41 protein-coding genes and 1 pseudogene (2 of these 42 cut by a window edge) are annotated in these 57,671 nt (G+C 43.0%); 28 read left to right on the forward strand and 14 right to left on the reverse strand.

The genetic code is table 11. The annotated features are described in order from the left end of the window. Both AC1DCV_RS33025 and AC1DCV_RS33030 read left to right on the forward strand, forming a co-directional pair. On the forward strand, positions 1 to 1,374 hold the 3' portion of the coding sequence (locus tag AC1DCV_RS33025) for a DUF5703 domain-containing protein (RefSeq protein WP_477027166.1). 906 nt of this gene lie to the left of the window's left edge; the window shows 1,374 of its 2,280 coding nt (coding positions 907–2,280); its start codon lies off the left edge, out of view; it ends in the stop codon at positions 1,372 to 1,374. A 298-nt stretch (positions 1,375 to 1,672) separates the two neighbouring features. Continuing rightward, entirely contained in the window at positions 1,673 to 4,279 is a 2,607-nt protein-coding gene (locus AC1DCV_RS33030; RefSeq protein WP_477027167.1) for an Ig-like domain-containing protein, read from the forward strand. 280 nt (positions 4,280 to 4,559) lie between these two features. Here the strand turns inward: AC1DCV_RS33030 and AC1DCV_RS33035 are convergent, their stop codons facing one another. Then, on the reverse strand, positions 4,560 to 5,675 hold the full coding sequence (locus AC1DCV_RS33035; RefSeq protein WP_477027168.1) for a peptide-N-glycosidase F-related protein: 1,116 nt from the start codon (positions 5,673 to 5,675) through the stop codon (positions 4,560 to 4,562). A 672-nt stretch (positions 5,676 to 6,347) separates the two neighbouring features. Between AC1DCV_RS33035 and AC1DCV_RS33040 the strand changes: the two genes are divergently transcribed. Both AC1DCV_RS33040 and AC1DCV_RS33045 read left to right on the forward strand, forming a co-directional pair. Then, positions 6,348 to 6,599 carry an HTH domain-containing protein gene (locus AC1DCV_RS33040; RefSeq protein ID WP_477027169.1) on the forward strand — a complete coding sequence of 84 codons (252 nt, stop codon included), beginning with the start codon at positions 6,348 to 6,350 and terminating at the stop codon, positions 6,597 to 6,599. A gap of 122 nt (positions 6,600 to 6,721) precedes the next feature. Continuing rightward, positions 6,722 to 6,991 carry a hypothetical protein gene (locus AC1DCV_RS33045; protein WP_477027170.1) on the forward strand — a complete coding sequence of 90 codons (270 nt, stop codon included), beginning with the start codon at positions 6,722 to 6,724 and terminating at the stop codon, positions 6,989 to 6,991. 396 nt (positions 6,992 to 7,387) lie between these two features. On the opposite strand, the gene AC1DCV_RS33050 is transcribed toward AC1DCV_RS33045, so the two are convergent. Then, the gene (locus AC1DCV_RS33050) at positions 7,388 to 8,131 is read right to left on the reverse strand and encodes a hypothetical protein (protein ID WP_477027171.1); all 744 of its coding nucleotides are present in this window, start codon (positions 8,129 to 8,131) and stop codon (positions 7,388 to 7,390) included. A gap of 547 nt (positions 8,132 to 8,678) precedes the next feature. On the opposite strand from AC1DCV_RS33050, the gene AC1DCV_RS33055 reads away from it, so the two are divergent. Further along, positions 8,679 to 10,151: a hypothetical protein gene (locus AC1DCV_RS33055; protein WP_477027172.1), complete on the forward strand. Its 1,473-nt coding sequence runs from the start codon at positions 8,679 to 8,681 to the stop codon at positions 10,149 to 10,151. 72 nt (positions 10,152 to 10,223) lie between these two features. Here the strand turns inward: AC1DCV_RS33055 and AC1DCV_RS33060 are convergent, their stop codons facing one another. From AC1DCV_RS33060 to AC1DCV_RS33080, 5 genes are all read right to left on the reverse strand, one after another. Continuing rightward, positions 10,224 to 10,730: a cupin domain-containing protein gene (locus tag AC1DCV_RS33060; protein WP_477027173.1), complete on the reverse strand. Its 507-nt coding sequence runs from the start codon at positions 10,728 to 10,730 to the stop codon at positions 10,224 to 10,226. A gap of 78 nt (positions 10,731 to 10,808) precedes the next feature. Next, positions 10,809 to 11,378 (reverse strand): Crp/Fnr family transcriptional regulator, encoded by a 570-nt coding sequence (locus AC1DCV_RS33065; RefSeq protein ID WP_477027174.1) that lies wholly within the window; start codon positions 11,376 to 11,378, stop codon positions 10,809 to 10,811. A 57-nt stretch (positions 11,379 to 11,435) separates the two neighbouring features. Then, positions 11,436 to 12,650, reverse strand: a complete 1,215-nt coding sequence (locus tag AC1DCV_RS33070; RefSeq protein WP_477027175.1) for a winged helix-turn-helix domain-containing protein — start codon at positions 12,648 to 12,650, stop codon at positions 11,436 to 11,438. Positions 12,651 to 12,783: 133 nt separating this feature from the next. Then, positions 12,784 to 13,491 carry a LytR/AlgR family response regulator transcription factor gene (locus tag AC1DCV_RS33075; protein WP_477027176.1) on the reverse strand — a complete coding sequence of 236 codons (708 nt, stop codon included), beginning with the start codon at positions 13,489 to 13,491 and terminating at the stop codon, positions 12,784 to 12,786. Then, the gene (locus AC1DCV_RS33080) at positions 13,488 to 15,164 is read right to left on the reverse strand and encodes a histidine kinase (RefSeq protein ID WP_477027177.1); all 1,677 of its coding nucleotides are present in this window, start codon (positions 15,162 to 15,164) and stop codon (positions 13,488 to 13,490) included. Before AC1DCV_RS33080 ends, AC1DCV_RS33075 begins: the two co-directional genes overlap by 4 nt. A 124-nt stretch (positions 15,165 to 15,288) precedes the next feature. Between AC1DCV_RS33080 and AC1DCV_RS33085 the strand changes: the two genes are divergently transcribed. Continuing rightward, positions 15,289 to 17,673, forward strand: a complete 2,385-nt coding sequence (locus AC1DCV_RS33085) for a TonB-dependent receptor (protein ID WP_477027178.1) — start codon at positions 15,289 to 15,291, stop codon at positions 17,671 to 17,673. A 442-nt stretch (positions 17,674 to 18,115) separates the two neighbouring features. Next, a complete protein-coding gene (locus AC1DCV_RS33090) occupies positions 18,116 to 19,732 on the forward strand; it encodes an Ig-like domain-containing protein (protein WP_477027179.1) in 1,617 nt (538 codons plus the stop codon). Between the two features lie 118 nt (positions 19,733 to 19,850). Here the strand turns inward: AC1DCV_RS33090 and AC1DCV_RS33095 are convergent, their stop codons facing one another. After that, positions 19,851 to 20,003: a hypothetical protein gene (locus tag AC1DCV_RS33095; protein ID WP_477027180.1), complete on the reverse strand. Its 153-nt coding sequence runs from the start codon at positions 20,001 to 20,003 to the stop codon at positions 19,851 to 19,853. A 349-nt stretch (positions 20,004 to 20,352) separates the two neighbouring features. Between AC1DCV_RS33095 and AC1DCV_RS33100 the strand changes: the two genes are divergently transcribed. Beyond that, the gene (locus tag AC1DCV_RS33100; protein ID WP_477027181.1) at positions 20,353 to 21,099 is read left to right on the forward strand and encodes a glycosyltransferase family A protein; all 747 of its coding nucleotides are present in this window, start codon (positions 20,353 to 20,355) and stop codon (positions 21,097 to 21,099) included. Position 21,100: 1 nt separating this feature from the next. On the opposite strand, the gene AC1DCV_RS33105 is transcribed toward AC1DCV_RS33100, so the two are convergent. Both AC1DCV_RS33105 and AC1DCV_RS33110 read right to left on the reverse strand, forming a co-directional pair. Then, positions 21,101 to 22,444: an HlyD family secretion protein gene (locus tag AC1DCV_RS33105; protein WP_477027182.1), complete on the reverse strand. Its 1,344-nt coding sequence runs from the start codon at positions 22,442 to 22,444 to the stop codon at positions 21,101 to 21,103. 33 nt (positions 22,445 to 22,477) lie between these two features. Next, on the reverse strand, positions 22,478 to 24,664 hold the full coding sequence (locus tag AC1DCV_RS33110; protein ID WP_477027183.1) for a peptidase domain-containing ABC transporter: 2,187 nt from the start codon (positions 24,662 to 24,664) through the stop codon (positions 22,478 to 22,480). 337 nt (positions 24,665 to 25,001) lie between these two features. Between AC1DCV_RS33110 and AC1DCV_RS33115 the strand changes: the two genes are divergently transcribed. The 10 genes from AC1DCV_RS33115 (at position 25,002) to AC1DCV_RS33160 (ending at position 34,972) form a co-directional block, all read left to right on the forward strand. Next, positions 25,002 to 26,645 (forward strand): vitamin K epoxide reductase family protein, encoded by a 1,644-nt coding sequence (locus AC1DCV_RS33115; RefSeq protein ID WP_477027184.1) that lies wholly within the window; start codon positions 25,002 to 25,004, stop codon positions 26,643 to 26,645. 78 nt (positions 26,646 to 26,723) lie between these two features. After that, entirely contained in the window at positions 26,724 to 26,963 is a 240-nt protein-coding gene (locus tag AC1DCV_RS33120; RefSeq protein ID WP_477027185.1) for a hypothetical protein, read from the forward strand. A gap of 347 nt (positions 26,964 to 27,310) precedes the next feature. Beyond that, a complete protein-coding gene (locus AC1DCV_RS33125; protein ID WP_477027186.1) occupies positions 27,311 to 28,747 on the forward strand; it encodes a TlpA family protein disulfide reductase in 1,437 nt (478 codons plus the stop codon). Then, the gene (locus AC1DCV_RS33130) at positions 28,744 to 30,123 is read left to right on the forward strand and encodes a glycosyltransferase family 25 protein (RefSeq protein WP_477027187.1); all 1,380 of its coding nucleotides are present in this window, start codon (positions 28,744 to 28,746) and stop codon (positions 30,121 to 30,123) included. The genes AC1DCV_RS33125 and AC1DCV_RS33130 overlap by 4 nt, the downstream gene beginning before the upstream one ends. Next, a complete protein-coding gene (locus AC1DCV_RS33135) occupies positions 30,080 to 30,820 on the forward strand; it encodes an NTP transferase domain-containing protein (protein ID WP_477027188.1) in 741 nt (246 codons plus the stop codon). The genes AC1DCV_RS33130 and AC1DCV_RS33135 overlap by 44 nt, the downstream gene beginning before the upstream one ends. Before the next feature lie 32 nt (positions 30,821 to 30,852). After that, on the forward strand, positions 30,853 to 31,110 hold the full coding sequence (locus AC1DCV_RS33140; RefSeq protein WP_477027189.1) for a CBU_0592 family membrane protein: 258 nt from the start codon (positions 30,853 to 30,855) through the stop codon (positions 31,108 to 31,110). Positions 31,111 to 31,118: 8 nt separating this feature from the next. After that, the gene (locus AC1DCV_RS33145) at positions 31,119 to 32,333 is read left to right on the forward strand and encodes a LicD family protein (protein WP_477027190.1); all 1,215 of its coding nucleotides are present in this window, start codon (positions 31,119 to 31,121) and stop codon (positions 32,331 to 32,333) included. Further along, positions 32,302 to 33,198 (forward strand): choline/ethanolamine kinase family protein, encoded by an 897-nt coding sequence (locus tag AC1DCV_RS33150; RefSeq protein ID WP_477027191.1) that lies wholly within the window; start codon positions 32,302 to 32,304, stop codon positions 33,196 to 33,198. The genes AC1DCV_RS33145 and AC1DCV_RS33150 overlap by 32 nt, the downstream gene beginning before the upstream one ends. A 372-nt stretch (positions 33,199 to 33,570) precedes the next feature. Then, positions 33,571 to 34,152, forward strand: a complete 582-nt coding sequence (locus AC1DCV_RS33155) for a Crp/Fnr family transcriptional regulator (protein WP_477027192.1) — start codon at positions 33,571 to 33,573, stop codon at positions 34,150 to 34,152. Positions 34,153 to 34,237: 85 nt separating this feature from the next. Then, a complete protein-coding gene (locus AC1DCV_RS33160) occupies positions 34,238 to 34,972 on the forward strand; it encodes a hypothetical protein (RefSeq protein WP_477027193.1) in 735 nt (244 codons plus the stop codon). Positions 34,973 to 35,083: 111 nt separating this feature from the next. Here the strand turns inward: AC1DCV_RS33160 and AC1DCV_RS33165 are convergent, their stop codons facing one another. Continuing rightward, positions 35,084 to 36,265 (reverse strand): metallophosphoesterase, encoded by a 1,182-nt coding sequence (locus AC1DCV_RS33165; RefSeq protein WP_477027194.1) that lies wholly within the window; start codon positions 36,263 to 36,265, stop codon positions 35,084 to 35,086. Between the two features lie 276 nt (positions 36,266 to 36,541). Between AC1DCV_RS33165 and AC1DCV_RS33170 the strand changes: the two genes are divergently transcribed. The 3 genes from AC1DCV_RS33170 to AC1DCV_RS33180 all read left to right on the forward strand — a co-directional run bounded on the left by AC1DCV_RS33170 (position 36,542) and on the right by AC1DCV_RS33180 (position 42,288). Then, the gene (locus AC1DCV_RS33170; protein ID WP_477027195.1) at positions 36,542 to 39,028 is read left to right on the forward strand and encodes a glutaminase domain-containing protein; all 2,487 of its coding nucleotides are present in this window, start codon (positions 36,542 to 36,544) and stop codon (positions 39,026 to 39,028) included. Between the two features lie 83 nt (positions 39,029 to 39,111). After that, on the forward strand, positions 39,112 to 41,379 hold the full coding sequence (locus AC1DCV_RS33175) for a GH92 family glycosyl hydrolase (RefSeq protein ID WP_477027196.1): 2,268 nt from the start codon (positions 39,112 to 39,114) through the stop codon (positions 41,377 to 41,379). Positions 41,380 to 41,487: 108 nt separating this feature from the next. Beyond that, positions 41,488 to 42,288, forward strand: a complete 801-nt coding sequence (locus AC1DCV_RS33180) for a response regulator (protein WP_477027197.1) — start codon at positions 41,488 to 41,490, stop codon at positions 42,286 to 42,288. A 25-nt stretch (positions 42,289 to 42,313) separates the two neighbouring features. Here AC1DCV_RS33180 and AC1DCV_RS33185 read toward each other — a convergent pair whose 3' ends face one another. Beyond that, a complete protein-coding gene (locus AC1DCV_RS33185; RefSeq protein WP_477027198.1) occupies positions 42,314 to 45,448 on the reverse strand; it encodes a ligand-binding sensor domain-containing protein in 3,135 nt (1,044 codons plus the stop codon). 394 nt (positions 45,449 to 45,842) lie between these two features. On the opposite strand from AC1DCV_RS33185, the gene AC1DCV_RS33190 reads away from it, so the two are divergent. The 4 genes from AC1DCV_RS33190 to AC1DCV_RS33205 are packed head-to-tail and all read left to right on the forward strand — an operon-like array spanning position 45,843 to position 53,284. Next, a complete protein-coding gene (locus tag AC1DCV_RS33190) occupies positions 45,843 to 47,162 on the forward strand; it encodes an IPT/TIG domain-containing protein (RefSeq protein ID WP_477027199.1) in 1,320 nt (439 codons plus the stop codon). A gap of 16 nt (positions 47,163 to 47,178) precedes the next feature. Beyond that, on the forward strand, positions 47,179 to 50,247 hold the full coding sequence (locus tag AC1DCV_RS33195; protein ID WP_477027200.1) for a SusC/RagA family TonB-linked outer membrane protein: 3,069 nt from the start codon (positions 47,179 to 47,181) through the stop codon (positions 50,245 to 50,247). A gap of 29 nt (positions 50,248 to 50,276) precedes the next feature. After that, complete coding sequence (locus tag AC1DCV_RS33200; protein WP_477027201.1) at positions 50,277 to 52,256, forward strand: RagB/SusD family nutrient uptake outer membrane protein; 1,980 nt, start codon at positions 50,277 to 50,279, stop codon at positions 52,254 to 52,256. A gap of 59 nt (positions 52,257 to 52,315) precedes the next feature. Further along, positions 52,316 to 53,284 carry a DUF4973 domain-containing protein gene (locus AC1DCV_RS33205; protein ID WP_477027202.1) on the forward strand — a complete coding sequence of 323 codons (969 nt, stop codon included), beginning with the start codon at positions 52,316 to 52,318 and terminating at the stop codon, positions 53,282 to 53,284. Positions 53,285 to 53,384: 100 nt separating this feature from the next. Here AC1DCV_RS33205 and AC1DCV_RS33210 read toward each other — a convergent pair whose 3' ends face one another. Beyond that, positions 53,385 to 54,968 (reverse strand): Na+/H+ antiporter, encoded by a 1,584-nt coding sequence (locus tag AC1DCV_RS33210; RefSeq protein ID WP_477027203.1) that lies wholly within the window; start codon positions 54,966 to 54,968, stop codon positions 53,385 to 53,387. Positions 54,969 to 55,326: 358 nt separating this feature from the next. On the opposite strand from AC1DCV_RS33210, the pseudogene AC1DCV_RS33215 reads away from it, so the two are divergent. The 3 genes and pseudogenes from AC1DCV_RS33215 to AC1DCV_RS33225 all read left to right on the forward strand — a co-directional run. Continuing rightward, positions 55,327 to 55,431 (forward strand): annotated as a pseudogene (locus AC1DCV_RS33215) (T9SS type A sorting domain-containing protein); the annotation flags it as partial. Positions 55,432 to 55,589: 158 nt separating this feature from the next. Next, on the forward strand, positions 55,590 to 56,561 hold the full coding sequence (locus AC1DCV_RS33220; RefSeq protein WP_477027204.1) for an aldo/keto reductase: 972 nt from the start codon (positions 55,590 to 55,592) through the stop codon (positions 56,559 to 56,561). A 42-nt stretch (positions 56,562 to 56,603) separates the two neighbouring features. After that, a complete protein-coding gene (locus AC1DCV_RS33225; RefSeq protein ID WP_477027205.1) occupies positions 56,604 to 57,410 on the forward strand; it encodes a helix-turn-helix domain-containing protein in 807 nt (268 codons plus the stop codon). 11 nt (positions 57,411 to 57,421) lie between these two features. Here the strand turns inward: AC1DCV_RS33225 and AC1DCV_RS33230 are convergent, their stop codons facing one another. Continuing rightward, positions 57,422 to 57,671, reverse strand: partial view of a hypothetical protein gene (locus AC1DCV_RS33230; protein ID WP_477027206.1) — the 3' portion only. It continues 524 nt past the right edge of the window; only the last 250 of its 774 coding nucleotides appear in the window; the start codon falls outside the window, past its right edge; it ends in the stop codon at positions 57,422 to 57,424.

The raw sequence follows: 57,671 nt of genomic DNA on the forward strand, positions 1-57,671 counted from the left end.
TGGGAGAGAAGCTGGATGTATGTAAGTGATACTACAGCAAATATGGAGGGCAAGCAAGCAACATCTCAGGTAACCCAATCTTATGTGCTGGGAAAATACCAGTTGGCATGTCAAATGAGGAACCGATTTCCAGTGAGATTCCAGGGTGGTTTTTTCAATGTAGATCCGAAGTATGCATTTTATGGCCCTGATGTACGGAATAGTGGATATTCAGCAGACTATCGTTTCTACGGTGTTACATACTGGTGGCAGAATGTGCGCTTTATCTATCAGCCGCAATATGCCCAGGGCAATTTTGATATGATGCAGCCTTTTTTTAATTTTTATTTCCGGCAGATACCTGCATTGGAAGCCAGCGTATCCGCACACTATAAGGCCAAAGGTATTTGTATTCCTGAAATGATATCTGTTTTTGGTCTCCCGGGGATGGGGGATTTCGGTTTCGGGAAAAATGAATATTCAGAGATCTATACCCGCAACATTTGGCAGCAATGCCTGGAAATGACGGTAATGATGCTGGATTACTATCATTATACATCTGATACCGCTTTTCTTAAAAAGTATACACTATCCTGGGCGGAGAAATCACTGGAATTTTACCGCACCAGGTTTGGCAGAGATAGTGCCGGAAAACTACTGATCACCCCAACGCATGCGCTGGAAACCTATTGGACGGATGTGGTCAATGATATGCCTTCAGTAGCGGGGCTCCATTTTGTTCTTCAGGAATTATTACACCTCCCGTCAACACTGACTACAGAAGAAGAGCGAAAAAGCTGGACGGCAATGCAGGCCCTACTGCCTTCATTACCACGGAAGAAGGATGCTGATGGTGGATTTGTTGTAGATAACGCGGAACGGTATGAAAAAAAAAGAAGCAATAACGAAGCGCCGGACCTCTATTGTTTGTACCCTTTCAGGTTGTACCGCTTCGGAAGAGCTGATAGTAATGAAGTAATAAAAGCATATAAGCGTATGCCCAATCCCGGGAGGGTATGCTGGTATCAGACAGGGATTTTTGCGGCAAAGCTTCATTTTGCCGCTGATGCGGAGAAAGATATTATAGCGCGTAGCGCCGCACACCTGAAGGGCTTCCGATTCCCGGGATACATGGACAGTCCCCATGACTGGAAACCAGACTATGACGGATCCGGTAATATGATGAATACGATGCAGGAAATGTTAATGCAATGTGAGGGTAATAAAATCTATCTGTTTCCGGCCTGGCCACTTCACTGGAATGTACATTTTCGTTTGAATGCTTACCAGAATACAATTGTACAGGGGGTATTCGAAAATGGGAAACTAAAGGACCTGCAGGTATGGCCAACATCCCGTAGAAAGGATATTCAAATCATGATACCCGTTAAATAAGCTTTAAATAATAACAGTGAACTTGAATCGACCATGGTGAGCCATCAAATGCTTTCAATGTAAACCTATACTGTGAAAAAGAAAGCCGCTTTGAAATCGAGCGGGAAAATAACAAATTTAATTCAACTTGTCAGCTTATGTACTGCTATCCGCTATACTATTGTTGTGAGTTTTCTTTTGATATATTGATTATCTTTATACGGAATAGTATATGAACTTTAATGTATCTCCCCTCAAAAGTGATAACCTATTAACAGACAAATTTGAGTGGGGGGGTGGTGTTAACCCTACATTCTAAATGTCTATGTTACCTCCTACGATTTTTCGAAACTACATCTACACTTTCGCTGTCCTTGCGTTGTTATTGTTTTCCCTACCCGGGAAAGGCCAGACAGTTCCATGTGATGCGGCAACAGCGCAAACAATAGAAACAGGCGGATTATGCATAGGATGTTATGTTGATAATCCGAAGCTGGCAGTGGACACCAGTTCTGCAACATTTTCCACATTGCATGTAGTGCTTGGGCTATTAGGTAGTTATACTCAGCAACAACTTATTTTTCCAACGAAAAGTAGCATTGGAGATAGTTTAAGGATTTTTCTTACTGCACCGGTGGGATTACTGGACCTTACCTTATTAGGCGGCATATCAGTGGCCACATATAACGGTAACGTCTATAATGATGATCGTACCGCTATTAATAGTGGTCTGTTACATGTCCGGTTAATAGCGGGCTACCAGGTAGTACTAACATGGGCACCGGATAAGCTATTTGATAAAGTTGAAATTAGGCTCAATTCCGGCGTATTACAATTGTTAGATGCAATAAGCATTAATTACGCACACCGTATAGTTCCGCAACCATTGGCCGCATTATCCCCGGTAAGGGTATGTAGTGGAAAACCGGCATTGTTAAGTGTTACAGGACCTACGGGCGTTACATTTGATTGGTATAAACAACCCGCAGGAGGAACGCCTGTATTTACCGGCGCTAATTATAATACTGGTCCTGTGACCGCAGATAGCAATTATTATGTACAGGCTACTCGTAACGGCTGTTCTAATCTGTCAAGAACACGGATTTCTGTGAAGCCAGATCCCCTTCCCTCAACTCCACAGGTTACCTATTCCATTGCGGATATATGTAGCGGCACACAGGCTACTTTTATTGCCACCGGAGTTACAGGGATTACACATCGTTGGTTTAACGAGCCACTGGGAGGAAGCCATTTAGCTGCAAATGATACCTTTACTACAACATCATTAGCCACCAATACCAGCTTTTATACAGAAGCACTGGATACGCTTGGCTGCGTCAGCAGTACCCGTACTATAGTGACCGCGAATATCCTGCCCCCCGGACCAGGTATTTCCATGAGTGCGGCGCAAACCTTGGGCGGTACCGGAGGCGATCAGTTTTCTGCCATTGCAAAAGCGGTAGACGGAGGATTTCTTGTTGCAGGTAATACTGCTTCCAATGATGGGGATATTGGTGGGCAGAATCATGGGTTGCTTGACTTTTGGTTGGTAAAACTGGATGCCGCCAACAACAAAAAATGGAGTAAAGTTATTGGCACCTCCGGGCAGGATAGTTTGACGGGAATAGCTGCAACGAAGGACAAAAAATATATCATATGCGGTAATTATAATCTGGGCACTACTGCCGCCTCAGGACAGATTATTGGTATCGACAGCAATGCTAATATCTTATGGAGTAAATCGGCTACTTTATTCAATCAGTTCGTAGGTAATGCATCAGACGGCAATAATTGTATCATTATTGGAACCTCTGCAAACACATTGCAATTGACATTATTGAATAGTGCCGGTACTGTATTGAAAACGGCTAATTACCCGGGAAACTATGCTATTGACCAGGTCCGGTTTGCACAAACGGATGACAAAGGATTATTGATAGCAGGAAGCACGGTCTCCGGTTCTGTTTACGGTAAAGATGCTTTTGTAACCAGGATTGACAGTAATCTAAACCGGCAATGGGAGCAGGTGTTTTTAAGTGAAGGGGATGATGTAAAAGTGGATATTCATCGTACAAGTGATAGATGCTATACCCTTACCAGTGTAACACGGGATAATGCCGGACTGGAGAATAAAGTGAGAATTATTCAACTTACGCCAAATGGCACTATACAATTTTTGAAGTTTTTCGGGCCGCTTCCGGTACCCGGTATGAATAGGATTTCCGATAATACAGCAGCAGCTACTGCAAGTGCTAACACGAGAAAMGTGTTAACATTATTTGATCGCCCGCAAGAACCCGTATTTGTGCCAAGAAAGGATAATACAACATTTGCTATTCCGACAGATTACCTGAATAATGGATCTGCCAGAACATTTCAATCACCTGTTGGAAGTAATGGCGCACTTTATCTTATAGAGTTGGACAGTACCGGTGAAATTGTTGCCTTACAGCAAGATACTACCAATGTTTTCAATCCTCGGGGTGCTGTCAGAACCTCCGATGGAGGCGCACTGATGGTAGGCGGTACTTTTGGGGTAGCAGGAAAGGCTGTTTTGGCTAAAATAGATCCGCCATCCTGTTTGCCTGCTATCTTGCCGCTATTAGTCCAGGGTGCAGAAACCATGCTTGTCAGAGAAAGTGTACCAGTTTCTAATTTAAAGGAGAAAGAAATTATGCTGACCGTTGCTCCTAATCCTTTTTTTCAAACGCTCAATTGCCGCTATCAGATCAGGAAGACAGGGAAAGTAGTATTGCAATTAATTAACGTCAGTTCAGGACAAAATATGATATTGAGAAATGAAACGGCAACGGAAGGCATTTATAATTTACAGATAAATACGGAACATTATCCTGCCGGTATATATATTCTTCAATTGGATCAGGAAGGTAGGAAAGTAAAATCGAGGCTTGTTAAACTCAACTAAGGTTATTAGAAATGTTTTGTAGGGTTACCTGCTATCATAGCCGGTGATTATTCACATCACTCCAATTCCCAATATTGGGCTTCTCACCTGGATTATTAAAAAAGCAGTTATGAGTTCTGAAGAAAGATGTAAGGATAAAAAAGAGTTTTCAGGAACATAATTTTCATCACAGGAAGGAGCAAAAGTAACGTCATTAAAACTTTGTAGAAGTGAGACTTCTTTAAGCCAAAGAAGTCTCACGGCAATTAAATGAAAGCATTTATTCTATCCTTCTATCTCCTCAGAACTTCTCTCCGGCAATGTAAACGGATAATTTAAAGTAGTTATTACCATCAGCTTTGGCATTCACAATATCCACCTTAACGGTGTGACTACTACCAGCCGTGATATTACCTGTGATATTGATGGTATGAGGCGCTACTATTTCTGAAGGGCACCAGTTGCGGGGAGAAGAAGATATATCAAAGCTTCTCATCGTATTGGGGCCACAGGCGGCTTTGGAAGAGAAGGTACCTATCTGGCTGTTGTCCCAGCTTACATTGTGGGTGCGGTAAGTATATTCTTCGCCACCAGAGCCGGCTCCCCATGCCTGTGACATCACTACTATCTTTGCATTCCTGAGGTTGCAGGGAACTGTGATGGTTTGGGTGAGGGTTCGGCTATTGGCGCCGGTAGCATCGGTTATTCTGCCAAACTGTACGGCCTGGATATAAGTAGGATTTGTATTAACGGTGCCATTATCGGCCGTGATTTTGAAATCGGCAGAGAAGGAGCGTGGCTCATTTTTTCCTATCCAATCAGATTGATCGAGATGGGTGCCCCAGGCGCTTACGCCTACCCAGCAGGAGTCCTCACTGGTGAGCAGCGATGCAACGTCTTTCAGGTTAAAGGTATATGGTACTGATTTAATAGATTGATACCAATAGAAGAATGGTGTAACATAGAGGTAGCCTGTTTTGGGCGCATAGCTATCGATTTTTGATTTGGCGGCAGCATCAAAAGTTACCTGGTTATTTAATAGTGCCTTTACCACGGAATCTTTGATGAAGAAGATCTGCCCATCGCGGTCATATCCGTCTCCCTGTTGATATATCCTTAGTTCTCCTTTGAAGGTGGCAGTGGGGTCGGCTTTTCCTTTCAGCGATATTTTTTTGATGGCTACCGTGTTGTTCAGATAAATAACGCCACCGGCGTCTGTGTAAGCATTGGCGGCGTATCCATTGTAGAAATTAAGCCCGGAAAATACCTGCTCTTCATACGTGCCGGTTAGTTTGGCAGTGGCTTCGGGGGTGGATTTGCTGTTGTTGGGTTGCTGCAGTTCGTCCTTGAGATTGTTTTTACAGGCGGTAAATAAGACGGCTGTTGCCAGTAATGAGAGAATACCTTGAGTTTTCATGTTTACTTATTTTGGTTTAGAAAATACTACGGGTCAATCGGATAACTGGTGTGGTACCAGTGGGTAACATTTATTCAAAATTGCAGGTAACAAAATCAGGGTGCTCTTACCTGTTGGGTTCAGATTTTAGTACTCAGGTTTAAGTTAGACTAGAAAATTTTAACCAGCAAGAAGCGTGAAAATTGTAATGGTAATGGAGAAGAAAGTATCTGTTATTCAAACGTTTGAAATTTCGAAGAGGGTAGTTGTTTTTATGGGAATAGGCTACAGTAGCGCTTTGTGTGTGGGTGTTGTACTGACAGGTGATGGAGTCCTCACTATAAAAGATAGAAAGGAAAGTGAGCGTTGAGGCCAGCAATATAAATATTAAATTATGTTGCCCGTCAAGATGAGAAATTCAATCTCGCCGCTGCCCTATTTGCTGAGATTGTGTGGACAGCCTGGGATAACTTGAATTTATGTGATGCTTCCCTGGAAGCAAATGGCAAAAGGAGGGATAAAATTGCATCACTATTTTCCCGAAAAATGGTAGTTAAAAAGTAAGTGAAGACTTAATTTCGGGCATTGATGGTTCTACTGGATGTTTTTGAATGAAATAGATTGTATGAGTGCCCCAAACTGTCATATTTAGTTGACTCAATTTTTTACCTGCAAAAAACTATCTATCCCCCTATGTCTGAGCTATTTTTTGAGAGAATCAGAGTATTTGACAATTTCATATATAGAAGATCAACTGGTACGCCTTCTGAACTGGCAAAAAAAATGCGCATATCTGTAAGATGTGTTCATAAGTATATCCATCTAATGAAGAAAAGTGGTGCACCAATTACGTATTCCCGTAGCAGGAAAACCTATTTATATCATAATGTAGGTAGATTTTACTGCGAATTTTTGCATCCCACCAATGATGAGAAGAACAATTAAATAACTTTTTCAAAGCATCCCCAGTCCTGAATTCCACCGGTTCCATATGCTCCATTAGTTCCCTGTTTTGTATAAATCAAGGTACCAATAGTGGATGACGACCAGGTTTAATACCCGCTGAATTGGATAAGATCATTGTTCAATTGAAACCCTGGCAGATAAAAGATGATGCGGAAGAAGGCGGTGGATGCCCGGTGGAAAAAGGAAAAACACATGATGATATCTTTGATGCAGGGGGAGTCACCATACATTTAATCACCAGGAATAACATAAAGAAGATATACTTCTATGCCCCGGAATTCTACCTGAAAGAATGCCCGCGAAAAGGAAGAAGAGATGTCCTTGAGTTGCAGAGACTCTTTTTATCGCATTTTACGCCTGTTGCCTTGTAGCTTCTATGTCTGCTATTATCAATTACCTCAAGAAAATCTTTCAGCTAAAAATATACACTCGATACCGAAAATGTGAAGATCATATGTAATAGCCAGTGCTTGATTTGAAAGTACAGGGATTTTTTGATTGCCTTTTCATTATGTAGACTCCGTCTATGCTATGCTTTGCACCCGCTACGTACCTATAGTAACCCTGCAGTAGAGGTGGACTTGATGCGGGGGTGAGTTCCGGATGTATAACCGGGATGAAATTGAATCAGCAAATGGATGGAGGACAGAACCGGCCATAGCAGTGCTGCTTCAGAAGTATGCTGTAGCTGTGGAAAGAGATGTACTATTGAAAGGAAGCAGGTATAAGGGGTTTATTCATCAAAATATCTCCGGGGCATGATCGCTTTATTCCAGTTGAATGAGAGCTGGATATGCGCGTGTATAGGCAAGGTTGGGAAGCAATATCGTGCGCTTTGGGTGCCTGCGTTTATGAGCGTATTTGAATGCTTGTGGCGCTGCCACTGCAATAATATCAGCGGCCATGTATTGTCTGTTGCCGGATGGGCCGTCTTTGTACATGGCTCTTACCTGGAAAACGACTACCAGTGAGCCCTGCCCGGGTACATCGAGCGAAACATTTGTTTCCTGGAAAGTGGTATCCGTATCTATCATGAGCGTCACCGTTTCGCTACCCGCTACCTGACGTGATGTAAAATCGATACGCGTGGCGATCACTTTTACTTCCAGCGCAGCAATACCTTTAGGTCCAACGATGGTTTGTGCGGGGATATTTAATACTCCGTTACTTAAAAGCCGGGGAGTCACCGCAAAGAAACGATCTACTCCGGTATGCTGATTGAAGCGGAAGCCTGTGATGGTCTCGTGATGATCGCCGGCAGCAATGAGTAGTTTGTTGAGCCGATTGATGTGGGCACCATCACAGGGGATATCCAGGTTACCGTAGAAAGCATGACGGATAAAAGCGCCTTTCCTGCTGGCGATGCCAAAGCGCCGGGATGCGCGGCGGGTAGCAGCCGTTTGCTGCACGCTTTGAGGCATGGAGCGCAGAAAGTAGTTGCCATTGCGCTTATACCCAATGAGATTGCCGAGTTTTCCCGTAAAGGAAATAATAGACATTTGTTTTGCCATGGTAGATGATTTTGATCACTATAAATATAACATAATCCGGGGAACCAGTTTTCGGTATAGATGGAAGATTCACTAAAGGGAGTGTATTGGGTATTAAACTACCGAACCATTGATGTATGTAAAAAATATTTTTTACAATGAAAAAGTTTCAATATTTTAGTTTTAACGTTTGGAAAGATACACCCATATAGACAAAAGATAATTAAAACTGAATAGTATCTCCTGACATATAGGCACCATGATAGAAAGCTTGTATCAGTTTTAATATTACATATCCTAAGAATTATTTAAAACCCTCAAATAACGCTTTACTCCCATGGCATTGCTTCTTCAATAGCATGCATTAGTAACATTTGGTATTCCCCTGGTTGCCATATTTATTCAAAACATAGCATGTAGGAAGTTAACCTTGCTACCTGATAGCGATTGTCAATTATGATGTATAGGAAATTTTTTCTGTGCAATCAGGTTCTTTGTGTGACGAAATAATCATGCTTCACTATTTACAATACCCTCATATAACTATCCAAAATCAATTTTAGATCTTATGAAAAAACTATTTTTAATCATCGCCATTATTGTAATGGGAACGATCATTTTCATACGTTGGAATAATTCTCCATCAATAGGAAGTGCAGCCTATAATATAGTATTTAGTCCGTTTCCGCCTGCGGATATAGATAGTAATGCAACGCCTGAACAACTGGCAGCCTTTGCCTGGAATGAATTCCTGGCGTTGAATTGGAAGTCCTCCTATAGTGAGAACAAGATGCGGGACAACCCGGATATCAGGTGGTCGTATAACCTTCCTTATCCAGGCCTGACTGTATGGGAAACATATGCTCACAAAACGGAACTAAGACCATACAGTGACAAGATGCTTCCCTTCGACAATGCCCCGCATTACAGTTACGGTATTATGCCACTACCATACCAGTCGGCATCAGAAAATTTCAGCTTCACGCTCTTTAATAACCTCGATGAAAACAATGAGATCGGCTCCTGTAATGTGTATGGAAATTTAGGTGAACGGCCTACGAACCTGGTACTTTACCAGGCCAAAGTAAACAGGGCCGAATATGAATATATTCTAAAAAAATACCCCACCAAAGACAGTCTGCTAAGGGCCACAGACAGTACCAAGTGGATTATTAAAAACCCTACGGAATATTATAAAACGGGAGCACCGTGTAACTGTGCGTCTGACAGAATGATAGTCAGCTTACCCTGCGGAGCCGTAAAAGGACCGGATGGGAATCCCGTAACCGGTACCATCGAAATAAAAACCGCATGGATGTTATATAACTATGGCATTGATACCACCCGCTATATTACCCGTAAAGCGATTTCTTATTACAGGTTCGGCAACCAGGTATACTATACTAACCGGTTGTTCGTCCTGGTGGGAATGCATATCATTCATAAAACCCAGAATTACCCTGCTTTCATTTTTGCAACTTTTGAGCATGAAGATTTACAGGATTATCAAAAGACCAATATCCACCATACTTACGTGGAACTTAATGACAGCGGATACGAAATCCCCAACAAAGCTCATCTCGATTACCCCCGTCTACGACCGATTTCAGATATCGCAGAAAAGGCAAGCGATTATGCGCATACCCTGATTTCAGCTAAAAATTCCAAATCTCCTCTAACTCATTACCGCTTAATAGGTGTTCAGGCAAATCCTGAGAGAGACGGGAATGCGATAAGCCAATACCTGGCAAACTATATTGTTGAATCTGATTCCACCCTGGGGCGTTTCAGGGGTAGTGATATAGGACATCCTCACGATAATGGCGCAAATACATTATACCACGGGAAGTTGCTTGTCGTAACCGGATGCCAGGGCTGTCACGGGGCGGCACAGCTAAAGCTGGGAACAGACCTCTCTTTTTTACTTGATAACGTAGGAAAGCCGACGCTGGCTCCGGATGGTATTTTCCCCAAAAGACTTGCTTATATAAGAGCGTTTAAAGCGGCAGCGGAGTATACTAATACGGCGCCGAAAAAGTAGGCAGTCTGTGGAGAAGAAGCGAAAAACCTGCAACAGTGCAGGCTTTTCGCTTTATACATTTTATAGTATGTATCACTTCACGGGTAACATATTGTTGACATCCACCGGGAAGCTGTCGTACTTGTTATACAGTTTGAGATATTTGGCCGGGTCAATAGGTTGTTCGCTGAGTATATCCACCAGCCCGCGGAAGAAGCCTTCCCTTTTCTCCGCCGGATTGAAAATGAGTGTAAGCACTACGGGTTCATCTGTATCATTGGCAAAACCGTGTGGCGTGAAACGTGGCACATACACAACTGATCCGGGTTGCAGGTGATGTGTATCTTCCCCGGCATATACAGTGAGAACGCCTTTGTTTACCATAAAGGTTTCATCCATAAAACGGTGGTAATGCAACCTGGCGCCGATGGTATGTGGTGGCAGTGTGATCTCATATACGCCCAGGTGGCTGTTGGACATTTCGCTGGTTACTTTAAAAACGAAGGAAGCACCTCCCATTTCCAGTCGTTCTCCTTCGCCGGGGTGATGTATGGTGGCCTTGTTGGTGAGTTGGTCTTCCAGGTAGTCTATCTTCTTCATAAATTTCATTTTTATGAGGACAAAATTCAGACATGCCAACCTGAAAAACATTTACAAATGTTGATACTTCAAAAAAAACTATAGCTCGGCACGTATGCGGCTCAATTGTGTAGGTGTAATACCAAGATAGGAAGCAATCTCGTGTTGTTTCAGGCGGTGTTCCAACGCCGGGAACTGTTCCAGGAAGGCTGTATAGCGGCTTTTGGCAGTGTCATAGCGCAGTGATATTTCCAGTGGTTCTTTTTCCACCACCCAATGTATTTCCAGGTAGCGGATATACAATGCAGCCATATCAGGGCAAAGCATGGTCAGCTTTTTAAATTCATCGAAATGATATTCGAACACAGTGGTGTTTTCCAGTGCACGGATTGTAAACTGACTGGGACTTTGGGTTAGCATGGCACTCATTGAGCCTACCAGGAATGTTTCCGGAAAGAAACGTTTGATCACCACATCTCCATTCGGCGCTGTATAGTATTGCGAGAACAGTCCCTTCACCACATAGGCCACCAGCCGCGGCACCTGGCCTTCCATCACCAACGTTTCATGACGTTTGTAGGTACGACTTGTAATGATATTCCCCCATGCCTGTCGGCTTTCATCCGACAGCGGATGATACATGGTCACTTTTTCCCAAAAGGTGTTCATGAGCGTAAATTTAGAAACAAAAAGCTACAAATTTGAGTTATAGGCAACTCAATATTTCTATATTGGCTTAACTGTTTCACTGAGGCGGTCCCTGATAGCTTTAAGCAGCTGTTTATTATTCGATTTTTTAATGGTAACCTCCCTGCATTGGTTGAAACCTGCGAATGTTTTAATCGCATCAACGATTTTGTTGATCGTGTCAGGGGATGGTTTCAACGATTCAAAATGTAGGTTATGGATTGTTAGTATGCGATGCTTCCTGTCGGCTTTTGAATCCATCCTGGCGACAAAGGTGTCGCCCACTAATACCGGCAAAGAGAAGTATCCGTATTTCCGCTTTGCCTGGGGAACAAAGCACTCTATCTGGTAATCGAAGTCAAAGAAGTCCTTTAAACGATGCCTGAGCACATTTAATATGTCGAAGGGAGAGAGAATGAATGCATTATCGCCCAGTTTTATTTTTTTGTTTTTATACTCAGGTAACATATACAGGGGAGCGGTGTTCAGTCCTTCGATGCTTACCTGGCAAACTTCGCCTTCGGCTACCATCTTTTCCAGCTCTGTTTTTACCAGGTTGTCCTTTGCGTAATGTGCTCGCCAGGCGATGTCTTTTGCGTAGGCAATGCCGAGGGATTGCAAAGAACGCCGGATAACATGCCGTGCAAATTCTTCTGAGGTTGGCATGGTCGTATCAACATCAGCCGGAATCAGGTTGATGGGCAGGTCATATACTTTCTGGAAATTTTTCTGACGGGTACACATCAGGCTTCCATCGAGGAACAGTCTTTCGAGTGCAACCTTTGCCGGCCGCCAATCCCACCAACCGGAGCTTGCCACCGGGCGGTCGTTCTCAAAATCCTTTACCATGAGAGGGCCTTCGCGGGCAATTCTATCGAGCACCTTCTTCATAAGACTGATCTCAGGTGGTGTCAGGGGCTTTCTACGGGATAAAAAACCTTCCTTAACAGGCAATGAAAAACGGAATTCGTGCATGGGAATGTACCCTGTACCGTAAGTGAAAAATTCAAAGATGTGTCCATCTGCCAGCAGCTCATCAATCCATTCCGGTTTATAGTCAGGTACGCGGGAGGCAATAGCATGGTGATGCGCCCGCTCAACAACATAGTTTGTATCTATCTGAATAAAACCAAGGTGGTCGATGAGTTTATAGACTGCCTCGATCCCTTTCCCGAACTGCCCGGGTTGAGCCAGCCCGGCCGCATGAAGGATTATTTTTTTTGCCTGTGAACTGGTAAGGATGTGTTGCTTCATAATGAAAGCAAAATAAGAAAAAATTTTCTGCCATCTTTGTTCGGTTTTTGTAACATAAGATTCATAGGAGGATATCTTTCTAAGACATCCTCTTTTTATGATGTATGGTTATTGGGCTATCTTGCTAATGCTATCACTCTTCGTTGAAGCGCTTCATTTTCAGTTGTTGATAGCGCGTTCTGCCAACAGGCAATACTTCTCCATTTTTCAATACCAGTTCATATTTACCACCTGCACCTACTATTAGTTGGTGTACCTGGGTAATGGCTACAATATAGGATTTATGAATACGCTCAAACATAGGTGGAAGGAGCTGCTCCAGTTTTTCTAAAGATTTGTCATGTAATACAGTACCCGTATCTTGTAAATGAATCTCCGTATAAATACCCGCACCTTTGATATAACAAATATCCTGTACATCGATAAGAGATATGGCTCCAGCTTTTTTTATTGCCAGATATTGCATGCCATTTTTTGCCTCCGTGTTTGCAGCACTGATGCGTGCAAATGCCTGCGATAGCCTGTTTTCATCGAATGGCTTTGGTACAAAGTCGAGTACGCCATAAGCAAATGCATGGATGGCCTTTTCTGTATAGGCTGATATAATGATTGTATGAAATGATTTGGCTACTACGGTTGTCAATATTGTAAATCCGTCTTCACCATTTAAATTCAGATCCAGTAATAATACATCAATGGGGTGTTGTTCCAGGTACAACAAGCCCTCCTCTATAGATTCACATTTGTCAATGGATACCAATAGTTGCCCAAAGATTTCGCGACTCATTCGTTCTATTCTTTTCGCTATTCTTGCTTCATCTTCTATGATCAATATTCTCATGCGGTATAAAATATTTTAATGATAGTTTCCCAACCATCGGGCTTTTCAACAGACAGGAATTCCCAGTTGTCGCCATAGCTTTCCGTTAGCCGCGCTTTTATATATTGGAAGCCTGTACCTGTTTTTTTCTTATGTGTAGGTGTTCGGTTTTTAGCGATCGTAGTTAACGTATATTGTTTATACTGCGCATTGCGTTCAAATGATAACCGGAAATATACGGTATCATGGCTGAGTGGAGCACTATGGGTAATGCCATTTTCAATAGCTGTATGGATAATGGCAGGCGGAACGGTATCTGCGGGGTCTATATGCTCGTCTATCCAGGTATATTTAATTTCTTTCCGGAATTGCATGATAGTAAGGTGTGTTTTGCACAGTGCTATTTCTTTTTCTACAGGGATCAGCGTTTCCTCTGAAATCTGGTTAAGTAGATCAAATTCATCGGAAAGCGCCTGTATAAATACGATGCCTTGCTGAGGAGACTCTTCTATCCAATCTATCAAAGAGGTAAGTGTATTTTTGATGAAATGCGGTTGAATGTTTTTCTTGATAAGCTCCATCTTCAGCCGTGCAGAAAGTAGTAATGACGACCGGTAATCGTTTTCTGCTTCTTTTGCTTTTACAGTAAGCAAATACAGCATGCACAATACGATAATACAAAAGCTGCAATATAAGCTGATGTCAAAATAAAAGAAATAGCTGATAATGGCGCTTACTACCAAACCCGCTAACACAACAATCCCTGATTTTTGCTTTTGATAGACGGCTACTCCGGCAATATATGTTGCTGCAAGCCACATTGCTTCACTGAAGCGAAGTGCGGTGATATCATAGTGCTGGAAATTGTAAATGTAAATAGCTACTAATACAATCAATAACAGGCCAAGTAGCCGGATTTTTCTCTTATAGTTAAACTGGATGGAGAAATAGTAGGGAATTAATAAAGCGATGATAAACGTAAGTATACCGATTATTTCCAACCGAACGTAAAAATGTGAATAAGGTATATCAATATAGAATTTTATATATTCTGCCATTTGTAGACAAAAAAACAATAGGCAAGTAAGACTAAAAACCAGTATTGAGGTATCTTTTCGCCTGCTATTGACAAACATAAAGCAATAATATACGGCTGCCAGTAAAAACATGCCTGCTGCAATATTCATGATGGAGGTACCTGTAATAGGCTGCTTCAGCAGCTGTGCATATGGTGCAATGGTAATATCTACACGTCTTTTGTCATCACTCATGTAGGCTTGTGATTTTCGAACGGCCAATACATGTTTACCCCTACCTGCCAGATGGGTAGGTATCAGGTAATGGCTGGTTGCAGTACCAGGTATTTCCCGTACAGCCGGTGTTTGTACCTGTCCGTTGCTGCCTATTTTTTCGCCATCCCAATAAACGTCGAAAGCGCCGAAGGTATTTATTCTTAGTCCCAATGCCCCCGCTGTAGCGGGAGGTTGTAGTATTTCTATTGTTATTCGCTGCCAGTATATTTTATCATCTGTATCACCCTGCGCTGTGTTCCAGGTGGTATCTGCGTGGTTTTTTGACGCCCAGGCTGTGTCATCCCCGGTTTTAAAGAGGGGGGCGCCAATATTTACAGGTATGCCTGTTTGACAGGATGCAAGTGAAAAAAGAAAGATAACGGCAAGGAGTATACGGTACATGCCATAAAGATAGTAGTAATAATGATTGGGAAAGTGTAATACAAAAGCTTATTGTGCAGTTCACAAGTTTATGAACTGAATAATTATAATTGCGGGGTAATCTTGTGGCAGAAATTTATGACGCATGAAAACATTACTATTTTCCCTGTTACTATTAGTTGGCTGCTGCATACAACCACAGTTCGGTTTTTCACAAGTTCACCAGGGTGTTATTTTTGGTAAAATATATGATCAACGTACTAAAAAGCCACTGCCATATGTTACGGTAAGTATAAAAGACAGTACTGCAAAATTGTTAGGCGGTAGTATGAGTGATGAACAAGGGTTATTCAACCTGCAAGGCATTGCTGCAGGCAATTATGCTGTAGCATTTTCTTACCTGGGGTATCAATTACTTGAAAAAACAAGCACGGTATCAGCCCAACATTTGAAAGTGGATATGGACGTTGTCTATATGCAGGAAGATGCCCGGCTGTTGAAAGAGGCGGTAGTGGCAGGTGAAAAGCCAGGCATAAGTTTGAAGTTGGATAAGAAGGTTTTTGAAGTAGGGAAGGACATTCTCTCACAAAGTGGCGCTATTACTGATATTTTGAATAATGTACCCGCAGTAGCGGTTAGTCCAACGGGTACTATCAGCCTGAGAGGTAATAGCAATGTATCTGTGCTCATTAATGGCCGTAGATCCGGGCTCACACAAAGTAATGCCTTAGAGCAGATTCCGGCAKACCAGGTAGAACGTATTGAGATTATCACCAATCCTTCTGCACAATACGATGCTGCCGGATCTGCTGGCATCATTAATATCATTTTAAAGAAGAATAAAAAACTGGGGTTTACCGGCCAGGTGCGTTTGGCAGCAGGGTATCCTAATGATGCGCGCATTAATCCAAGCCTGAATTATAAATCAGAAAAGATCAATTTGTTTTCAACTTTTGGATTCAGGAATTCTGATTATGTAGGTAATTATTCCTCCACACAAACAGGTTCAAATGCGCAATTGCAGCAAGTGAAAACAGAAGACAGGCATGATGATGGTAAGATGCTTTATCTTGGTGCAGATTATTTTGTGAATGACCGTAATACCATTACCCTGGCCTTTTTGAAGAATGCAACGAAGGACCATGATAAAACATCTGCAGATATTGGCGTACTCACAGACCACAGGGTAGATAGCAGTTTGGTAAGAAGAGGGGAGTCCTGGGAGCACCGCGATTATAATCAACTGGAATTTAATTATACAAAAACCTTTAAGCATCCCCGCCGCAAGCTTAGTGTGGAAATGCAATACGATTTCTGGAATAGTGATAAAACCTGGCAATTACTCACCAGTAATAACGCACCTACCTACACAATACTGCCCCAAATTAAAACAAATGCTATTGGTAAGAGTAAAGACTTTTTGATACAGTCGGATTTTACCCAACCCTTAGGAGCGGTATCTTCGATAGATGTTGGCATTAAGGCAGAAAGCAGGCGGGTGAGCAGCAAATTTATAGCCGAGCAGGAGAATGAATTGAAACGGGAAATCATAGATAATATAGACAACGATTTACAATACAGTGAGCTGATCAGCAGCGCGTATGCCCAGTTTAACAGTAAAGTGAACCGCTTTTCGTATTTATTGGGTTTGAGGGCAGAGCTCACGAGGATTGAGATCGCTGATCAGAAAAATGTATATAGTCAACAAAAGAATTATAACCGACTGTTTCCGACAGTGCATCTGGGCTATCAGTTTAAGGAAAGCACAAGTATGCAATTGAGCTATAGCAAACGAGTGAATCGCCCTTCTTTATGGTTATTATATCCATTTAATGAGCTGACAGATTTTAATGCACAATCAATTGGTAACCCGGCATTAAATCCTTCTTATTCGCATGTTTTTGAATGGGGCTTCCTGCGGCAATGGAAAAACCTGACATTCAATCCATCCTTATATTTTCACTATACAAATGATCCTTTGCAAGATTATACCTATAGAAATGACAAGGAGGTAATTATCACATTACCTATTAATATACAAAATGAGCAACGCAGGGGTTTTGAATTATCTATTTTATACCAGCCTATAAAGCCACTACAGCTCAGTGGAGAATTTAATATTTACTCTTTTACTCAACACGGCAGATATGAATTGCAGGACTATGATTTCTCCGGGCAGGCACTCACCGCCCGTGTGAGTGGACAAGTAAAGCTGCCTAAGCAGCTAGGATTGCAGATGCGCTATAATTTTACAGGTACACAGCGGAATGCACAAACACTTACAAAAGCTACACACTCGTTAGATGTGGGTATCAGTAAAAACTATTGGAAGAACAAGATTACGGTGGTGATAGATGGTACTAATATATTGAACTCCCGCCAATACAGAACCTTTACAAAGGGGAGCAATTATACTTTTAATCAGATAAGTAATCCTAATGCGGCGCGGTATCGGATGAGTATTGTGTATAAGTTTAATAATAAAGAAGGGCAACAGGTTCGGCAAGCCAAAACGGGCAATAGGAGCTAAGCTCATTATAGTTATAGACCAGGCGATTTAATCTTTGTAAAATCATAGCAGTAAATGAAGTAGAGGTATAACAACTGATAACAATTATAATCTTCAATTTATTTGCCAGTAAAAGGCCATCCGTAAAGGATGGCCTTTATAATTGCAGGCAATAGTTAAACGAAGTGCATTGGTTGTTGTACCAATCTGTTGCCCCCGTATCACTGTCTGCAATAGAAAAAAACCTGAAAGATGAAGAAAGGCATATGGTTGTAGTCGGATATTATTATGACTGCGCCTTCATTTCAACTTAATCTACAGATCTTTAAATAGTATTAGCCCTATAGAATTACAATTGTCTTACCTGAAAAGCTATTCTGCATGCATACAAGGGATGATAGTCCCTGTTGTATTTTTTTTCATTTTTAACTCTCATCATTATTGAACCTTTAAATTTACATTTATGAAAACAAGATGGTGTTTCTTTAAAACAGCATACCTGCCGATATTGCTATTGTTATTCTTTCTTGTATCTCCGCCTGAGAGTTCTGCGCAAAAGACTTATGCCAATAGCCAGACAAACCAGGTAAACGGGATCTGTTTGTTATGCGGAGTCACCAACCCCAATAATCCTGTGGATAGCAGTAATTTTGATGATTACTCTACTTTTGTTATTAATGTCGGGTTGTTGGGAGTGAGTGTGGAGCAGACCCTGATTTTTCCGGCAGCCAGTAATGGAGGCTGTGATTCGCTGATTATCGGGATTGGCAGCAGCAACACGGTGTTATCTGCCAATCTGTTTGGTGGTGTTACCGTAGAAACGTATAATGGGGCTATCGCCAATAACGATGCAAAGACTGTATCATCCGGTTTATTGCGACTGGTGAATTGTAATACCCGTGCGGAAGTACTGCTTCGTCCCACTGCACAATTTGACCGGGTAAAGATTAAGTTGAGTAGTTCACTCCTTGGATTACTTACTTCTTTCCGTTTATATTATGCCTATAAAAAGAACAGCATTGCCAACCCGGTTTATTCTCCGAGGGAAGGAGTCGTATGTGGAGCATCCCCCATGATTATACAAAATCATCAACAAGGTATCGACTATCATGTCAGGATTATTTATAGCGGACTTTCCACCATATTCTTGGATACTTCTTATGTTGTGCAAAATAATGATACGGTGCTTTTACCTCCTTATAATAGGTTTGCGAGTGCACAGGGAGATATCTATATACAGGCAGTAAATCCAGTTACAGGCTGCAGATCTGATTCTGTGCATCATGCCTATTGGGCGGGCAGTGCTTCTGCTTTGCCCAATGTAGATGCGGATAGTGTACATATCTGTGTGGGAGATAGCGTTATGTTACATGCTACGCAGGTGCTGTTTAATCCACTTTATTCTAATGTGTGGTATGATGCAGCAATAGGTGGAACTCTTTTGCATACCGGGGACTTTTTCAAAGTAAGTCCCGCTACCACCACTACCTATTTTGTTACAGGCAAGGCCTACTGTGAGTATCCGTCCCGGCGGCCGGTAAAAGTACAGGTAACACCGAAGACGCCGCCAGTACTCGAAAGCAATCCTTTATGGGTAGTATTGAATACAACAGATACACTTAGGGCTATAGCTCCTGCAGGTGCTACTTTCCGCTGGTATAATGCGCCTGTTGGCGGCTCGCTGGTGTTTACGGGTAGTAAGCTTGCGGTGCATCCTGTAACAACAGATACCCTGCATTATTACGTAGCGTCTGTGGTAAATGGTTGTGTTAGCAGCCGTACACATGCAATAGTAGTGGTTACACTTGCCTATGCCTTATCAGGCAACGTAGAAAATACGGTGGGTCAGTTAGAATTATATCCTAATCCCACTAACGGACAGATATGGTTTAAAGACAACAAAGCATTTAAAAATAGTATCGTTGTGGTTAATGGCATGGATGGAGTACCTGTTTATCAAACCACATTGAAAACAAATAATGTGCAGTTGCCAGCTTCGCTACCAGCAGGTGTTTATGTAATACAGGTGCGTACTAAACTAGGGAAGGTGTTTTCAGGGAAAGTGCTGGTAAGTAAGTAATGAAAATAATTCTGCCAGGTTAGGAATGCATTTAAGAGGGGGATATGTCAACTAAAATCCGCTACAGTAGCGGATTTTAGTTGATATACTGTTAAAGCATTCGAACTTTTTGTTGTAATCAACATAAATCAAATGAAGTCCCGCAGGAACCGTTGATTTGAGTCCAATGACAACGTTTCTTACCTTGAATCTCCAACTTCACAGCATCAGGTTTTGTTAGTGCAAGGATTTTGATTTTCTTCAGGCTTAATTTTTTTTGTTCTTTTTTCATAGTGATTAGTTTAGCGTTTGATGATAATACAGGTTTACGCGAATAAGGTTAGCATGTAGTGAAATGCAAGGCGCATTTTTTTGATATTATTAAGATACAGAAAAATCGAATAGTATTTACTATGCCGGGGAATAATTTCAATATCAGCAGCTGCTGAGAAAAGGTGATAAGATTTTAATGTCTGCGTTTGGTGCTGGTTTTACCTGGGGCAAATTATTTGATATGGGCTTACGATGGAGTATAGGCGCCGGAAGTCATAAATTGCATCTTATTCCATATCTTGACTGACGATCGTTTCACTTTCGGGGAATAAATTTTATCTTCGGGTATCATCATTTTTTTAACCCTTATGTCAGTACAACATCACTTTTATATTCTGGTGCCTTTTTATAATGCTAAAGCTTATTTATTTCAGTGCTACGAGTCCATAATCCGGCAGAAGTATAAGAATTTCACTATTGTTTTTCTGGATGACCATTCGTCGGACAATAGTCTTGATGTTATACCCGATACGCATAAGAATGTGATCAGGATAAGGCAGGAAGAAAGAAGTTACCCGTTAAAGAATACTTTCTGCGGTCTGATGCAACTGTCCCCCGGACCGGAAGATATTATTGCCACTGTGGATGGAGACGACTTCCTGATGCATGAAGACGTGCTCCCGATGCTGAACATTATTTACAATGAAACTGGTTGCCTGGTAAGCTATGGGCAATACTGCTATGCTGTAACCGGTGAATGTGGACATTGTTACGCTTATACCCGGGAGGAATATGCTCAGTTGCGGCAACGCAACTGGCGGGCCTCGCACCTGAGAACCTTTAAGTATAAATTATACCAGGAGTTCCTGAAGCAGGATCCTGAAGTGCAGGCGTACAAAGATGCTGCCGGACAGTTTTATACCATGAGTGCTGATGTGGCGATCATGCATCCCCTGCTTGAAATTGCGGGATATGATCGTGTGCACTTTAACAACAAGGTGGTGTACGGATACAGAAGCCATCCATTGAATGAATGGGTAATTAATAAAGGGCTGCAATATCAGGTGGCAGATGCGATAAAAACAAAACCCCCCTTCAGGTTTACCGAGCTATAGCTCATTTTGTCCCCACAGACGCCGTTTTATTGATATTATACCAGAGTCTTTGCAGCAGTCGCATGTTTTTAGTAATAACGACTGCCCGTGCCTTTAGACCACTTCTATATGGAATTACTTTATTGCTGTTGGTGATAAGTCCTTTGTCAAGCCTTACTTTGGCCAGAAAACCGCTATCTGAAGCTACGTTGGACACATAACTTAATGTACCATCCACAACACCTAATTCCTGGTAAGGGTAGGCATCGAATCGTAGCTGCACTTTTAAGCCGGTGTCTATTTTCCCGAAATTATTTTGCGGGAGGTAGGATTCCATATAGAAGTGGCTGTCCTCCGGGTTGATGTAGCCGATAAGCTTTCCTTGTTGAAGGAATTGATTTTCCTGCAGGGGAACGGCGAAAAAAACTTTTCCATCGACTGGTGATTCCAGAATGTATTTTTTCTTCCATTCATCGATGGTGCTTTTTAAGGATTGTAGTGCTTGTTGAAAGATCTGTTGTTGCTGACCAATGTCATGTTGCAACTGGTCTATTTCTTTTTGTTTATCCCGTTTTTGATTTTCATTGGTCAACAGGGAAGACTCCATCTGTGGGATGGCCAATTGTTTGTTGACGTATTTGCTTTTTTCCATCCTGAATTCATCCTTCGATAAGACTTTTTCATCTGATAGAATTTTATTCATGTTAAATGTCTCTTCGGAGAGTTTCAGATCCTGCTCGGTCAATGCTTTCTGATGCTGGATGATTTTATTTGCAGTTTCCAGTGATTGTATGTCATTTTGCAGCATTTGCATTTTTCTTGTATAAAATCCATTTACCATGTAGTCATTGAACTGCTGCAGGGAAGTTATGAATCCCTGGTATGCTTGCTGAGCTTCGCCCAGGTTGCTGTAGGGGCAGTTGAAAAGCGCTGATACTTTTTGGGACTCGCCGGCAGTGAACAATTTAATGCTGCTGTCGAGTTGTGCAGAGAGCTTCAGTACTTCTTCGTGGTTGGCAGTACTTTCTATCCAACCGATTATTTCATTTTTATTTACTTTGCCGTTATTGTTGATGAACAGTTTAACGAGTCGCCCCTCCTGTCGCGGGATAATCTCTTTGGGGGCATTGTCGGCGGTAAGTATTGCGTTTGTTTCTATAATGTCGGGGTAGTTAATAAACCATGCGGTTATAAGCATCATCAGCAGTATACCGAGGAAAATTAGCAGCGTCCATTTTTCTACGAACCCGGGTTTTCGCGAAATGATTTCATGTACCAGTTCAGAGCGCTGCATAATATTGGTGTGCATGTTTTTTTCTTGTGGCGTTACCTTAGCGCCATTAATAGCTATGATTTTTTCATCCATGATGAACTATTAAGTTATGGGTTATAAATGATCTCAGTTGCCTAACTCCAGTTGATTTTTTACCAGTTCATAGTAATGGCCCCTGGCGGCGATCAATGTAGCATGTGAGCCTTCCTCTGCTATTTTCCCCTTATGTAGTACTACAATTTTATCTGCGTCTTTTACGGTACTCAGACGGTGTGCAACTACAACTACCGTTCTTCCTTTAAAGAAAAGGCCAAGGTTTTCAACAATCGTTTTTTCGTTATTGGCATCCAGTGAGTTAGTGGCTTCGTCGAAGAAAAGGTAGTGGGGGTCTTTGTATACGGATCGGGCGATCAGCAATCGTTGTCTTTGTCCCTGGCTTACACCAATACCTTCGGCACCCATCATGGTATTGAATCCGTTGGGCAATGTTTCTATAAAAGAAAGAATGTTGGCTATCCGGCAGCTGTGGAGCAGTTTATCGTGATCTATGTATTCATCCCCCACAGCTATATTACGGGCAATGGTATCGTTGAAGATATAGCCGCTTTGTAATACCGCTCCACATTGTCTCCGCCAAAAGGAAGGGCCGATATGCCTGAAGTTACTTTCTCCCAGTTTTATTTCTCCCTGGTATTGTTCATATACTTTCAGCAGTAATTTGAGGAAGGTAGTTTTGCCACTGCCGCTTACACCAACGATTGCAGTAACTTTTCCTTCCGGTATTATAAGGTCGATGTTTTCCAGTACAGGGTCATTGCCCGCACCCGGATAGGTAAAAGAGAGCTGCTTGATATGGATACTCTTGTTATCGGGTAAATGACTGGTCTGTATGCTGTCTGTTGGTTCTTCATCTTCCATTTGGTGTATTTCATTCAGTCGTTCCATGCTTATTTTGGCATCCTGGAAGCTTTGTGATAGCCCGATAAATTGTTGTACCGGGCCGCTCAGCTGACCAATGATATACTGGATGGCCAGCATGGCACCGAAAGTAAGTTGCCCCTGTACTACCATTTGAGCTACCATAAAACTGATAACAATATCTTTTCCCTGGTTAATGAGCAAGGCACCTGCAGATTGCCACTGGCCGTAATTGAGGCTTCTGAAATTGAGTTTAAAAAGTTTGGCCTGTATATCTTCCCATTCCCAACGTTTTAATTTTTCCGCATTATTCAGTCTTATCTCCTGCATACCTTGTACCAGTTGTAATGTGGCGTTGTTTTCTTTGGCGGCGATATGGAAAGATTCATAATTGATCTTCCTGCGTACATAAAGGAACAGGCGAATCCAGCCAAGATAAAGTAGGTTGCCGATTGTGAATACGATGAACAATGGTACACTGTACATCATAAGAATGATCGCATATATAAAGAAATTAAAAACGGAGAATATGGTAGATATAGCCTCTCCCGTGAGAAAAGCTTGCACCTGCCTGTTATCGTTAATACGTTGCATGGTATCGCCTGTATGGTGACTGTCGAAATAGGCGAGGGGTAAGCGTGTTAGCTTAATCCAGAAGTCAGAAAGGATGGAGATATTGATATTGTTGGAGATTCTCAGCTGCGATCGTGTACGGATGAAGCCAACAATTATATTGCTGAAAGTGAGCATCAGCTGGGCGATGAGCACAATCGTGATAAACTGCATGTTACGGGTATTGATACCTGTATCCACCATGCTTTGAGTAAGAAAAGGGATGGCTAGTTGCAGGAGCATGCCTATTAACAAAGCAACGAACACCTGAGAGAGTTGCCATTTGCTTTGATACAGATATTGTGTGATATTACCCCAGGTCAGTTTATGTTCTTTTTCTCCTGTGTTTTCATAAAAGGTGGAAGCAGGCTCCAGAAGTAATGCTGTGCCTACGTCACCGATATCTTCCACTTTGTTGGAAAGCCAGTATTGCAGGAATTCTTTTTTCTTATACAAGATGATGCCGCCGGCTGGATCGGCTATTTTTGCCGTTCTTTTATTGATGTCGGTAAGTACTACAAAGTGCTTCTGATTCCAATGAAGAATGGCCGGGAGTGGAGCTGTCTCCAATTTTTCATAACTGATTTGTACTCCTCTCGTACGGAAGCCGATATTCTCTGCAGTTTCGCTGATACCAAGGAGTGAAACCCCGGCTTTGCTGAAACCTGCTTTTTGTCTGATGGTATCGGGGTTATAGTGTTTCCCATAATATTTTGCAATCATTCGCAAACATGTTGGCCCACAATCCATCTGATTTAACTGTTTGTAATAGGGAAATGACATGTCGATTTTTTGTTACAGGCTTTTGTAAGTTGAAAATAAAAAGGATTCAATTGGACGTTGTATTAAAATAAATCGCTGACAGATCAACAAGATAATTTTCCAGCGTCATTAGTTCACTGTGCCGAAAATATAATCAGGAAAACAAACTTTTCAAGTTCTTGTCATACCTGCTGCGGTACTTTACAGCAAGATCGAATATAGTAACAAAGTATCTTCTTATAAAAAATTTTGTTCCTGAAAATATTTAATTTTTAAAATTGGTTTTTAAACAATAAATTTATTTCGCAACTGAAATTGCATTTTGTTACGATTGATTTGTTTATACCTGAAGTGATCTATGTTACCCTTATTAAGCAGACTGTTTGAACCACTGAACAATGGAGCTGAAGTAACCAGGCTGTTACTGGATATCCTGCATGTCAGGATATCAAATGTTACGTTAATAAAAGAAATAACAGCGCATCCTGATTATCCTGGTCTTGTTAGTATCAGTGATATGTTGACCAGATATGGTGTATCGAACATAGCTGCCAACTTTCCACCAGATAAGTTCATTCAATTGCCAACTCCTTTTATCACGCAACTGAAAGGCGGACAACAGGGTGTTGACTATCTTACTGTTGTTACGCAGATAACTGACAGCACCTGCCACTTTTTTGATCCCGAAAGGCATAAGTGGAGTACCTCTTCCCTGGAAGTGTTTATGAAAAAATGCACGGGACTTGTACTGCTCACAGAAGCTGAAGATGGTGCAGGCGAACAAAAGTATGAACAGAAGATCCGTGAAGAAAGAATAGAATGGATACGCAGGTATCTGTTGGTCATGGGACTTCCGGTGATGGTATTATTATCCGGTATTATGGCTTTTGTGCAAAATGGTATCGGTGCGTTGCTGCCATTTTTTTTAGTAGTAGCAACATTGTCAGGATTTATTACTACATGCCTGCTGATATGGTATGAACTGGATCAGTATAATCCGTTGATGCAACAGTTTTGCAGTGCCGGAAAAAAAATAAACTGTAGTGCCGTTCTTCAGTCAGATGCCGCCAAAGTGGCTGGTGTGAGCTGGAGTGCAATCGGGCTTACTTATTTTTCCGGAGAATTGTTATTCTTGTTGTTTTCCGGCTTCATTTATCCCGGAGCATTATTTATTCTTTCCTGGCTGAATGCGCTGGCATTGCCCTATGTGGTTTATTCTCTTTACTATCAATGGAAAATAGTGAAGCAGTGGTGTGTGCTGTGTTTGTGTGTACAAGGAATATTACTGCTGCAGGCAACGTTTTTAGCCTGCGGGGGATGGTATTCTCTGTCATCCTGGAATACTGTAACGCCTGCCTTGTTGGTGACTTTGGTAATTGCATTTGTTTTTCCGCTTATGATGGTAGCGCTTTTAATGCCGCTACTACAGAAGTCGAAAGGGAGCGAAAAAAACAAAGTGGAATTACAACGGTTAAAGCATAATCCGCAGATATTTGATGCCTTGTTGCTCAGACAGAAAGCTGTTCTGGAAAGCACTGACGGGCTCGGTATCATATTAGGTAATCCACATGCTACCCATAAAATTATTAAAGTATGTAACCCGTATTGTGKTCCATGTGCAAAAGCACATACCCCAATGGAAGAGCTGCTGCATAATAACCCTGATTTGCAGATACAAGTAATATTTACTGCGATGAACAATGAAAAAGATAAAAGAATGCCACCAGTTAAACATTTGTTAGCCATAGCTGAAGCAGGTGATGAAGCCATCATCAGGCAGGCACTTGATGATTGGTATCTGTCGCCTAGCAAAGACTACGATGTTTTTGCGTCCAAATATTCTGTAAACGGATTGTTGGAAAAGCAAGGTGCTAAAATAGAAGCCATGCATCAATGGTGTGAAAAAACACAGATCAGTTTCACTCCAACATTTTTTGTGAACGGATATCAACTGCCGGAGATCTATCATGTAGGAGACCTTAAATACTTCCTTTCCGTTTGATACCCAGGTAATAACAGAAAGTACCTTCTTTGCCCAAAATGGGTAAAGCACTGTTTTATTCATCCAAAAAAAAGGAAAATGAAAAAATTACAGCTTAAGGCGCTCGAATTAGGCGCTACAGAAGTGCTTACAAGAGCACAATTGAAAAATGTACTGGGCGGCGACGGCACCTGTGCAGTGCTAAATGCTGATGGCGGCACAAACCATGGTTACAGTGCTGCAGAGGCGCAGGCGTATGCTACTGCCAACCACACTCACTGGTGCTGTGATTCATGTGGCAGCGCAAGCTGGTATTGTGCTGACGGTGAATATTGTTAATTTGAAAAACTGCTCCTGGAAAAGGAGCAGTTTTTGATTGTAATGCCGTACTACCTTATCGTTCAAAAATACATTTTGTTGCAATGATACAATTGGAAACTGTTATGGTAACTATGAGGCTTGTTCAGTGGGGATTCCATGTAACGAGGTGAGTTATGAAAACAACGGCGTTGATATGGGAATGCACAGAATGAACTGTGCCAGGTATTAGCATGGATACTAATCTTGCATACAGCTACGTTATCTGATGAATACTGGTCTTAAAAATTACTTCCGGGGATGAACGGTTTCCGGATAGTCAGTAATTGCTGAAATATTCATTATATATGTTCTGGAAAATTTTAATTATGAGATTGTTTTTGTATTTGCTCTGTTTGGGTAGTATGATTCTGACAACTTCTTTTGTAGGTTTTCCTGCAAGAAGTGGAGCGCCAATTGGTGATCGAGATAAAGCCAGCATTACCTTTAGATTGAATAAGGGAAGCCGGTTATTTATCTCATATCCACAAAATATTGTGCAGTTTAAAGAGGTGTTATTGGAAGATATATTTCAGGACTCCACTTTTACAATAACAGTTAATACAAGTGAGCCTTTCGTCATCTTCAATTTAAATAAGAGCCGTACACCCTATCTTTTTTTTCCGGGGCATAATTATACGACCGAAATCAGGAAAGGGGAAGCAGTTATCACTTTTCAATGTGCCGACAGTCTGAAAGCATATGAATGTAATGCATTAAGGGGAGTAGAGGATGCAACGATGAAATTTGATCTGTCATCGAATGAAGGTGCAACGAAATATTTATATCAAAGTAAGCAATACGGCAGGCCATTGGATTCTTTTCTTCTTGCTTTAAAGAATAAGCGGCTCGAAAAGATAGAAGATTATAAGAAGGCAAACAAACTATCAGTGGAAGGATATAAATTCCTATACGCATATGTCAATTACGATTTTATAGGCAAAAGGTTGATGCCTTTTTACTATCCGAACTTTGACTCTAAAAATATGCCCGCCTGGTATGCAGATACAATGCATCAATATCAACGTGCTTTCGATGATTCATCTATGTTACGCTTATATTCCTTTCAGGGCGCGTTAATATATAATAACCGTTTTTTAGGTACTGATCCGAAAAAGGGAACATCATCACTGGCTCGTCAGTTTGCGGCTGCAAGAAACTTTACAGGTTCATCACGGGTAAATAATTTTTTAATATACCAGATTCTGAATAACCATAAGAATAAAGAAGATAATGAATACCCGATGTATGTTGATTCCTTTAAACTGCTTTGCACGGATACACTTTACAAAAAGATTATCCAGAAAAACTTCGGATTCCTGGCAAAGGAAAGAACATTATCGGCTGCTGGACAGCAATTATTTACGCTACAGGGTAAATCGGTTGATTTTGATTCGTTGATCAGCAGACAGAAGAAGCTTGTTTATATTGACTGCTGGGCCAATTGGTGTGCACCCTGCAAAAAAGAAATGCCCTTTTCAGTAAAATTGCAGAAGGAGTTTGCCGGAAAAAATATCTCCTTCCTGTTCCTTTCACTGGACGGTAGCGCTACGCAATGGGAAACAGCCGCCGGGGACTATAATTTTATGAATAATGGGAACAGCTTTCTCGTGACAGGTAACTTTCAGTCTCCATTCGTGAAAAAACACCGGATCAGAACTATTCCCCGCTATATACTCATGAGTAATGATGGGAAAATAATTGACGACGATGCCCCGCGCCCCGGTGAGCCCAAATTGAGAKAACTGATAAATAGCAACTTATGAGCGGTCTTCATCGGGTGCCAACTTATATCATTAACCTGAAAAAACGATTGGAACGCAAAGTGCATATCCTGGAGCAGTTTTCAGGACGAGATGAATTTGATATAAATATTGTGGAAGCGATCGAACATCCCATAGGCGCAAAGGGATTATGGCAAACTTTGCGTTATATCCTGCTCAACCTGGTAGATGAACAGGAGGAGTTTATTCTGGTTTGTGAAGATGATCACCAGTTCACTGATGACTATGCTGCTTCATTCCTTTTTTCTTGTATTGAGCGGGCAAAAGAGAAGGATGGAGATATTTTGACGGGTGGGGTCAGCGGATTTATTAATGCGTTGGAGGTATCAGAAAATTTGTGGTGGATAGAACGGTTTTCGGGACTGCAGTTTACGATCATTTTCAGGAAAATATTCAATACTATATTAGAGGCGGATTTTGGCGATAAAGATGCTGCTGATTATAAATTATCTGATCTTACCGAATGTAAGTTTTTAACCTTCCCCTTTATTTCTACGCAGAGAGATTTCGGATATTCAGATGCTACAGGTACTCAGCACCGAAAGATGGATGTTACCGCAATGTTCGATAGTAGTATTCAGCATATAAGGACACTCAAAAACGTAGCAGCCTTTTATAAGAAGTTGCCACAGCATGGCAATGATGCCATGGACATAACGGAACTTAATAGTATTACTATTCCTACTTATGTTATTAATCTACCGGAAAGAACAGACCGCCGGGCACATATAGAAAAACAGTTTGCCGGAAGAAAGGAATTTGATCTGATGATTGTTGAGGCATGCAAACATGAGAGAGGTGCCCTGGGCTTATGGCACAGTATCCGGAAGATTGTACAGATGGCGATAGATAATGATGATGATATCATTATTATCTGTGAAGATGATCATGAGTTCACACCTCATTATTTCAAGGAGTATCTGTTGAAGAATATCATTAGTGCTTATAGGGATAATGCTACCATTCTCCTGGGAGGCATAGGCAATTTTATACATGCAATACCCGTCACAAAGGAAAGGATCTGGATAAATTCATTTTGGTCTACCCAGTTTGTTGTTTTATACAGGGAGATATTTCATCGTATCCTGGATGAGCCTTTTGATAAGTATGTTACCGCTGATGATCTATTGTCGGCGATCACTAGTAATAAAATGGTTCTGCATCCTTTTATATCTTTTCAGCAGGACTTTGGTTATTCTGATATCACTCCAAAAGATACGAGTCAGACCCCGCTGATGTTTGATGCATGTTCCGAACGTATTGCATCGATCAAAAATATTCTTAATAAATATAGTGTAAACCCTGGTTCTTCATATGAATGCAATCATACTGGCAGCAGGACTGGGAAGTCGGCTTAATCCAATCACTGCACACCTTCCTAAGCCATTGGTTCGGGTAAACGGAATGCCTATTATCGAGCGGCAGATCTGCTTTCTTAAAGAAGCAGGTATAGAAGATATCCATATTGTGGTAGGCCATCTGCACGAACTGTTTGCCTACCTTGTGGACAAGTACCAGGTGCAGCTGATATACAATGATCAATATGCTGCCTGCAACAACTTCTATTCAATGTTTCTTGCACGGCAATATTTCGGGAACAGTTATGTGCTTGAAGGGGACGTTTACCTTTCCCGGAATTTCCTCCTGCCGGCAATGGTGGATTCTGCTTACTTCTGCGGGTTTAAACAGAAAATAGCCAACGAATGGCTGATAGAGGGGACGAAAAGCCAGTTGCAGAATATTATTATCACTTCGGAGAGCCATTTGCAGAACCCTCAGTATAAGAATGGCGCGGATATCTTTGCTGGCATATCCTATTGGAACAGCCAGGATGCCGCTATCATTTGTGAGGCTCTTTCAGCGCATGTAGAAACGTGGCAGTCTAATCCCTCCGGCCCTGCGAAAAATTATTTCTGGGACCAGGTTGTTGTGAATAACCTCTCACGCCTAACTATATCATTGGTAAGACTGAATAGCAACGATTGGTTTGAAATAGACAAATATAATGAGCTGGAAGAGCTGGCAGCATATCATGCTTCACTGGAAAATGGCTGACCTTTTATTACACTGTTTTAAAGCCCATTCATATGAATCCGGTGATTCCTGTAATTATTGGCTGGACAGGCGGAATCCTGTACATAGTGGCCTACCTGTTACTTTGTATGAATAAACTGAAAGCGGATACGTTCACTTATCATCTCCTGAACATCCTCGGAGCATTGGGGTTGATTTTTAATGCCTTTGCGCTGAAAGACGCTCCCAATGTAATTGTTAACCTGATATGGATGAGCATAGCCATGTATGCTATCTATGGCCTGAAGAAAAAACAAATAGCCCGAAAATAAGCGAGACTATGCTGATTTATAGAATATCCCATCATATTGCCACAGATACATTGTCCCCGGATGATATAAACATAGTACATCTACATTTATCGGATGCTCCAGGCCGTTTGCCAGCAGATGAAAACTTTATGCGCTCGAATTTCGGATTTCCGTTATCGGTATATGAACAGCGTATTTTTGCAGCCCACTATTTCGCCTGGGAACAATTTAAACAGTCACCGGATGACTATTGCCTTGTGATAGAGGACAGTATCAGCCTAAATGACCCTGTTGCAGAAAATTTAAGGGCTCTTGAAACATTATTTACTGCTTATCCTGACTGGGACATTTTTTTTCCGTATGATCATAATATAACCGAACAGCCTGAACTTTACGAAATGGGTTACAGGCTTGGTTATCGGTGGGGTACAGAGGCGTATTTTATCCACAGGAGGGGCATCGATAAACTGTTGGGTATTCCCTCCATCAAACAGGCGCTGGATGAAGAATTGCTGGCATTAATGATGAACGATAGTCTCAATTTATATTATGAGAAGACAGATTTGATCAGGTACCTGGAAAATCATCTGCATAAGAAAAGCAGAAAACAAGAAATCTGGAAGGCACTTTTTAGTATAGCGGCCTGGTCATCGCATGATAAGGAATTGGCAGGCAGGTTACTGACCCATTTAAGTCATATAGCTGCAATAGCTAATGTAACATTGGTGCTGAGCGAAGGCTCTCTCCTGGGACATGTCAGACATGGGGGCATCATGCCCTGGGATGATGATATTGACCTGGCGTTGAACGAAGCTCAGTATGGCCAGCTGGAGGCCGCACTGTCGCAACAAACTGATCTGGCGTTTGGTATCTGCTATTGGGGCAGAGCTAAGATACCTTATTGTAAAGTTTGGCTACCTGAAGGAAGTGAAATTCCCGGCTATGAGCATAAATTTCCGTTTGTTGATATATGGTTTTATGAAGAAACTGTTGAGGAAATAATATTCAGACACGGAGTAGTGTATCCCAGGAATATTTACATGCCATTCCGGGAAATTATTTTTGAAGGGGCTGGTTTCATGGAACCCGCTGATTCCCTGTCCACCCTGGATATCACTTATCCCAACTGGCGAAACAAAATAGAGGTCTACTCCTGGTCTCATAGAGTGGAAAATTCCTGTTTCTTTCCCATAAAAGCAGGGATCTTAACAGATGCCTTTGGGAGATTTGTGGACCTCATCTGAAATAGTCATGGATAGAGCATTATTGTCTGCCATCCTGGATGAGGAAGTGCTGCTGATTGAAAAGATACATGGCGGAATGACCAATGTCAATTATAAATTGACGACAACCAGAAATAGTTATATTTATAGGGTACCAGGTAATGCGTCCAATCTGCTTGTCAGCCGCCAGGAAGAAATGTCCGTGCTGGTGAAGATCAATGATATTGATATAGATGTGAGGACTGTTTATTTCGATGTTTTGACTGGTATGAAAATCACCGAATACGTGAATAACCAATTCACAACAGTAAGCGACAGCCTGATGAAAATTGGAACATACTGTTCTCTGTTAAACAGGCTACATAGTTCCGGGTTGTTTTTTGAACATTCCTTTTCAATGTTTCAGAAACTGGAGTTTTATGAATCTCTGATGGAGGAAGAACATATATTGCCGCCACTGGATTATACTGGCTTCAGAAAGCAATTGGTTATGCTGGATGTTTATCTCAATAGGATTCATGAGATAAGGCTTTCCCCCTGCCACAACGATCCCGTTTGTGAGAATATATTGCAGGATGAAGTGGGGCGGTCGTACCTGATTGATTGGGAATACGCCGGTATGAATGACCCATTCTGGGATCTTGCCGCGGTATGTCAGGAAAATGATTTTGATGAGCAGACGGAGGTTTTTTTCCTGACGTATTATTTTAAACGGGCCCCCACAATCACCGAACGAAAAGTGATCCTGATCTATAAAATATATCAGGATGCTTTGTGGAGCATCTGGGCATTTATCAAATCTCATTTTGGGGATGATTATATGGCTTATGGCATTAACAGATACAAGAGGGCTCGGCGCATGGCTGCTTTGATTCAGATGGAATGATTTATTTCAAGGAAAGTAGCGTTTATTTTATGTAATGAGAAAGATAGCATTCGTTAATATAAGCAAAGAGGTTATCAAAATTGGTCGCCTCACAATGCTGCTGAGCTGATATCTTATGTATCTTTTCCCATCTACAAGCTGCAAATATTTATGTTCACAACAACAACTATGGATCATTCTTATTTCTGAAATTGCCGCATGGCTTACTGTTGGATATCAGGCAATAAAAGCAGTGATTGCAAGCCTGGTGAAGGGTTTGCAATCGGAACGGTATCATTTTCCTGAAATGAGTACTTTTAATAAATGAAAGATCAATCATAATTTTTTCTTTATTAAATTCATCAGGAGAAAATTTTCTCCTAATTCATTATCATGAATAAAGATATTTTAGTTCGGTTCATTCAACAGGTATTGCCCATGGATCCTGTTAAGGTGGAGCAGATTGCAGAGAGATTTAATCCGATGGAAGTCGGGAGGAATGAATATATTTTGAAGGCCGGAAAGGTTTGTAATGCATATTATTTCATCGAAAAGGGCATCATGCGGTCCTATACTTATAACCTGGAAGGCGACGAGGCTACCACCGCGTTCTATTCGGAGAATTCCTTTGCAAGTGATCTGTTGTCATTCTTCAATAGAACCCCTTCAAAAGAATATATCCAGGCAATAGTCGATTGTGAAACCTGGTATATTACTTATGACGACATGCAGGAAATTTTTCACGCGCTGCCCGAGTTTCGGGAATTTGGCCGGCTGAAGCTTGTCAACAGCTACAGTATCCTGAAAGAGAGAATGCTGTCTATGTTACAGGAAACAGCAGAACAACGTTATATTAGGCTGATCAATTCGAGCCCGGAAATTTTTCAGCAGGTACCTTTAAAATATATCGCTTCTTATCTGGGGATTACTGATACTTCGTTGAGCAGAATAAGAAAGGAGTTCGCGAAAAAATAGCTACTTGCCGATTTCTTGCCATTTGCCAAGTGTAAACAGAATTATATGGTTTTCCTTTGTTTTCTAAACAAAGACACTATTTCAAATGGAAAATCATATATCAGGAATGCCCCTTTGGGCCATCGTACTATTTATCGGGAGTTTTCTTTTTTTTATCGCTTTCATCACCGGGCGGGTAAGGCAAGCAGCGCTGGACGCCGGTATGACGCCGCGCAAAGCAGTAAATATCCAGATGGGTATTCTTAGTTTTTATGTTGCCTTTCTTGTCTACGTTTCTTTTTTTTCTTTGAAAGGTGCATTTGAAGTCAATTCCCTTCCTCCTAAAGTAACGGTATGGGCTGGGTTGCCGTTAGCTATCTTCTTGTTTGGTTTTATCGGGAATACCAGTCTATTTAAGACTTTACTCTATTCAATTAAACTGGAATCACTGATCTCCTTGCACATATTTCGGGTTCTTGGCGTATTTTTTATCATTCTTCAGAGCTATCACCTGCTTCCTGCAACATTTGCTTTTTTTGCCGGCTTCGGAGATATTATTACTGCAATTTTAGCATTGCCTGTGGCAAGGATGGTTGCAAAGCGTAGTCCAGGGTGGAAGTTGGCTGTTTATGCCTGGAACATTTTTGGTATCCTGGACATTGTGGATTTGCTGACGATTGCCGTGATGATCGGTGCCAACGGGAATCTCAGGGAAATGACTGTATTCCCGTTTTCATGGTTTCCCGCATTTGCTCCTGCCACCATTTTATTTTTGCATACCGCGGTTTTCAGAAAATTATACCAGTTGAAGACGTCCGTAAATCATTTAGTGGTGGGCTGAGATCATTTCCCGGTTTGATTGCCGCCAACAACTTCCAATCACCACTTAAAGGCGACTCAAATGAATGTTGTGCCTGAACACCACAACAAAGCTGGGATGCTTTGTTGTGGATCATGATTTACGTTTTAAGGTAATCACTGCTACTTCCGGCCACATACCGATTCGTCCTTTTAGTCCGAGGAAGCCAAAGCCACGGTTGACATACAAAAAGCGCCCGTTGTCCTGGTAAAGCCCCAGCCATTGCTTGTATACGTATTTGATGGGGCTCCACTTAAAGCCAAATAATTCGATGCCGAACTGCATGCCATGTGTATGACCTGATAATGTGAGATGAATGTGCTGATGATGCTCAAGGGTTACGCCTTCCCAGTGCGAGGGATCATGTGACATCAGGATTTTAAAAGCATCATCGGGCACGCCGGCGGTGGCCTTCTTTAAGTCACCGTATTGATGGAAGCCACCCTTACCCCAGTTTTCCACGCCTAAGAGGGTAATGGACTGACCGTCCTTTTGAAGGGTGATCGCCTCATCCAGCAGCAGGCGAAAACCGATTTCAGCATGTACTTGTTTTAACCGGGCCAGGTTGGTACGTTTGGCTTCGGGCGTCTCCCAGTGAATGTAATCGCCATAATCATGGTTCCCCAACACCGAGAATTTACCCATCGGCGCTTTCAGTGCTGCAAAAGCAGGTATCCATCTGGCCATTTCTGATGCCTGGTTGTTAACCAGGTCACCGGTGAACAGAATGACATCGCTGTGCTGGGCATTGACCAGGTCCAGCCCTTTCTGTACGCCGCCGGCGTTGGTAAAGCTGCCGGAATGGACGTCTGTTATCTGTGTTATAGTAAAACCATCAAAAGCTTCGGGGAGATCCGGGAAAGAGATTGTTTCACGCCTTACGCGATAAAAATGCCGCCCGCGCGTAATACCGAACAGCACAACAAGTAGCAGCACAGCGGCTGTGGCTAAAGTCAGTTCACTTACCCATAGTGCCCTCGGGGGGAACCCACGAAAGAGCCGGGTAATATCCTCCACCAGTAAAACCGGGAGCGAAAATAAGCGGGGAACAAAAGCCAGCAGCATCAGTCCCATGAGCCAGGTAATCAACGTTTGCTGGGAGCGAGAACCACGTCGCGCAAAAATCACGGCTACTATGCCACTCATTAACAGCAGATCGATGAGCCAATAGCTCCACAACAATGCACCGGAATTTACAAGAGTTTGTATAGCCTGATAAAAATAAAGATCAGTACCCAGCCAGAGCAGGATGATCAGCGGAAGTCTTTTTGCCATTTATAAAGTAGATATGTCAAACATGTATTTTGTTATTCTAGAAGACGTTTGTACACGGAAGATATTTTAAAAGAAGGAGAAAAAACATCTCTTTCCGCTGTAAATAGTCATTCCTGGCTAGCCATTGAGTAACTACCAGCAGCGAAATTGAGTCAATTTGATCTGATATTGAGACATTTTGACTATCTACCTTACCCCGTTTATTAGAAATTTGCCCCACTTAGTAAAATGGAATCTAACAATAGCAGCAATTTAAAAAGGAACAAAAAATTAATTATGACAATGTTGTTTAGTCGGTATTGCAGGATGACGGTTATTCTTGTAGGTATTTTCTTCCAGTCTGTGATCTCTCCCGCACAGCAGCAAAAGGCTCCCAGCTATCCTCTTATAACGCATACTCCCTATTTCAGTATATGGAGTAGTTCTGACAAGCTGAATGGGTCTGTTACCAGACACTGGACAGGAGCGGAGCATTCCCTGATAGGAGTTATTAAAGTGGATGATGCTTATTATCGTTTTCTTGGAAAGGAAGCTGAAGAGTATCTGACGGTGCTACCCGCAGCAGATGAGCAGTCATATGAGATGGCTTATACTTTGAGTGATCCCGGCCAGGGCTGGTATGAAGCCGGGTTTAATGACGGAGCATGGAAAACGGGGAAGGCGCCTTTTTCGGACGATAAGGGAAAGGCAAAAACCTTCTGGAATACGGATGATATCTGGGCGAGAAGGACATTTACCCTGGGTGACAAAGTGAGCTTTGATAACCTGTTCCTGAAAATTAACCACGATGATAATATCGACATCTATCTGAATGGTCAACATATCTATCAAAAACAAGGTTGGGTAAATAATTATACTTTCCTGGATCTGCAACAGCAACTGAAAGGTAACCTGAGAGCCGGTAAAAATGTATTGGCTTTTCACGTACGCAATAGTGCCGGTGGCCGTTTTTTGGATGCCGGCATCGTGAGACGGACGGAAAATGCAGATGGTAACATAATCCGGGAGGCGGTACAGCAGGAGGTAGATATCAAGGCGATGGAAACCACCTATCACTTCTCCTGCGGGAAAGCAGATCTTGTATTAACCTTTACATCTCCTTTGCTGATAAAAGACCTGGCGCTGCTTTCCACACCTATATCCTATGTGAGCTACCAGGTAAAGGCTAACGATGGAAATAAACATGACATCGCTGTATTTTTAACGGCGGCCTCCAATATTGCCACCAATCTGCCGGGAGAGCAGGTGACTGCAAAGGCCGGCGCATCCGGCGATGTGAAGTTGTTGCAGGTAGGAACAGTTGCGCAACCTGTATTGAAAAAAGCGGGTGATGATCTGCGTATCGACTGGGGCTATTTTTACGTAGGCGCCCCGAAAGACTATTCCAGGCAGTATATTTCCGTTGGTGAAAAAAGCGGTATACACCAGTTTTTACACGATCAATATAAAGGACCTGCCAGCATAACAGGAAAACATTTAAATCTGAATACCGTGATTTCATTTGGCCAGGTAGGCAATGACGCTGTGACAAAGTTCATGATGCTTGGATATGATGAAGTATTTGCTATCCGGTATTTCAATGAAGACCTGCGCCCCTGGTGGAATAACAACGGCAACCGTCGTTTTGATGCTTTAATGAACGCGGCGGCCGGTGGTTATGATGCCGTTATGGAAAAGGTGAAACATTTTCAGGATACCATCTACACAGATGCACTGAATACGGGTGGAGCAGCGTATGCCGAATTGTGTGAGCTGGCTTACCGGCAGAGCATTGCGGCACATGCGTTAGTGGAAAGCCCGCAGAAAGAGCTGTTGTTTTTATCCAAAGAAAATTTCAGTAACGGCTGCATTGCTACCGTGGACCTGACCTATCCTTCGGCCCCATTGTTCATTGCTTACAACCCTGAGCTGGAAAAAGGTATGATGAATGGTATCTTTCATTACAGTGAAAGCGGCAAATGGACCAAACCTTTTGCTGCCCACGACCTGGGTACTTACCCGATTGCAAACGGACAGGTATATGGCGAAGATATGCCGGTGGAAGAAGCCGGGAATATGCTGATACTGACAGCAGCCATTGCCAAAGCGGAAGGTAATGCCAGTTATGCCAGGAAACATTGGTCTACGCTTACCACGTGGATAAAGTACCTCGACAAAGAAGGGTTTGACCCGGCCAACCAGCTTTGCACCGATGATTTTGCCGGTCACCTGGCCAGGAATGTAAACCTTTCTGCAAAGGCCATCATGGCATTGAGGAGTTACGCCTTTCTTGCAGATATGTTGGGATATAAAGCAGATGCGCAGTATTACCTGGGCCGCTGCCAATCTATGGCGCAAAACTGGATGAAACTGGCGGATGCCGGAGATCACTACAGTTTGTCATTTGAAAATAAAAATACCTGGAGCCAGAAATATAACCTGGTGTGGGATAAAGTACTGGCATTTAACCTTTTCCCGGAAAGTGTATTTGATAAGGAAATAAGCTATTACCTGTCTAAGCAAGAGGCGTATGGATTGCCCCTCGATTCACGTAAGACGTATACCAAGTCCGACTGGATTATATGGACGGCCGTATTGGCAAGCGATAAAGCTGAATTTGAAAAATTCATTCTGCCACTTCAGAAGTACACTTTAGAAACTACCAGCAGGGTACCACTGAGCGACTGGCATGAAACCACCAATGGAGAACAGAGAGGGTTTCAGGCAAGAAGCGTGGTGGGAGGATATTTCATGAAAGTATTAGAGGATAAGCTGCGTAAATAACGGTGGCTGTAAAAAACGGTTCACCTGTTTTATATTTGTTTTTAGGTAGGTGCCTGAATTTATTAACCTATACATCTGGTTGTATGCAGAAATTATTGACCGTTATGATTATCCAGCTGGCAGCTGCTGCAAATGCATGCTGTCAGCAAACAGCACTTGCAGATTATGTAAATACCCTTCAGGGCACCAATTCCAGGCATGAGTTGACAAGAGGCAATACCTACCCAACCACTGCGCTTCCTTTCGGAATGCACACCTGGACGCCGCAGACAGGCAACAACGGAGATGGTTGGAAATACCAGTATCACAAAAAAAGTATCAGAGGCTTTCAACAGGCGCACCAGTGTAGCTCCTGGTCAAATGATTATGCTGTTTTTTCGCTGATGCCCGTTATGGATAGTCTGGCAGTGAAGGAAGACCAAAGGGCTACCGGTTTTGACCATGAACATGAAACGGGCCGGCCCTACTATTATAAAGTAACACTTAGCAACAGAATTACTACTGAAATGGCGCCTACGGAAAGAGGAGCGCATATGAGATTTTCTTTTCCAGGGCAACACAAGGCATATCTTATTTTAGATGGCTATACTGGTTTAAGCGGCGTGAAAATATACCCGGAAGAAAAAATGATTACCGGCTTTGTGAATAATGGGAGAGGATTTCAGCAAGGATGGAAGAGCTTTTTTGTACTGGTATTTGATACGCCGTTTACGGCGTATGGTACCTGGGAAAATGTATCTGGTTCCATTCAGGCCGGGAAAACCGTAGCAGAAGGAAAAGGAGTGGGAGTGTACCTGCAGTTCAAAGAGGGGGCCATTGTACAGGCTAAAACGGCTTCCTCCTATATCAGCGAACAACAGGCCCAACTTAACTTACGACAGGAGTTAGGCGGGCATAAAACACTGGAACAAACAAAGGCGGCTGCAAAGAAGACCTGGAACGAACATCTGTCACGGATACAGGTGGAGGGCGGACAAGAGGCGGATAAAGCCACCTTTTACTCCTGCTTTTTCCGGGCCAGTCTGTTTTCAAGAAAGTTTTACGAACTGGATAAAAATGGAAATCCCTATTATTTCAGTCCATACGATGGTAAGGTGCATGAAGGTTATATGTTTACCGATACCGGCTTCTGGGACACTTTCCGGGCACAGTTTCCATTGAATGCATTATTGTATCCGCAAATGCACGGGCGATACATGCAGGCCCTGCTGGATGCCTATAAGCAGTGTGGGTGGCTGCCATCCTGGTCTTTTCCGAATGAACAGGGCAGTATGATCGGCAATCATGCCATCACACTCCTCGCTGACGCATGGGCCAAAGGGATACGTACGTTTGACCCATCAACTGCGCTGGATGCCTACTATCATGAATCCAATAATAAAGGCCCCTGGGGGCCGGCAAACGGACGGGATGGTTATGCCGAGTATAACCGTTCAGGTTATGTACCCTATCCAAAATACCGCGAAGCAACTGCAAAAACGCTGGAATATGCCTACGATGATTTTTGCGCCTATACGCTTGCGGTAGCAACAAAGCAGGAAAAATACCGGGAGGGATTTGAGAAGAAGATGTGGAACTACCGGAATGTTTTTGACAGCACTACGGGTTTTATGCGCGGCAAAGATGAAAACGGTAACTGGGGAAAGAATTTTGATCCGATTGAATGGGGCGGACCCTTTACGGAAGGTAATGCCTGGCATTACCTGTGGTCTGTATTCCATGATATAAACAGTCTCAAAAAAATGCTGGGCGGTGATGCCACTTTCTGCGCAAAACTGGACTCCGTATTTACACAGCCCAACAATGTAAAAGTAGGTACCTACGGATCTATGATACATGAAATGACGGAAATGGTGATGGCTGATATGGGGCAATACGCACATGGAAACCAACCGATCCAGCATATGGTATACCTGTATAACTATGGAGGGCAACCCTGGAAGTCGCAATTGCATGCAAGGGAAGTAATGAGACGATTATATAATGCTTCTGAGAACGGCTATCCGGGCGATGAAGACCAGGGGCAAACCTCCTCCTGGTATGTATTAAGTGCCCTGGGCTTTTACAGCGTATGCCCGGGAACAAATGAATATGTATTTGGCAGTCCTTTGTTTAAGAAGATCACCATTACCCAGGAGAACGGGAAGAAGTTTGTTATTGAAGCAAACGGTAATTCAGATAAGAATGTCTATACCCACCATGCTTTGTTGAATGGTAAGGCCTATTCCAAAACGTTTATCACCTATCAGGATATTACAGCAGGAGGAACGCTCTCCTTTGATATGAAAAATACCGCCGACCTGCAAAGAAAATTGCGGCCGGAAGATTTACCCTATTCCGTTTCAAAATAATGGCTCATGGATTTCCGGAAATATGTTTTATCTTTTGAAATGATATCCTTATAGCCGTACTTGTCAGCCCAAACCTATATACCGTCTCTAAATAATAAAGAGCATACCATGAAGGGGATCAGCCAAATTCTGAAAACGACTAAGCCAGGGATCCTGATTGTTGACGATAGCGAAGATATCCTGGATTATTTGTCGCACGATATGAAAGACAATTATATGGTCCATACCGCCAGAAATGGCGATGAGGCGCTTCCGGTTTTGCAGCAGGAATATATCCAGCTGGTGGTGTCGGATGTAGTGATGCCCCTGGTAGACGGCTTTGAACTATGCGAAAGGATCAAGCTCACCCTGGAACTGAGTCATATCCCCATCATTTTATTGACAGCTAAAAATACCCTGCAGGCCAGGATACAAGGCCTGAAAGCAGGCGCTGATGCCTATATAGAAAAGCCTTTTTCTCTGGAGCATTTGTATGCACAGATAGAAAACCTGCTGGCAAGCAGGGTGAAACTGAAAGAAAGTTATGCCAGGTCGCCGCTGGTACACATCAACAGCATTGCCCACTCCAAAATGGATGAAGCCTTCCTGGAACAAATCGTAAGCACCATTCTGGGGCACCTGTATGAAACACAGCTGGATGTGGAACGGCTTTGTGTACTCATGAATATGAGTAAACCTACACTCTATCGCAAAATAAAATCCATATCCGATCTATCTCCTCATGATATCATTAATCTCACCCGACTAAAGAAAGCAGCGGATCTGATCAATTCCGGTAACCATCGGGTGAATGAGCTGGCGGAGGAAGCCGGCTATAATTCACCGGGTCAGTTCAGAAGGAATTTCTATAAGTATTTTAACATGTCTCCGTCTGAATATATTGATAAGGTAACGATGCGCATGGATTAATAAATCCCTCTCGTTGTTATTGTGTTTACGTTTTTAGTAAGGGCAGCGTCAATGTGAAAATATTATTTTCCCCGTCTGTAGTATATTCCAGGCTGCCCTGGTGAAGCAAGGTAATGGATTTGGCGAGGGATAGTCCTATGCCTGTTCCGGTAGCAGTGGTATTGCCTGATCGGTGAAATGGCTCAAAGATGCTGGCCCTTTCTTCTTCCGGGATAATGCTGCCGTCGTTTGTGATACGGATGTAGGCCTGCTCCTCCGATGCTGCAATGGTTAATATAACTTTAGAACGGCCATACTTGATGGCATTATCTATCAGGTTACTTACAATCTTAATTAATCCATCATCGTCAATATTGCAGATGATTGCCGGTGTGTCGATTTCCAGCCGGTAAGTCACTCTTTTAGGATTGATGGCGGGTTGAAAGTCGTTATATACTTCTTCGATGATGGGTACGATATTCCTGGCGGCTAGGTGTAATGAGTAATGGCCCGATTCCACCTTCCTGAAATCCAGTAACTGACTGGTTAATGTAAGCAACCTGTCCGTATTTTTATTCATCACCATTACCTCGTGCTTCATTTCCGGGATGGCTTCCACATTTTTAAGGATCTTACTCATCGGTATCTTGATTAAAGTAAGCGGTGTTTTTATCTCATGCGCTACTTTTGTGAAAAAGTCGATCTTGGATTGATACAGCTCTTTTTCCTTATTCAGCGTAAAGATTTCCATCAACCGAAGTTGTTTTTCTTTGTACCTGTTGTGATAATATTTTGTAACAAAATATGCGATCGTAAGGAGGAGTAGCATATAGAAAAGATAAGCCAGACCGGTTTTCCAGAACGGCGGCGTTATTTCAAGCATAAAGGAGGTTTCATTGGATACCCATAAGCTACTGCTGTTGGTCGACTTTATTTTAATGATATAGTTTCCCGGCGACAGGTTATAAAAATGCATGATTTTGTTCTTATCTACATAATTCCAGCCCTTATCAATACCTTCCAGCATATAGGCGTACCGGATATTGTCAGGCGCGGTATAACTGAGCGCTACAAAATCAAGGCTGAAGGTAGAGTTGTTATATGGCAGCAGGATCTTATTTCCCTGCCGGAAGAGATAGTCGGAAAAGAGATGACGGGAATTAATGGTAACATCTTTATTGAAAACCTGTAACTGGGTAATATAAATGGGTGGCGTATAGCCGGTAGTGGTATAGTTGTCGGGATTGAATCTTATAAGCCCTTTCAGGCAGCCAAAGTAAATATTTCCTTCGGGATCCTTAAACGAAGAGCGGTGATTGAACTGGTCGCTTAATAAGCCATCGCTTTGCTTAAAGGTTTTTATCTGCCCGGATTTCCGTTCTATATATGCCAACCCTTTTGATGTGGATGCCCAGATATTGTTATGATCATCCCGGACGGTGCTGTACACAATATTACTGGGCATCCCGGAGGTAGTGTTGTAAACCCTGGCAGTACCGTTGGCCTGGTCGAGGTCGAAGAGACCGGATTCAGTACATATCCACAGATGATGGTGGTCATCCTCCAGGAAGTTCAGGATTTTGGTATTGTCGAAAGGGTAGGTGTTGTTTAACTGTACGGAAAGTTTTTTCGCTCTCTGTCCCGGGTCTATGTAAAAAATGCCGTTGGCATGTGTGCCCATCCAGATACGTCCTTTGCTGTCCTGTGTGATAGCAGAATAAAACTCATCGGGCATCAGGTCCTGCAAGTAATGGAATTTCCCGTTTGTTTTATCAAAATTATAGATGCCGTTGGAAGTGCCTACCAGTATGTTTCCAGCGGCGGTTTTATAAAGGATATTAATATAATTGCTGTTTAACCCATTGTTGGTGAAGGCCGCATAATGTTGTTTGACTTTGTTGGTCTTCAGATCAAAAACATACAGCCCGTCCTTAAATGTTCCGATATAGAGGTGATCGTTATCGGCGAGAAGTCCGTGTATATTATTGGGTAAATCGGCTGCCCGTTTGTTTTCATTATTGTAATTAATAAAGGTTTTTTTATCCGGGTCAAACGCGGCGATTCCTTTATCTTCTGAGCCTACCCATATTTTCCCGTATTTATCCTGAACGATTTCCCGCACCACATTTCCCTCTATGGAAGTGCCGGCAGATGTTGGAAAGAATTTTTCAAAGGCGATAGGATGATGTGCGTAATAATTGATACCTCCGAAAAAAGTACCCAGCCAGATACCACCTTCCCTGTCTTTGCACATCGAATAAATGGCGTTATCGGTTAAGGAATATTGATCATGCGGGATTTTATAAATGTGCTGTATATCATTTGTATGGGTGTTCAGTATGTATAAGCCGGATTCGGTACCTATCCAGTATTCCCTGTTGCTGACTTTCAGCAGGCTTCTGATAAATAGTTGCTGGTGTTTGGCGGCTGGCAATGTTACGGCTGTCCACTGCTGCCGGCGCAGGTCAAATTTCAATAACCCCGTTTGTGAAGTGCCGATGAATAAGCATTCATTTTCTTTGTCTTCACAAATGGTTTCAATAGTATTGGCTGTTCTCACAATTTTATCGGAGGAATAGTAGATAAAATTGTTATGGCTGCTGTCATATTTTGCCAACATACCATTTGCGCAACCCAGCCACATGGCGCCGTCTTCGGACTTATAAAGTGTGGTGATGTTTTGCAGGGGTGGCTGATGGTAGGTCTCTGTTCGTTTGGTATCCGTATTGTATTTGTATAAATGGGCCCCTTCCACAAACCAGATATTGTTGTGCGCATCGCCATGTATTACGCGGACGAGCTGCCCTTTTGTGTGTGGCAGCCTGATGAAGCATCCGTCTTTCGTGTTTAAATAATACAGCCCTTTTAATGTGGCCACCCATAAGGTTCCTTTAACATCCTGGTACAGATGAAAAATAGGGTTGTTGTTCAGGGAATTAGGGTTATCGTCCCCGATCCTGAAAATTCTGAAGTTGTAACCATCGAATCTGTTTAATCCGTCTGGTGTACCAAACCACATAAATCCGTCTTTGTCCTGCAGTGAGGTAATCACGGAATTATTGGACAGGCCGTTCTCCACTTCATAATGCCTGAAGTATATTGGTTGTGCGCTGCTTTTCCCTGGCAGGGAAAATATCATTACCGTATAGATAATGCACCTGAGTACAGAATGGCAATTCATTAAACGGTTGTTTTACTAAAAAATGCTCCACCGGTTGTTTATCATTGGCTACAGGACTGATCAGTATCAGGGATGTCCGGTTTTATCACTTGCTATCAGGAATTTATTTATTTGATGCCCCGTACAATGCAGGGAGAAACTATTGCTCAAGAATGATACAAATTAGATCTTTTTTGATTCAAAATGGAAGTACGGGTTCTCCGGTACAGTGTAAATTTACTTTTAATTAGCCAGTAATGGTTGAATACCTATAGCGCAGGATATTATGTTACTGTGGCTGCACTGGATTTCGTCCTGCAGACTACTTCGATATTCCATTTTATCAACGTCAAAAAAATGAATGTAAAGTATCAAAGACTACATATGCTTTGAGTTTTTAACATCGCCACCCGTTATGAAAAAAATCCTGAAAACGCTTCATCGAAGCCTTCCCTTTGCCGTGCTTGGCAGTCTGCTTTTGGCTGCCTGTTCCAAAAACAAATCGCCTGATACAGTGGCGAAATTTGATCCGTCCAGGGCCGTTATCCTGGAGAGATTTACTCCCGACAGCGGGGGAGTAGGATCCCAGATGATTATTTACGGCAGCAACTTTGGTAGTGAAGCCAGTATCGTAAAAGTATTTATTAATGATGTACCTGCTCCGGTGGTCGGAGTGGAGAATAATGCCATTTTTGCTTTGGTGCCTTCACAGGCCGGAGAGGGAACAGTAAAGGTGCAGGTGGGATCCGGTACCAACATGAAAGAGGCTTTATCAAAGACGAACTTCAGGTATATTTTTAACCCGGTAGTAGGCACGCTGGCTGGCTTTACAGACAAAGATGGCAAGACCGCTATCGTAGATGGTGATATAAAAAAAGCACAGTTTGAAGAGCCTTACTGGCTTACGTTTGACCAGCATAAAAATCTTTATTTGCTGGAAGAATACCGTGGCCTGAGATTTATTGACTCTGCCCGTACGGCGGTGAAAACTTTGTTCAGAACGGGGAATGGGCTGGACAGGCCGCGAACACTGGCATTTAACCCTACTTTTGATACACTCTATGTTACCAACGATCAGTGGGACGAACGTGGAATCAGTACGGTAGTGCTTACGCCTGCATCGGGCTTTACAAAATGGAACTCACTGATTTTTTCCAGAACTACAAATGGAGGTGATGCCAATCCGGTAACAGGTGATTTCTTTTTCAACTCCTATGCAAAAGGAGAGATGTTTAAATGGGACCGTACCAACAGGTCTTCCCGCTTTATGTACCGCGTAGATGATGTGAATTGGGAGTTTAATATCCAGTTTGCACCCAGCGGAGATTTCGCTTATATCGTTGTGGTAAATCAAAGCTACATCCTCAGAACAAAGTACAACAGGGAAAGCGGTATACTGGATGCTCCCGTACACTTCGTGGGAGGAAGAGGCCAGCACGACTACCGCGATGGCGTGGGAGCTGATGCACGGTTCGATCATCCGCAGCAGGGCACCTTTGATAAAAATAATAATTTTTACCTCGTGGACGCCAAGAATCATTGTATCCGGAAAATAACTCCCGAAGGTGTGGTGAGCACGTTTGCAGGGCGACCCCGTGAATCAGGATATGCAGACGGTCCGCTGCGCAAAGCCCAGTTTAACCTGCCACGCGGCATCGTTTATGACGAGGCTGCCGGTACTTTTTACGTGGCAGACCAGGGCAACCACAGGATCAGAACAATCTCCGTTGAATAAACTAATTGTCTTTATAATGAGAATTTTTTACTTATCCCTGATCTTCATTGCTATTTCTATCACTGCCTTCTCACAACAAACAGTTGAAATTACCGGTATCGTCAGCGATACCAATCACCTGCCTTTGGCAGGCGCCAGTGTTGTTGTGAAAGACAAGGTAGGATTGGGAACCATGACGGATCAGCATGGGAAATATAAAATTAAGGTAGAACCTTATCACACATTGATGTTTTCGTTTGTTGGTTTTGCGACCAGGGAAATAACAGTACGTGATAACCGCGTGGTGAATGTAACTATGCAACCGGCTAATACCAGTGCGCTGGAACAGGTAGTAATAACTGCCGTGGGGCCACAAAAGAAAGTCACAGTTACGGGTGCCATCACCACGGTAAACCCTAAGGATCTGCGAACGCCTACCGCCAATATCACTAATGCATTGGCGGGCAACGTGGCTGGCGTCATCGCCATGCAGGGATCGGGTGAGCCGGGCAGCAACCAATCGGAATTCTGGATAAGAGGTATATCCACTTTCGGTGCAAACAGTGCTGCCATGGTGCTGGTAGATGGTTTTGAACGCCCCTTTAATGAAATAAATATTGAGGACATAGAATCCTTCTCCGTATTGAAAGATGCTTCCGCCACCGCTATATATGGATCAAGAGGTGCGAATGGGGTCATACTGGTTACTACCAAAAAGGGGAAAACAGGTAAAGTAAATATCGACGGAAAAGTAGAACATACTTATAATACCCGTACCCGCACCCCCTCCTTTGTTGATGGAAATGCATATGCCGCCCTGGTAAATGAAGCCAAAATAACCAGGAACCAGGAACCGATTTACACACCTAATGAACTGGAAATACTCCGCCTCGGACTGGACCCGGACCTGTATCCCAACGTGAACTGGCAGGATGAAATGCTGAAGACAGGCGCCAACAACAACAGAGCAGCGCTGAACATCAATGGTGGTGCTACCATTGCCAGGTTCTTTGTTTCCGGAAGCTACGTAGAGGAAGGCGGTATGTACAAGTCAGATGCTTCTCTGAAAGAATATAAAACAAACGCCAAACTCTCCAGGTGGAATTACAGGATTAACCTGGATCTGGATATTACCAAAACCACTTTACTCCGGATAGGGGTGGCTGGCTTCCTGGAAAAAAAGAACTATCCTGGCCTTAAGGATGATATCTGGTATTCTTTGGTAGGGCAGTCGCCCGTATCCATTCCGAAAATGTATTCCAACGGGCTGGTTCCTTCTTATGGAACAGGTAATAAAACCAATCCCTGGGTGCTTGCCACACAGACCGGTTACCGTGAATACTGGAGGAACAAAGCGGAAACCAATTTCGTGATAGATCAGAACCTGGATTTTATCACCACCGGCCTGAAAATTACCGGCAGGCTTGCTTTTGATGCCAATAATGATAATAGGATCCTCAGGAAAAAATGGCCCGAGCAATATAACGTAGAAAAAAGGCGTGACCGTAACGGCAACCTGATCATGCATCGCATTTCCCCTGAAGCGATGATGTTCCAGGAGTCGACATCCGGCGGTGAGCGGATATCTGTTTATGAATTGGAGCTGAGGTATGGCCGGTCACTGGGCAAGCTGCACAGGATCGAAGCGTTGGCCAAATATTTCCAGCGGGAGCAACGGCAAACCGTGGACCTCGGGTCGGATATCATTACCGGCATTCCCCGCAGGAATCAGTCTGTGTCGGGCCGTTTGATGTACGGGTATGATAACCGTTACCTCGCTGAGTTTAATTTCGGTTACACCGGCTCTGAGAATTTTAAACCCGGTCACCAGTTTGGTTTCTTTCCCGCTGTTTCCGCCGCCTGGAACATCTCGGAGGAAAAGTTCATCCGGGATAATGTCCATTGGCTGGACCTGCTCAAAGTTCGTTATTCCTACGGAGAAGTGGGCAATGATAATTTTGGCAATAACCGTTTTGCTTATCTCAGCACCGTTGAATCCGGAGGCACTTACAACTTTGGCGAAAGTATCAGTCCCAATATTTATCCGGGTCTGTATTACAAAAACGTTTCTTCGGAGCAGCTTACCTGGGAGATTGCGCGCAAACAGGATCTGGGTTTTGAAATGAGTATGTGGAGGGATTTATTTTCCATAACGGTTGACCTGTTCCGGGAAAGAAGGGAAAATATTTACAAGCAGCGGTCGCATTTGCCTGCCATGGTGGGTGTTGTCAGTCAGCCGTGGGCGAATGTGGGCATCATGGAAAATCAGGGCTTTGATGCGCAATTTAATATGAACCGGAAAATCAAAGCCGTGGATATTACCCTGCGGGGCAATATCACCTATTTTAAAAACAAGGTGATTGCCTTTGATGAAGAAGCCAATAATCTGAAGTACAAGATGACGCAGGGGTTTCGCTTCAACCAGGCAAGGGGCCTGATAGCAGAAGGACTATTTAAGGATTATGAGGAAATAAGGAATAGTCCCCGGCAAACTTTCGGTGCTTACCAGCCCGGTGATATCAAATATAAAGACGTAAACGGCGATGGTATTATTGATGATAACGACGTAGTTCCGATTGGTGCATCCCGGGTTCCCTGCCTGATTTACGGCATCGGCATGTCGGCCAGGTGGCATGGAATAGATTTTAATGTTCACTTCCAGGGTGCAGGAAAATCATCATACTTCATTACTGGTCCCAGCGTGTATCCTTTTGTAGAAGGCAGCTGGGGGAATATTCTCTCTGATGTGGCGGTACCGGGCAACAGATGGATCTCAAAGGAGATCTCCGGTGATCCTGCCACAGAAAATCCGGATGCAAAATATCCGAGACTTAGCTATGGAGGCAATGCCAATAACTACCGTGCGTCTTCCTATTGGTTGCGCAATGGTGCATACCTGCGGTTAAAAAATATGGAGCTGGGCTATACCTTACCCCAAACGATCACGAGGTGGGCACATATCAAAAACGCCAGGTTTTATATAATGGGGCAAAATCTCATGGTTTGGGATCACCTGAATCTCTGGGACCCGGAACTGGCGAGTGGAGACGGTATGAGTTATCCTCCTTCAAAAACAGTTACCGGCGGGCTTACCATCAATTTTTAACCAACAGCCAATTTAATCCATTAAATGTTATGAAGAAAAACGTAATGATGCCGTTTTTTTGCGCGCTGGCAGGCATACTACTACTGGGCTCCTGTAAGAAGTATCTGGATATGGATCATTTTTTTAAAGACCGTCAGAATACAGATACCATTTTTGTAAGAAGAGATTATTCAGATCAATGGCTGGCGAGTACATATACGCACCTGCGCAATGAAAATGCAGAAGTTGCCAGCAAGGGATTTACACCTTTTAATTTTATATCTGACGATATGTTCTTTGGTGACAGGGATGATAAATACCGCAAATATAAAAACGGAGAATACGATGAAACCTGGGATCAGTCGTCCTGGTCGTCCTGCTACGAAGGGATCCGCAAGGCCTCTGTTTTCATACACAATATTGATAAAAACAGGGAGATGACCACAGAGGAGATAGCAGAGAAGAAAGCACAGGCCCGTTTTCTCAGGGCCTACTATTATTGGCTGCTCTTAAGAAAATATGGTCCTGTACCGATCGTTGCTGACAAAGGAATCGATTACACTACGGAGTATGAAAACCTGGCCCAGCCAAGAAACACTTATGATGAATGTGTGGAATTCATTACCGGAGAGTTGGCAACAGCAGCAAAAGATCTTCCGCTGCAGCGTACCAATAGAGATGCAGCCAGGCCAACAAAAGGTGCTGCACTTGCTGCCCGTGCAAAAGTATACCTGTTCAGCGCCAGCCCGCTCTTCAATGGAAATGCGGAGATGGCTGACCTGGTGGATAATACCGGCCGCCCTCTCATCTCGCAAACATATGACGATACAAAATGGGCAAAGGCTGCTGCCGCCGCAAAAGATGTGATTGACCTGAACGTTTATAAAATATTTACTGCACCGTTCAATGCCGATGATCAAAGCGCCACACAACCAAAAACAATCAGTCCGCCCTACCACCCGCTCTATTCCAATAGTAGTTTCCCACTGGGATGGAAGGATATAGATCCATTTCAATCTTACAGCCAGCTGTTTAACGGTGCTTTAGGCTATACTGCTAATCCGGAGATCATCTTTTCCCGTGTTACGGAACAGGGCTCAGAAGGGATAGATATGATGGTACTGCACCAGATGCCTTTCTCTCTGAAAGGATGGAATACCCATGGCATGACACAGAAGCATGTGGATGCCTATTATATGAACGACGGAACCAACCTGCCGGTAAATCCACGGGTAACTGGTTTTACCAGCAATAAGGAAGAACACAGGCCTTTACCCCCAAATGTTTCTTTGCAATATGCCAACAGAGAGCCCCGCTTTTATGCCTCTGTAGCCTATAACGGAAGTATGTGGGAAAACACCAGCGCCACAAGAGTGGAAGACCGGTATAAGCAGGTGTTTTATTACCGCGGCTACCCGGATGGTAAACAGCCATCGTCTCCTGCATTTCATATCAGAACCGGTATAGGGATCAAAAAATACTACAACCCTTTTGATTCTTTTATGGAAGGAGGATTTATAGTACCTAAAGTGGAGCCGGCCATCAGATACGCAGAAGTATTGTTGATATATGCAGAGGCCATGAATGAATTGAATGGAATCTATAGCATTCCCAACTACCAGGGTACCGGGAATATTGCCGTAGGAAGGAATGTGCCCGAAATAAGTAAATATCTCAGCCAGGTGCGTATCAGGGCAGGAGTACCCGACTTTGACAACAATGTGTATGCTTCAAAAGAGAGACTGAGAAAGGCTTTGAAAAGAGAACGGGAAATTGAATTGTTTGCGGAAGGACATCGCTATTTTGATCTGAGACGATGGAAAGACGCCCCCGTAGAAGAATCCACACTGGTAATGGGGTGTAATATGAATATGACCGAAAGTCAGCGGGACCTGTTTTATATTCCGGTGGTCATCCCATCCCTGCCTACCATTTTTGTGAAGAAAATGTATCTATGGCCTATCTCACACAGTGAACTGAGAAAGAACAGAAAGCTGACTCAAAACCCCGGATGGACCATGTTCGACTAGAACAGCCATATGGTTGTTAAGGGTTACAAATTATCGTMTCTGACAAAATAAAAAAACTGATGAAAAAAATATATTATCTCACAGGACTATTTTTACTTTCTATTGCCAGTGCATGTAATAAAGAGTGGGAAGAGGAGCTATTTACGAAGTATGTGGCATTTGCTAAAAATGGCGTGGTACAGGTATCCGTGAAGTACAAAGAGGAGGGAGGAAACATTCCGCTGAAGGTGCCTATTGTATTAAGCGGTTCCACTACCAATAATGATGATGTACAGGTTACCATTGCATTGGATAAAGATACGCTTGACAATTTAAACTTCGACAGGTTTCGTCTCCGGCAGGATCTGTATTTTAAAGAACTGCCTGCTGACTTTTACAGTTTTGAATCACTTACCGCAACCATTCCTAAAGGTGCCAATACTGGTTATCTGAAACTCAATTTAAAACTGGAAGGGATAGACCTGGTAAATAAATATATTCTGCCTGTACAGATTATTAGTACCTCCAGGTATGAGCCATCCCGGTTGAAGCATTATAAAAAAGCGCTGATCAGCGTAGTGCCATTCAATAACTATTCCGGCAAATACTCTGTTGCCGGTGCGGTTTGGGACAGAACAAGAGATGAGAATAGTCAGACGGCATTGACTGTACCTTCCAGAAATGCATGGGTTGTTCGTGAAAATAGTATCTTCTTTTTTGCAGGTGTAACAGAAGAGGAGGCGATGGACAGGGCAATGTATAAGGTCAAGGCAACATTTAACAAGGATAGCACGGTCACATTAACTTCTGATAATCCAACCATCAACTTTTCACAGCAAAAGGGTATCTATACTGTTAGTAAAAGAATGGATGAAGTGCAGCCCTACCTTGAAAAAACCTATACAACCGTATACCTGGAGTACTGGTATGACGATATTACCAATCCTGCTTACCCTTTAAAATACCGGTTTAAAGGGTCGATGATTCTGGAGAGGGTAAAGAATATCCTGATCCCTGAAGAAGACCAGCTGGTGCAGATCGGGGATTAGGGGATAAAATAAAAACACTGATGCAATAAAAAACCTGCAGCATCAAATACTGCAGGTTTTTTTATTTTTAGTGGTAAAGAAGGAGATCATTTTTCCATCTCTATAAAAGCTTGATACGTTCTTCTTCCAGGTCGATCTGGAAGATCAGCCAGTGGATGATTTCATCCGGCCATTCGGGCTCCTTGTTTATCCCGATAAGGAATTTTCGTTGGTCATCGAGCAATTCCAGGTAGTGCTGTTTTGCTGTTTCACTTAATCCCAGGTTTTCCGGCTCCTTGAGTTTGTGTTCCCATTGTTCGATCATGCGTTGCAGCTTTTGATCTGTGAGCTGACCGTTCTCGTGTTTTTCTCTCAGCAGCCTTACCGTTTCGATCACCATAAGCCGCTTTACCCTTGCTTTAAGTTCGTCCTTCGGCTCCTCTTTGAAGTGACTATTGATATTGGAGCGCCTTATAAAATAGGGCAGGGTGAGCCCCTGTATCAGCAGGGTAAGCAGGATGACAATGAAGGTGATGAATAGAATAAGGCTCCTGTGGGGAAATGGTGCGCCGTGAAGTGTTGTTGGTATGGCCAGTGCGGCCGCCAGGGAAACCACGCCCCGCATGCCGGTCCAGCCCATTAGCAGTGGCAGTGTCAATGCCCGGCGTCGGTTGTTGTTGATTATGTTCACCGCCACACCCGGTCTGAATATACGTGTGGCCAGCATCGCGGCGTAGGAACTGATGATCCTTGCTATGATGAGCACGGCAGTCGCCAAAAGACCATAATAAACCGCTTCTGTCAATGGGGTTCCATCGGCACGAAGTCCGGCCACAACTTCCGGCAGTTCTAAGCCTATTAGCATAAACACAACACCGTTCAGTATAAAGATTAATGCCTCCCAAAAACTCTGGCCCCTTACCCGGCTGGAACTTGATAGAAAGGAGAAACGCCGGTTGGCCAGGAAAAGGCATCCTGTCACGACCGCCAATACGCCGGAACCATGTACCTGCTCGGCAATCCAGTAAAGGAAGTAGGGTTCGATGAGTGAAAAGACAATGTCTGAAGGAGCGTCTGTAGGCAGGTATTTATGTGCCTGCATGAAGAGCCATCCAAATATCAACCCAAGACCTACTCCTCCCATTATCATCCAGGAAAAATCCAACAGTGCTTCGTGAAAAATGAATTGCCCGGTGCCTACGGCCACCAGTGCAAACCTGAAAATGATCAGTGAGGAGGCATCATTGAGCAGGCTTTCGCCTTCCAGTATAGCTGCCGTTATTCTGGGGATTTTTACAAATTTCATGATCGCCCCGGTACTCACCGCATCAGGAGGGGATACAATGCTGCCGAGCAGTAAGCCAAGTGCAAGCGTAAATCCCGGGATAAGGTGGTTGGCCAGCAGGGCAACGGCAAATGCGGAGAAGAGCACTACCAGGAAGGCAAAGCTGCCGATCATGCGCCACCATTTTTTCATTTCCTTAAAGGAGACGCTCCAGGCTGCATCAGACAGCAGTGGTGGCAGGAAAATAAAAAAGATCATGTTGGGATCGATCTGCACTATTGGAAGCCCGGGTATAAAACTGACCAATAGCCCGGCTATCACCAGCAACACAGGATAGGCGACCCTTAACCTGGTAGCCAGCATCTCAATCAAAACGATAGCGGCTACCAGGGCCAGAAGAAGGGGTAGTTGTTGATGCATATGTAAATCATAAGGCTACTAAAATAAAACCAAATTGTTGAATTTAGATTTTAACAGATCATCATTTTGTAAGTATTCCTGAATTTCGGCCAGATGAGGATCCGGGTAATGAACTTGTTTTTATGATACATTATCCCGAAAACGTCTACCTGGAAATCAGTATTTTTTGCAGACAAACACCAGAAATCGCCATTGCTTTTTCAAAATCTATTGATTGCGTTGTGAAATACTGCTGGAAGCAGTTTAGACTTACATGTACGCCCTGAAAAACCTTTATTTAAAACTGTAATAATGAAGATGAAAAAGCAGATGATATTTTTACCGGGTATCGAGTACGCATCGTGGCTTCAAAACTTCAAATACCAATACCCTTGATATCAGAAAGCTACCACATGGTTTATATTTTGTGCAGGTTTACAATGGGAATCAGCAGCGACAGGTACTGAGATTTATCGGGCAATAATTCACTTCTTTCACCGGATAAACTGTTTCTGGTTTATCGGGGTATATACAAATGGCGGAAAAGCTGAGCTGCCCAGGCAAGTAAATTGAGCCATGAGAGAAAGCAGTGATAGTACCTAAAGGCGGATCTTTGTGTCCTTAATCAATAAAACAGCAGCTATGACAGCAATAACAAAGATAACACTTGGCCAAAACGGGCCACTCGTGTCTAAACTAGGATTAGGTTGTATGCGGATGTCGCCTGTTTGGGGAAGCGCGGGGAGTGATGAAAATGAAAGTATTGCTACCATTCAGCAGGCATTGGACAGCGGCATTAACTTTTTGAATACCGGCGACTTTTACGGCAGCGGACACAATGAATTGCTTGTAGGAAAAGCCATCAAAGGAAGGAGAGACGATGCCTTTATAAGTGTTAAGTTTGGTGCAATTTTCTATGGTGGTCAGTGGCTTGGACTGGACCTGCGTCCTGTAGCCATCAAGAATTTCATCAATTATTCTCTGGTGCGCTTAGGTATAGATACCATTGACCTTTATCAGCCGTGCCGACTAGACAACAGTGTTCCTATAGAAGATGTGATCGGAACTGTTGCCGACCTGATCAAAGAAGGGAAGGTGCGCTATCTGGGCGTTTCTGAAATAACCGCAGACCAATTGCGTAAGGCGAATAGTGTTCACCCGGTAACGGCATTGGAAATAGGCTATTCATTGGCAGATCGCCAGATAGAAAGCGAGCTGCTTCCTACGGCTAAAGAGCTGGGTATAGGAGTGGTGGCATTTGCCAATACAGCCGAAGGGTTACTCACCGGTGAGATGAAAGCACCTCTTCCTGCTAATGACTACCATCATCACTTCTCGCGCTTTCAGGGAGAGAACCTGGTAAAGAACCTGGAGAAAGTGGAGGTATTAAAGCAACTGGCTAAGGAGAAGGGATACACACCAACGCAACTGGCAATTGCCTGGGTGAATGCGCAGGGAGATCATATCATGCCATTAGTAAGCATGAGCAGGAGGTCCCGGTTGCCGGAAAATATTCAGGCCATGGAAATTGAGTTCACGGCTGATGAATTGAATACACTTAACACACATTTTTCAACTGGAGCGATACTTGGAGGTACCTACCTGCAGCGGTAGTGGAGTTGCAGATAACCCCCGGCTGTTTTATATCTTTGCATTATGACAAACCCAACTGAAATAATTCCCGGGGTTATCTTTTACTCTTATTTCTCCGCCATGAGAAAGGAGAAGGTGGCATTTCTGGAGCACAATACGCTGGTGTTGCAGGTTTCGGGCGTCTTTACGTTGGAAACTGCCAGCCAGCAAATCTCTATGAGTCGCGGCGAAATGTTGCTGATACAAAAAAATCAATTGGGAGAAATTACTAAAACGCCTTTGGATGGTGAGGATTATCAGACCATTGTCATTGTGCTGAAAGAAGACTTCCTCCGGAAGATTGCCCTTGAGGAGCAAATAGAGACAGGGCAAAAATACAGTGGGCCTTCCAACATTCGTATCCCCGGGAGCGTTTTTTTGCACGCTTTCTTTCAATCTTTGCTTCCATATGTTCAGCATCCGGAAGAAGAAGTAACCAGGGCGATGGGGATGCTTAAAGTAAAAGAGGCGGTATATCTTCTTATGAATACGATGCCCGAGCTCCGGAAATTCTTATTCGACTTTTCGGAACCGTATAAAATGGATTTGGAAAAATTCATGCGCAGCAACTTTCACTACAATATTCCGGTTGATCAATTTGCACGACTTACAGGAAGAAGCCTGGCAGGATTTAAGCGTGATTTCCAAAAGATATTCGGGATGGCCCCACGACAGTGGTTATTAGAAAGGCGACTGGAAGAAGCCCGGCATCTTATAGAAAAAAAGAACAAAAAATCATCTGCCATTTATCTTGACCTGGGCTTTGAAAGCCTCTCTCATTTCTCKCATTCTTTTAAGAAGAAATTCGGCAAAGCACCTACCGAATGGTAGCCATTCTTTAATCAGGTATATTCCAGGCAAATCACTGCTTTTTTCAGCTGATCATCATGAAATAAGTAAATCTGATCAGCGGCATTTTCCTGGAAATGGTATCCTTCCATACAGGCGATATAGTTAAAAAGACGGCCATCTTCCCTGAGCGGCTTATCCATCAGATTGGTGCCTGCGTATTCACATTCATCAAGAGGGAGATGGTTTGTATTGATTTCGTCTATTACACCGTTGATCTTTTTATTGATGACTTCTGCCAGA

This window comes from Chitinophaga sp. 10T418, assembly GCF_056394125.1.

Bases quoted from the DNA above. Each gene is read 5' to 3' on its own strand.
- AC1DCV_RS33040 (WP_477027169.1), top strand. From the start codon at position 6,348: ATGTCTGAGCTATTTTTTGAGAGAATCAGAGTATTTGACAATTTCATA.
- AC1DCV_RS33095 (WP_477027180.1), bottom strand. From the start codon at position 20,003: ATGAAAAAAGAACAAAAAAAATTAAGCCTGAAGAAAATCAAAATCCTT.
- AC1DCV_RS33070 (WP_477027175.1), bottom strand. From the start codon at position 12,650: ATGAAGCAACACATCCTTACCAGTTCACAGGCAAAAAAAATAATCCTT.
- AC1DCV_RS33195 (WP_477027200.1), top strand. From the start codon at position 47,179: ATGAGAATTTTTTACTTATCCCTGATCTTCATTGCTATTTCTATCACT.
- AC1DCV_RS33170 (WP_477027195.1), top strand. From the start codon at position 36,542: ATGACAATGTTGTTTAGTCGGTATTGCAGGATGACGGTTATTCTTGTA.
- AC1DCV_RS33155 (WP_477027192.1), top strand. From the start codon at position 33,571: ATGAATAAAGATATTTTAGTTCGGTTCATTCAACAGGTATTGCCCATG.
- AC1DCV_RS33120 (WP_477027185.1), top strand. From the start codon at position 26,724: ATGAAAAAATTACAGCTTAAGGCGCTCGAATTAGGCGCTACAGAAGTG.
- AC1DCV_RS33035 (WP_477027168.1), bottom strand. From the start codon at position 5,675: ATGAAAACTCAAGGTATTCTCTCATTACTGGCAACAGCCGTCTTATTT.
- AC1DCV_RS33180 (WP_477027197.1), top strand. From the start codon at position 41,488: ATGAAGGGGATCAGCCAAATTCTGAAAACGACTAAGCCAGGGATCCTG.
- AC1DCV_RS33065 (WP_477027174.1), bottom strand. From the start codon at position 11,378: ATGAACACCTTTTGGGAAAAAGTGACCATGTATCATCCGCTGTCGGAT.
- AC1DCV_RS33150 (WP_477027191.1), top strand. From the start codon at position 32,302: ATGCCTTTGGGAGATTTGTGGACCTCATCTGAAATAGTCATGGATAGA.
- AC1DCV_RS33185 (WP_477027198.1), bottom strand. From the start codon at position 45,448: ATGAATTGCCATTCTGTACTCAGGTGCATTATCTATACGGTAATGATA.
- AC1DCV_RS33130 (WP_477027187.1), top strand. From the start codon at position 28,744: ATGAGCGGTCTTCATCGGGTGCCAACTTATATCATTAACCTGAAAAAA.
- AC1DCV_RS33220 (WP_477027204.1), top strand. From the start codon at position 55,590: ATGACAGCAATAACAAAGATAACACTTGGCCAAAACGGGCCACTCGTG.
- AC1DCV_RS33110 (WP_477027183.1), bottom strand. From the start codon at position 24,664: ATGTCATTTCCCTATTACAAACAGTTAAATCAGATGGATTGTGGGCCA.
- AC1DCV_RS33090 (WP_477027179.1), top strand. From the start codon at position 18,116: ATGAAAACAAGATGGTGTTTCTTTAAAACAGCATACCTGCCGATATTG.
- AC1DCV_RS33210 (WP_477027203.1), bottom strand. From the start codon at position 54,968: ATGCATCAACAACTACCCCTTCTTCTGGCCCTGGTAGCCGCTATCGTT.
- AC1DCV_RS33140 (WP_477027189.1), top strand. From the start codon at position 30,853: ATGAATCCGGTGATTCCTGTAATTATTGGCTGGACAGGCGGAATCCTG.
- AC1DCV_RS33145 (WP_477027190.1), top strand. From the start codon at position 31,119: ATGCTGATTTATAGAATATCCCATCATATTGCCACAGATACATTGTCC.
- AC1DCV_RS33080 (WP_477027177.1), bottom strand. From the start codon at position 15,164: ATGTACCGTATACTCCTTGCCGTTATCTTTCTTTTTTCACTTGCATCC.
- AC1DCV_RS33135 (WP_477027188.1), top strand. From the start codon at position 30,080: ATGAATGCAATCATACTGGCAGCAGGACTGGGAAGTCGGCTTAATCCA.
- AC1DCV_RS33075 (WP_477027176.1), bottom strand. From the start codon at position 13,491: ATGAGAATATTGATCATAGAAGATGAAGCAAGAATAGCGAAAAGAATA.
- AC1DCV_RS33060 (WP_477027173.1), bottom strand. From the start codon at position 10,730: ATGAAGAAGATAGACTACCTGGAAGACCAACTCACCAACAAGGCCACC.
- AC1DCV_RS33160 (WP_477027193.1), top strand. From the start codon at position 34,238: ATGGAAAATCATATATCAGGAATGCCCCTTTGGGCCATCGTACTATTT.
- AC1DCV_RS33055 (WP_477027172.1), top strand. From the start codon at position 8,679: ATGAAAAAACTATTTTTAATCATCGCCATTATTGTAATGGGAACGATC.
- AC1DCV_RS33205 (WP_477027202.1), top strand. From the start codon at position 52,316: ATGAAAAAAATATATTATCTCACAGGACTATTTTTACTTTCTATTGCC.
- AC1DCV_RS33050 (WP_477027171.1), bottom strand. From the start codon at position 8,131: ATGGCAAAACAAATGTCTATTATTTCCTTTACGGGAAAACTCGGCAAT.
- AC1DCV_RS33200 (WP_477027201.1), top strand. From the start codon at position 50,277: ATGAAGAAAAACGTAATGATGCCGTTTTTTTGCGCGCTGGCAGGCATA.
- AC1DCV_RS33175 (WP_477027196.1), top strand. From the start codon at position 39,112: ATGCAGAAATTATTGACCGTTATGATTATCCAGCTGGCAGCTGCTGCA.
- AC1DCV_RS33105 (WP_477027182.1), bottom strand. From the start codon at position 22,444: ATGGATGAAAAAATCATAGCTATTAATGGCGCTAAGGTAACGCCACAA.
- AC1DCV_RS33190 (WP_477027199.1), top strand. From the start codon at position 45,843: ATGAAAAAAATCCTGAAAACGCTTCATCGAAGCCTTCCCTTTGCCGTG.
- AC1DCV_RS33165 (WP_477027194.1), bottom strand. From the start codon at position 36,265: ATGGCAAAAAGACTTCCGCTGATCATCCTGCTCTGGCTGGGTACTGAT.
- AC1DCV_RS33100 (WP_477027181.1), top strand. From the start codon at position 20,353: ATGTCAGTACAACATCACTTTTATATTCTGGTGCCTTTTTATAATGCT.